Raw genomic sequence first — 57,671 nt, forward strand, 5'->3', positions numbered from 1 at the left:
CGCTACCGCAACCACTTCATCCACGGCTTCACCCTGGCCGACGGACTCATCGCCGCCAGCCGCGAATACACCAACCCCATCGAACACATGCGGGCCTTGAGCATCCCCACCCCCCACATCCAACGCGACTGGATCCCCTCCTGAACCCACCCAGGGGCACCCGACAGCCCGCCACCAGGTACTCCCCCACCCTGTTCCTACGCGCGAAGAGAGAATCCATGACCACGGACAACGCCCCCCGGCCCGCGGCCCGCGCCACCATCGATCTCATCACCGCCGCCTGGCACACCCAGGCCGTCCACGCGGCGGCCAAGCTGGGTCTGCCCGATCTGATCGCGTCGGGCCTCACGGGTCCCGCGGAGCTCGCCAAGGCCGCGGACGCGGACCCGGACGCCGTCCGGCGCCTGCTGCGGCTGCTGCTCCGCCTGGGCGTGGTCGACGGCGACGAGAACGGCGGCTACCGCAACACGGACGTGGGCGACATGCTCCGCGACCGGCCCGGCTCCCTGCGCGACGTGTGTCTGCTCTACGGCGAGGAGTTCTACCAGGCCTGGGGCGAGTCCGTCGAGACGTTCCGTACCGGCAAGAGCGGCTTCGAGAAGGCGTACGGACGCTCGCTCGTCGGCTATCTCGGGGAGGACCCCGACGCCGCGCAGCGCTTCCAGCGCGCCATGCAGGCCCAGGCGAACAACTTCGCCTTCGACGCGGTGCCGCAGTACATCGACTTCACCGCCGACCGGCACGTCGTCGACATCGCGGGCGGCAGCGGCCAGCTGCTGGCGACGGTCCTCGGCGCGGCGCCCGAGGCCCGCGGCACCCTGCTCGACCTGGAGCACAACATCCCCATCGCCCGCGCGCACCTGGAACAGAGCGTGGGTCTCGACCGTGCCGAGCTCGTCGCCGGGGACATGTTCACCAGCCCGATGCCGCAGGGGGCCGACACCTATCTCCTGTCCCGGGTTCTCGGCGACTGGTCGGAGGGCGACTGCGTACGCCTCCTGCGTTCCATACGCGGGGCCATGGCCCCGCACTCCCGCCTGGTGATCATCGAGATGGTCGTCCAGGACGGCAAGGCCGGCCTGCTGGCCCCGCTGTGGGACCTCCACCTGATGGTCGTCAACGGCGGTCACCAGCGCTCGATCGGCGAGTACCACGAACTGGCGGACCAGTCGGGCCTGGCCATCGAGCGTTCCGTACAACTCCCCATGGAGACCTCGGCACTGGTACTCACCGCCACGTCCGACATCCCGTCGTGACCACGGACGGCATACCGGGAGCGGGTCACGGCGCGCCCTTCATCCACGGCGTGCACACCTCGGTGGCGGCCTTCGTCGGGGACGCCCCGAGCCTGCCGGACAAGCCGGCCTTCGTCCGTCACCCGCAGGAATTCATCGAGGCGTTCTCGCCGCGCGGGACCGAAGGGGCGCCGCCCTCGTTCGTCCACGACGCCGTGCTCGGCCACTTCCGCAACGGGGGTGGCGGGGCCTGGGTCATCGGAACGGGCGACGACCCGGACCGGGTCACCGCCTACCGGGCCGCCCTCGCCAAGCTGGAGCGCCTGCCGGAGATCACCCTCGTGGTGGCGCCGGACCTGTGGCGGGTGGAGAGGGAGGCGCAGGGCGTCGCGCGGGAGATCGCCGGACACTGCGGGCGTGTGGGCCACCGGGTGGCTCTGCTGCACACCCGGCAGGGCCTCGAACCCGCCGACGTACGAAGACGTCCCTTCGAACTGCCCGAGCCGGAGGCGCAGTTCGCCGCCGTCCACTATCCGTGGATCACCGTGACCGAGGCCGACGGGCGCGAACGCCTGGTGCCGCCCTCCGGTCATGTGGCGGGCATGTGCTGCCGCGTCGACACCGAGCAAGGTGTGCACGCGATGCCCGTGGGCGCCCTGGTGGGCGTGATCAAGCACGAGCGCGAACTCACGGAGGAGGAGCGGGATTCGGTGGGCGCGCTGGGGGTGAACTGCCTGCGGTCCTTCCCGGGAAGGGGCATCCGGGTGCTCGGGGCGCGCACGCTGTCCACCGACCCCGACTGGACCGAGCTCAGCGTCCGTCGCCTGGTGAACCACGCCCGCGCCTCGCTCGAACAGGGCACTCGCTGGGCCGCCTTCGACACGAACAGCGCCCAACTGCGGGCGTTGGTGCGCCAGTCCACCGCCACGTTCCTCACGGGTCTGTGGCGCCAGGGGGTGCTGCCGGGCGTGTCCGCGGCCGAGGCGTTCGAGGTCGTCTGCGACGACACCAACAACACCCACGAGGACATGGCGCGGGGCCGGGTGAACCTCGACGTCGGCCTCGCCGTCGTACGACCGGCCGAATTCGTCACTTTCCGCGTTCAGCACGACATCGGGAACAGAATCATCTGAGGAGAGATTCCGTATGGAGATTCACTCATGCTCACAGAACCACAGACCGGGAATTAGGGCCGCCACCGATTCCCTGCTCTGTGACTCCTGCGTCAGAACCCTGGAGCACGATCTGCGCGCGCTCCCGGGCCTTCACCAGGAAGGCCTGCATCACGTCATGGCGACTTCCAGGCGCCGGAATCCGACGAAGGTTTCCGGGAGCCGCAGGCGGGACCACCTGAACGTGTCCGCACTCGACGCCCGAAGCAATATCGTCGCCATCCTGGAGTCGTGGGCGAGCTATGTCGCGGACGAACTCGGGACCACTCCCCCGACTCGCTCCGTGCCCCACCTCGCGTGTTTCCTGCTGCTCCACCTGGAGTGGCTCACGGCCCAGCCCCCGGCCCCGGACTTCGCGGAGGAGATCCGGAGCCTTCACGTCGAACTGCTCGGTGTCATCGAACCCGACCGCGCCGACGGGACCCCGCTCACCAGGCGGTGTGTGGTGGAGAGCTGCACGGGAACGATCGTCGCCGCGCCGCAGAAGAGCAGCAGCATCAGCTGTTCGGCGGGACACTCCTGGGAGATACGGGAATGGCTCGTCCTGCGGCACCTCATGGACCGCCGGCGCGAGGAGGCCGCCTAGACCTGCCCAGACCTGCCTAGATCGGACGGCTCCGCGGAACGCCCGGCCTGCTCAGCGGGAGAGAGCAGGGAAGGGCTGAGGGAGCTGAAGGGGCATTAGGCGGAGGCGGAGGCGGTCACGCACGCGCGCGGAATCCCACCGCGTGCCGCGGGCCGCCTCCGCGGACCGCTCACCTGATCTGGAGGTTGTCGAGGTACGACTCCACGTTGCGCCGCGTCTCGGGCACGCTGTCGCCACCGAACTTCTCGGCAACGGCATCGGCCAGGACGAGCGCCACCATGGCCTCGGCGACAATCCCGGCAGCCGGCACTGCACACACATCGGAACGCTGGTGATGCGCCTTCGCCGCCTCACCCGTGGCCACGTCGATGGTGGCCAACGCCCGCGGCACCGTCGCGATCGGCTTCATCGCGGCACGTACGCGCAGCAGCTCACCCGTGGTCAGACCACCCTCGGTGCCACCGGACCGGCCCGACGTGCGCTTGATGCCGTCATCCGTGGTGACGATCTCGTCGTGCGCCTTGGAACCCGGCACCCGCGCCAGATCGAAACCGTCCCCGACCTCGACACCCTTGATCGCCTGAATGCCCATGAGCGCGGCCGCCAGACGGGCATCGAGCCGCCGGTCCCAGTGCACATGCGAGCCCAACCCCACCGGCACCCCATACGCAAGGACCTCGACCACACCACCCAGCGTGTCACCGTCCTTGTGGGCCTGGTCGATCTCCGCGACCATCGCCTTCGACGCATCCGCGTCCAGGCAGCGCACCGGATCCGCATCGAGCTTCTCGACGTCGGCGGGGGTGGGGTAGACGCCGTAGGGCGCCTTCGCCGCCGCCAGCTCCGTGACGTGCGAGACGATCTCGATCCCCGCCGTCTCCTTCAAGTACGAACGAGCCACCGCACCAAGCGCCACCCGCGCCGCGGTCTCACGCGCCGAAGCACGCTCCAGCACCGGACGCGCCTCGTCGAACCCGTACTTCTGCATCCCCGCCAGATCCGCGTGACCGGGCCGCGGCCGGGTCAGCGGCGCATTGCGCGCCAGATCGGCCAAAACCGCCGGATCCACCGGATCGGCCGACATGACCTGCTCCCACTTGGGCCACTCCGTATTGCCCACCATCACCGCGATCGGCGAACCCATGCTCAGCCCGTGCCGCACACCACCCAGGAACGTGACCTCATCACGCTCGAACTTCATCCGCGCACCACGGCCATACCCCAGCCGCCGCCGCGCCAGATGATCCGCCACCATCTCCGTCGTGATCGGCACGCCGGCGGGAAGACCCTCCAACGTCGCGACAAGCGCGGGTCCGTGCGACTCCCCCGCGGTCAGCCAACGCAACCTGCTCAACGGTGTGCTCCTTCGCCTGCGCCCGGGAACAGGCGTCGCAGCTCGTCGTGGAAGTCCGGGAAGGTCTTCGCCACACAGACCGGGTCGTCCAGCGAGATCGTGCCGGGAACCGCGAGTCCGAGGACGGAGAACGACATCGCGATCCGGTGGTCGCGGTGGCACGCGATACGCGTGGGACGCGGCATTCCGGGCCGGACGGTGATCCAGTCCGTCCCTTCGGACGTCTCGATGCCGCAGGCCCTCAGGTTCTCCGCCATGGCGGCGACCCGGTCGGACTCCTTCAGCCGCGCGTGCGCGACACCGCGGATCGTGATGGGGGCGTCGGCGAGCGGCGCGATGGCGGCGAGGGTCATGAACGTGTCGGAGATCTCGCCCATGTCCACGGTGAAGCCGCCACGCAGCGGGCCGGTGCCCGACACGGTGGTGGCCGTCGGCCCCACCCGCACCTCGGCGCCCGCCTGTTGGAGGACCTCGACGAAGCGGAGGTCGCCCTGCAGACTGTCGGTGCCCAGACCGGGCACGGTGACGGAACGTCCGGTGACGGCCGCCGCGGCGAAGATGTACGAGGCGGAGGACGCGTCGGGTTCGACCACGACGTCCGTCGCGTCGTACGCGCCCGGCGGGACGCGCAGGGTGCCGTCCGCGCTCTCCTCGACCCGGGCTCCGAAGCGCCGCATCAGGGCCACCGTCATGTCGACGTACGGACGGCTGACCAGGCTTCCCGTGCGGACCTCGAGGCCGCGGCGCATCAGCGGGGCCGCCATCAGCAGCCCGCTCAGATACTGGCTGCTCAGCGACGAGTCGACCGAGAGCTCGCCGCCCTCGATGCCGTGCGCGCGGATCAGCAGAGGGAGCCCGTTGCCCGGGCCGGGCTCCAGGTCGGCGCCGAGGGCGCGGAGCGCCTCGATCAGGGGGCGCTGCGGGCGGGCGCGCAGCTGGGAGGAGCCGTCGAAGAGGAAGGTGCCGTGGCCGGTGGCGGCGAACGGGGGCAGGAAGCGGGCCGCCGTCCCCGCGTCGGCGCACCACGGCCGGGCGGGGCCCGTGGGTCCGCGTCCCGTGCCCGTCACTTGCCAGAACTCGTCGTCGGGGCCGCTCGTCACCGGGATGCCGGACACGCCGAGTGCCTCGCGGAACGCGACCGTGTCCTCGCTGACGAGCGGGGCGCGGAGGGTGCTCGTGCCGTCGGCGGCGGCGGCCAGCAGAAGCAGTCGGTTGGTCAGACTCTTCGATCCCGGTACGCGGGCGGCCAGGCCGGTGCCCGGCTCCTTCTCCGTGATCACGCGGGTGCCTCCATGCGGTGCGGCGGGGGGGTGAGGGCCGGGGAGCGCTCTTGGGGGAAGGAGCTCCCCGGCCCGGTCAGAGGGGGTTGAGGGGGTCACATCAGGACCAGGGCGTCAGACCTGTGGTCACAGGACCAAGGCGTCAGGCCCGTGGTCCCTTCACCATTCGAGCAGGGCGAGGCCCGCGGCCATGCCGCCGCCGAAGCCCGCGAGCAGGATCAGGTCGCCGGGCCGGAAGGCCCCTCCCCGGGCGGCGGCGTCCAGCGTGATGGGGATGGAGGCCGCGCCGGTGTTCCCGTACCGCTCCAGGGTCAGGTGCGTGGTGGCCCGGGACAGCGCCAGGTCCTCGATCACCGTGTCCAGCATGACGCCGTTGGCCTGGTGCGGCACGAAGTGCGCGATGTCGTCCGGCACCACGCCGGCCTCGTGCAGGAACTGCTTGGTCAGCTGCGGCAGTTGCTCCACCACGAACCGGCGCACCTCGCGCCCGTCCATCGCGAAGTACTGCAGGCCCGCGTCGAGGACCGCCTGGTCGGCGGGCTGCCGGCTGCCGCCCGCGGGCACCTGGATCAGCCCGGCGAGCTCGCCGACGGTGTGCAGGGCGACGTGCCGCACCCGCGCCCCGGCGCCGCGCCCGTCGCCGGCCGGGCCGAGGACCATCGCGCCGGCCCCGTCCCCGAACAGCACCACCGTCTTGCGGTCGGCCGGGTTCAGGATCCGTGAGTAGACGTCCGCGCCGATCACCAGCGCGTGACCGCCCTGGCGGGCCAGCATGCCCTCGACCACCGACAGCGCGAACACGCTGCCCGAGCAGACCGCGTTCACGTCGAACGCCGCCGCCCCGGCGGCACCGAGCTGCTGCTGCACATAGACCGCGGTGGGCGGCTGCGGCCGGTCCGGTGTGGACGTCGCCACCACGATCAGCGACAGCTGGCCCACGGTGATGCCCGCCGACTCCAGCGCCGCCCGCCCGGCCGCCACCGCGAGATCGGAGGTGGCCTGGCCGGGCGCGGCCCAGCGCCGCTCCCGGATCGCGGTCTTGCGCTCGATCCACTCGCCGTCGACGCCGGCCGGCGCGCCGACCTCGTCATTGGAGACGATACGGTCCGGCACATAGGCGCCCGTACCCAGAACTGCGATATCGGCTGCGATACCGGTCATTCGCCTGCCCCACCCTCAACACGACGTGAATGGATCCTGCCTGTGTCCGGCGCCCGGACGGCGCCTCCGCACTCGCGCGCGGCGTGCGGGGGCGGCACCGACCGGCCGCCCCCGCACCTCCGTACTCGCACGGTGCCGTTACCGCCGCTCGTAGATCCGCTTGTGACCGCGCAGGGCGGCCAGCCGGAACGCGCCGCCGGTCTGCACCGGCGTGGGGTGGTCCCCGCCGTCGGTGGGGAAGGACCGCTCGTGCAGCTCGCGGTAACCGGCGTAGTCCAGCGGCTTGCGCTGCTCGATGACCCGCTGGTGCTCGGCGGTGCGCAGCTGCTCGCGGTAGCCGGCCACGACCTCGCCGGCGAAGAACTCCGCGACACTGCCCGAGCCGTAGCTCAGGAAGCCGATCGAGCGGCCGGTCAGGTCGTCGGCCTGGTCCAGGAGCGCGGCCAGGCCCAGGTACACGGAGGCGGTGTAGCTGTTGCCGATGACCCTGTTGTACGCCGTGGTCAGGCCGAGGTGCCCCTCGATGACGTCCTTGTCGGTGTCGTGGCCGCAGTAGTTGAGCAGGTGGCGGTGCGCCTTGTAGGCCATCTTGGTGAACGGCTGGTGGTAGCAGAACGCCGCGAAGTCGTCCAGGGAGCGGCCGCCCTGCTCGCTGTAGTCCTTCCAGCAGCCCTCGACCGCCTGGAGATACGCGTTGATCGACTCCTGGCCGTCCACGAGTGCCGCGTCCCGGTAGTTGGGCCGCCAGAAGTCCATGACGTCCGCGGTGAACAGCCCCGAGGGGCCGTCGATCCGCACCAGCGCCGGATCCGCGCTCACCAGCATCGCCACCGCCGCGGCGCCCTGGGTGGCCTCGCCGGGGCTGTCCAGTTCGTACTTGGACACGTCGCTGGCGATCACGAGGACCTGCTGGGAGGGGTCCCGTGCCACCAGGCCCAGCGCGAACTGCAGACCGGCGGTCGCTCCGTAACAGGCCTGCTTCAGCTCCACGACCCGCGCCGCCGACGGCAGCCCGAGCAGCGAATGGACGTACACGCCGCCCGACTTGGCCTGGTCGATGGAGGACTCGGTGGCGAAGACCACCGTGCGGATCTTCTCGCTGCCGTGCCGGGCGACGATCGGCGCGGCGGCCGCGGCGCCGAGCGTCACGATGTCCTCGTCGGCGGCCGGGACGCTCATCGACTCCTGGCCGATGCCGATGTGGTACTTGCCGATCTCCGTGCCGTTGTACTCGGCGAGCGCCGTATGCGGCAGCACGAACTCCGTCGTCGCGAACGACAGATCGTGAATCCCTATGCCTGAACCACTGGCCATGCCCTACACACCGACCTTTTCCGTCTTGTTGTCGCGCTCCAACTGGACATGTGCACGCATCAGTTCGCCGGGGTTCGTCTGTGCCGCGAGCAGTGAGAGCTCGCCGCACAGGACGGTCGCGGCCGCGATCACGGCGAGCCGGCGGGCGTTCTCGCCGGGCTCGCGCTCGACGCGGCAGCCGAGCCGGGCGAGGTTGGTCTCGACGAACTCGATGCCCTTGCCGTTGCCCACCGTGCCCACGATCAGGTTGGGCAGCGTGCAGGCGAAGTAGAGGTCGCCGTCGCGGTCCTCGGCCATGGTGACGCCCTGGGAGCCCTCGACGATGTTGGCCGCGTCCTGGCCGGTGGCGAGGTAGAAGCCGAGCAGCATGTTGGCGTAGTGGGCGTTCGCCGAGCGGATGCCGCCGGCGAGCAGCGTGCCGAGCATGTTCTTGCGGATGTTCAGCTGGACGACCTTGGCGGCCGTCGTGTGCAGGACGTCGGTGACGACGTCGCGGGGGATCAGGAGCTCCGTGACCACGTTCTTGCCGCGGCCGAGGATGCCGTTGATCGCGGTGGCCTTCTTGTCCGTGCAGTAGTTGCCGGAGATCGAGCCGTAGGCGATGCCCGGGATGGTGTCGAGGAGGTGCTTGAGGAGCGCGTCGGACGCGAGCGTCGCCATGTTGTGCCCGGACGCGTCACCGGTGGTGAACTCGAACCGGATGAACAGCAGGTTGGCGTTGATCTCGTGCCGGATGTTGATGAGCTGGGCGAACCGGCTGCAGCCGCGCACCACTTCGCGCAGTTCGTCGATGCGGGCGTCGATGGCGCGGGCGGCCACGTACGCGGTCTGCGCGTCGGTCGCCTCGACGAGCACGGAGCGGGTCATCCGCTCGTCGACGAGGGTGGCGACGATGCCGTTCTCGGCGAGCATGGAGACCTTGGCGCCGCGGCCCACGGAGGGCCACAGCGGTGTCTCGTAGGTGGCGAGGGGGACCTGGGTCTCGGTGGTGGCGACGTTGCCGGAGATGCGCAGGGGGCCCACCCAGCGCATCGGGACGCCGGCGATCGCGTGTGTCTCGGTCATCGGGTGGATCCCGTCAGTTCGTGGGCGGCCTGTACGGAGCGGGAGCGCTGCGCGAACGGCGCCGTGTCGATGCCTCGGTCGGCGCAGAAGTCACGGAGTTCGCCGTGGATGAGCAGGTCGCAGCGGGTCAGTTCGGCGGGGGTGCGGGCGCCGAGCATGGTCTGCAGCGCGGCGAGCTGGTCGAGCCACGTCGAGATCTGCGCGATCAGCGCGGAGACGCCCTCGTCCTTCAGGGTGCGGAGGAATCCGCCGGACGCGCCGACGCCGGACGCGCCGAGGGCCAGCGCGCGGGCGACGTCGAGGGCGTTGCGCACTCCGCCGGAGGCGAGCACGGGGATGCCGACGTCCTGGTTGTCGAGGAGGCAGGCCGCGGTGGACTGTCCCCAGCCGTGCATGAACGCGTACTCGCCGAGTTCGCGCCGGCCGTTCTCGATGCGGGCGAAGTCGGTGCCGCCGCGGCCGCCGAGGTCCGCGACCCGGACGCCGAGGCTCTCGATGAGCAGGACGGTCTCACGGCTGAGGCCGTTGCCGACCTCCTTGACGATGACGGGGACCTCGACGGCCGCCGCGATCTTCTCGATCTGCGGGACCCAGGAGGAGAACGACCGGTCGCCCTCCGGCATGGGCGTTTCCTGCGCGGTGTTGATGTGGATCTGCAGGGCGTCGGCCCGTACGAGGTCGATGGCGCGCTGCACCTTGTCGACCGAGGCGGTCGCGTTGACGTTGGCCAGGACGAAGCCGTCGGGGTTCTCCTTGCGCAGCACGCTGAACGTGTCGGCGCAGGACGGGTCCTTGAAGTACGCGCTCATGGACCCGGACGCGACGGCCACGCCGGTCTCGCGGGCGGCGATGGCGAGGTCCCTGTTGATGATGCCGGTGCTGACGCTGCCGCCGGTCATCGCGTTGATGTAGAGCGGCACCGGCCAGGAGATGCCGGCGAAGGTCGTGGCCAGGGACACGTCGGGCCGGTCGATGCCGGCCAGGGCGTGGTGGACGAACGACACCTCGTCGAACTGGTTGTGTCCGCTGTGCTGCCGCTGGTGCTCGACGGCGAGGCGGACGTGGTCGTCCTTGCGTTGAGAGATCATTCTTCGTTCCCTTCCATGGCGGGACGGATCGGCAAGGGCCGCACCCCCGCCGTGGTCCACCGTTTCCGTACGTGGGCGATGTCCGGTGCCGCTTCGGCGTCGAGCAGGGCGATGCCGCAGTCGCCGCCGCCCGCCCCGGAGGGCTTGGCGGCGCCGCCGACCGCTTCGGCGGCGTCGCACAGCGCGGTCAGCCGGGGGGTGAAGATGCCGAGCCCGGCTTCTTCGTCGATGCGCGTCAACTCCCGTCGGGCGCGGCGGATCTGGCGCAGCAGGCCGTCGTGGTCGGCGCGGTGCAGTGCGTCGGCCGAGGCGTGCACGAAGTCGTTGCTGGTCTCCACGAACCTCCGGTGGGAGGCGCTGCCCCGCCAGGTCTTCCGGTCGAGGCCGGAGACGAGGGACGAGGTGGAGGCGGGTGTCCCGGTCCAGCCGACTTCGAGTGAGAGGGCCGCGGGGTGCGGCAGCGGGTGTACTTCGTTGCCGGGCCAGGGCACGCGCAGGGCCTCTTCGACGCCCGCTCTGCCGGCCAGGTCGAGGACGGCGGCCCGGTCGGGTGCCCGGTAGGTGATCCAGCCGCCCCAGGTGCCGGCGGCGAGGTCACCGCCGGATGCCCGGGGTTCGAGGGCGGCCGTGGCGAGCATCGCGAGGCGGTAGCGGGCGCCGCGCGTCAGGTGGAGGCCGCAGTGGTCGGCCATGGCGGCGACGGTCGCCACGACGACGGCGCCGCTGGACCCGAAGCCGAACTTGGTGCCGTTGTCGTGCAGTTCGCTGCTGACCGAGATGTCGAGCGCGGGCTCGGGCAGGCCGCGTTCGGCGAGCAGCCGGCCGACGGTCTCGACGGCCGCCGCCACGTGGGCGAAGCTCTCGCGGAGCAGTTGTCCGTCCCGCGGTTCCGCCCCGTCGAGCCGGCCGTCCCGCCATCGGCAGTGTGCCGGGCGCGGGGCGAGGTCGGAGGAGAGTACGACGCCGGGTTCGCCGGGGTCGGACACGGTGACGGTGACGTACCGGTCGACGGCGACCAGGATCGCGGGGTTGCCCGGCTCCACGACCGCGTACTCGCCTGCGACGAACAGCTTGCCCGGCGCGCGCCGGACGACCGTCGGCCGACGGGTCACCGGCCGTCCTCGGTCAGCAGCCGGGCTCCGGGGCCGGGGCGGGCGATATGGACGGCGCCGCCCTGCGCGGCGGCGCGCACGGCGTCGGCGACCCGGTCCGCGTCGGCGGCGCGGCAGAGCACCTTGACGTTCGGCCCGGCGTCCATGGTGGCGTAGGCGGCCACGCCGTCGCGTCTGAGCTGCAGCACGCTGTCGAGGACGGTGAGCGAGGCCGGTGACATGTAGCGCACGGCGGGGCGGGCCGCGAGCATCGTGGCGTGCATGCCGAGCGCGTTGCGTTCGGCGATCTCGCCGACCGCTTCGAGGTCGCCGCGGCCGAGTGCCCCGCGCATGTCGGCCAGGTCGTCCTTGCTGGAGGCGGCCCACGGCTCGTAGAGCGGCGAGGTGTCGACGGTGCGTCGCATGGCGGCGCGGCTGGACACGTCCTTGGGTCCGGCGTTGACGACGGCGACGACCAGGGCGGGGTCGAGGGGTGCGGTGGGTACCGGCTCGGCGTACGAGCTCAGGTCGGCTTCCTCGTCGGTGCCGGTCTCCCGGCCCGCGTGCCAGACCACGAAGTCCCCGAAGAGGGAGCGGGAGGCCGATCCTGAGCCGCGCCGGGCGAGGCGCGACAGCGCGATGGCGTCGAGGTCGAGGCCGTAGGCGGCGGCCGCCGCCACCGCCAGGGCGGCGAAGCCGCTCGCGGAGGACGCGAGGCCCGCCCCGGTGGGCACGGTGTTCTCGGTGTCGACGACGGCCCGGTGGGTGACGCCGGACCGCTCGCGCACCAGGTCGAGGAAGGTGACGATGCGCTGCCGCGCCTCGCCTTCCGCCGGTGTGCCGCCGAGCGTCACCTCGTCGTGGTCGGCCCCGGGGGCCTGCCGGACGCGGGTGGTCGTCGGGAAGATGTCCAGGGTCATGGAGAGGCTGTCGGTGCGCGGCAGGATGAGCCGCTCGTCGCGCTTGCCCCAGTACTTGATGAGTGCGATGTTCGGGTGCGCGACGGCGGTCGCGGTGCCCGCCGTGTCCTTCGGTGCCGTTCGCACCGCGGTGGCCCGCTGTTCAGCGCCCATGACCGGCAAACCCCCTCAGCGGTACGACCCATGTCTGTACGGCGCCGGCTTCGTGCAGTTGCCGGGTCACCGCGCTCGCCTGCTCCGATTGGGTCAGCGCGAGGACGCAGCCGCCCATGCCGCCTCCGGTGATCTTGGCGCCGAGGCTGCCCGCGGCGACCGCGCCGTCGACCAGCGCGTCGATGCGCTCGGTGCTCAACCCGGCGGCGCGCAGCAGTTCGTGATACTCCGTCATGCGGGAGCCCAGCTCTTCGGGCTTGCCGTCGGCCAGGGCGTGCCGGGCCTCGTCGGTCAGCTCGGTCGCGCGGCGCACGAACCGCTCCTGTGCCCCTTCGTGGCGCTGGAAGCCCTCGCGCAGCAGGCCGACGGCGTCCTTGGTGCGGCCCACTTCGCCGCTGTCGGCGACGATGAACAACGCCTCGCAGCCGATGGGCAGTTCCTCCGACCGGCCCTGCTGGAACAGGAGCGGTCCGGGGGCGCCGACGGCGGTGGCGTCGACGCCGCTGGCGCGGCCGTGGGCCACGTTCTCGGCGGTCTGCACCAGGTCGAAGGCGGTCTGCGGGGTGACCTCGCGGTCGAAGAGGTCGGCGAGCGCGAAGACGACGGCCCGCGCGCATGCCGCGCTGGAGCCGAGTCCGCGGCCCGGCGGGATGGCGCAGTCGAGGATCACGTCGAGGTGCACGTCCTCGGCGACGTTCATGGTTGTCCGGAATTCGGCGGTCAGCCGCCGCAGCCAGTCGGAGGCCTGGGTGGCGACGGGGCGCGAGGCGGAGCCGGTCATCGTCAGAGACACGTCGCCGGTGTCACCCGGGGCCCTGGCCGACCAGCCGGCGCTCGCCGTGACCGTGAGCTGGGGCACCGGGAGCGCGAGTGCGGGAGCACCGTAGACCACCGCGTGCTCCCCCAGCAGAATGGTCTTCGCATGGGCGCGGCCGATTCCGACCGAGCGGGCCCGACGTATTTCTGACACCCCCTCCGCCGAGGTCGGTGGCGTCAACGCACTCAGCTCCCTTTGTCTTTTCTGCATGGAGATCGCATCATCCAGATTTCTAGGAAGGAATGAAGCAGGCCGGGTGGCGTCCGAACCCCGACCGGTCCAGAGAAAAGGGCCTGCGGAGAGGCATCGAATCGCCCCTCCGCAAGCCCTTGGAATGCCCGCCCCGGCGGGCGGAGCGCTGTCAGCCGTCGGAACGCAGCAGCTTCTCCACGCGCTTCTGCCACTGGTAGTACGACGCGATCTTGTGGTACTCGCCCTTCGGCGTCGACGCGATGCCGTAGACGTAGTTGCGGCCCTCGGTGTCGTACGGCGCGGTCTTGATGAGCCGCTCGAACGTCGGGGCGAGGTCCACCGGGAGGCCCAGCGGTTCCGGCGTCATGACGGAGTACGTGAACCGGTTGATCTTCGGCGAGTCCCAGCTCAGGGTGACGTAGATGACGAAGGAGCGCTCGCAGAACTTGAGGAGCTCCTCGCTCGGCGCCGCGAGGCCGAGCTCGCCGAGGATCGCCCGGACGCCCTTCTCCTCGAAGACCTCGGCCGGCACGCGGTCGCCCACGCCACCGCCGAAGTAGAGGTTCATGGTGCGCTTCGAGTAGTCGATCCCGACCGTGCTGACCATGTCGGCGATCCCCCACTTCTCGAAGAAGTCGCGGTTCGCGGCGACGGCCTCCGGTATGGACGGGAGCTTGACCAGCTCGGAGACCTTCCCGAGGTTCTCGGCGCTGGGGAAGGACCAGGTCTTCGTGAAGCCGCCTGCGACACCGAAGTCGACGCCGCAGCTGGTGATGGGGAGGTTCTGGTGGACCTCCTGAAGCAGGCTCCCGACGGGGTGGTCCGTCTTCGGGGTCAGGCCGTGCTCCAGGGCGCGGGCATATGGGTCGAGGCCCTTGGGGAGCATCGTGAAGCGGCAGTCGAGATCGTCCGCGCTGCTTCCGGTGGAAGCCCGGAAGGAGATCACGGAATCCGCGATCACGTCCTGGAAGGCATTCAGGATGGGCCACACCTTGTCGTGCGAAGCGGTGACGTCCACCACCTGAGCCGTCTTCTCGATGATCGAGTAAAGCTCTGTCAGGTCGGCGCTTTCCGACATGGTTCCTCCACGGATCGAATGATCGAATTTGGCGAATTCGCCGGTCAACATCACAACTTAAGGTCGTCAATCCCCCCACCGCCCGCGAAAATCGCAGCAAAAAGGGAGGGGACACCATCACGCGATGGAATGCGAAGGGGAATCGGTACTGCGTCGAGCCGCGGACTCGGCCTCGCCGGTACGAACCGGCGGCTACGGCACTCGACCCACGGCCTCGCGGCGGGTTTTGGGCAGAGTCGGCGTGCAGAAATAGTGACACGGGCGGCGCCTTCGAGCCAAGGCCTCCCTGAAGTGACCCGGGTCACATGCTCGTGAAGTCGCGCCGGGGCCCCGCCAGTTGGACGGGGCCCCGGTCGGTGCGGCTCAGACGTACTGGCAGAGGTCCCTCTGGAGGAACGACCCGTGCCCCGCGCGGCCCGTGTACACGCGGTCGTCGATCACCGGCACGCCCCGGGACAGCACCGTCTCCACGCGTCCCGTCACCCTCTTGCCCTCGTAGGCCGAGTAGTCGACGTTCATGTGGTGCGTCTGCGCGGAGATGGTCTGTTCGGCGTGCGGGTCGTAGATGACGATGTCGGCGTCGGCGCCCGGGGCGATGGTGCCCTTCTTCGGGTAGAGGCCGAACATCCTGGCCGGTGTCGCGCAGGCGACCTCGATCCAGCGGCGCCTGCTGATGTGCCCCTCCACGACCGCCTGGTGCAGCAGGTCCATGCGGTGCTCCACGCCCGGCATGCCGTTCGGGATCTTCGAGAAGTCGTCCCGGCCCAGCTCCTTCTGCCCCTTGAAGCAGAACGGGCAGTGGTCCGTGGAGACCACCTGGAGGTCGTTCGTCCGCAGTCCGCGCCACAGCACCTCCTGGTGCTCCCGCGGCCGCAGCGGGGTCGAGCAGACGTACTTCGCGCCTTCGAAGTCGGGCTCCGCGAGGTTGTCGGTCGACAGGAAGAGGTACTGCGGACAGGTCTCGCCGAAGACCGGGAGTCCCTCGTCCCTGGCCCTGGTCAGTTCGGCGACGGCCTCCCGCGCCGACACGTGCACCACGTACAGCGGCGCGCCCGCCACCTGGCTCAGCTTGATGACCCGGTGCGTCGCCTCCGCCTCGAGCAGCGCCTTCCTGACCTCGCCGTGGTGGCGGGGGTCCCGTTCGCCGCGCGCCAGCGCCTGTTCCACCAGGACGTCGATGGCGAGTCCGTTCTCCGCGTGCGCCATCACGAGACCGCCGTTCGCGCCGGCGCGCTGCATCGCCCGGAGGATCTGCCCGTCGTCGGAGAAGAAGACGCCCGGGTAGGCGGTGAACAGCTTGAACGAGGTGACGCCGGAGGAGACGAGGGTGTCCATCTCCTTGAGCGAGGACTCGTTCACATCGGACATGATCATGTGGAAGCCGTAGTCGACCGCGCACCGCCCGGCCGCCTTCTCGTGCCATGCGTCGAGCCCCTCCGCGAGCGTGCCGCCCTTGGGCTGGATCGCGAAGTCGACGATGGTGGTGGTGCCGCCCCAGGCCGCGGCGCGGGTGCCGGTCTCGAAGGTGTCCGACGCGAGGGTGCCGCCGAACGGCATCTCCATGTGCGTGTGGGCGTCGACGCCGCCCGGGACGACGTACTTCCCGGTGGCGTCGAGCACACGGGCGGCGGTCCACCCGTGGCTGCCCGGAGTGGCCAGCGCCGCGACCTTGCCGTCCACCACCAGGACGTCGGCGGACAGTTCGTCGGAGGCCGTGACGACCAGGCCGCCGGTGATCAGAGTGCGGTTGCTCATGTGGTGCGCTCCCTTTCCTGCGGGCCTGCGAGGTCCTTGCACACGAACCGGGGCGTACCTGAACTAGGCTCTGTGCAGCGCCCGTTCGAGGATCGCCGCGCCCTCCTCCGCCTCGGCGACGGTCAGCGACAGCGGCGGGGCGATCCGCAGCACGCTGGTGTCGTGTCCGCCGCCCTTGCCGATGAGGAGGCCGCCCTCGCGGGCCGCTTCGAGGACGGCGGCGGCCGCCTGCGGGTTCGGCCGGTCCGTGCCGGGCTCGACCAGCTCGACGCCGATCATCAGGCCGCGTCCGCGCACCTCGCGTACGACGGGCAGCTGGGCGCAGATGGCCCGCAGCCGCTCGATGAGGAGCCCGCCGACGCGCCGCGCGTTGCCCTGGAGGTCGTGCTCCAGGAGATACGTGAGGTTGGCGAGGCCGGCCGCCATGGTGACCGGGGAGCCGCCGAACGTCGAGATGGAGTTGGCGTCGAGGGAGTTCATGACCTCGGCGCGCGCCACGACGCCGCCGACCGCCATGCCGTTGCCGATGCCCTTGGCGAAGGTGAGGATGTCCGGCGGGCCGTGCTGCGCGTGCGCCTGCCAGCCCCAGAAGTGGTCGCCCGTGCGGCCCCAGCCGGTCTGCACCTCGTCGGAGATCCACAGGATGCCGTGCTCGGCAAAGACTTCGCGGAACGCGGCGTACAGACCGTCGGGCGGCGAGGTGAAGCCGCCGACGCCCTGCACCGGCTCGGCGATCAGCGCCGCCACTCCCCCGCGGGTCTGCCCGAGCATGTCCCGCAGGTCGTCGACGCAGGCCGCGGTGAAGTCGGCGTCGCCCAGTGCGGCGTACGGGCCGCGGCTGCGGACGCCCCCGTGGACGTACAGCGTCTGGAGGGGCGAGAGGCTGGTCGGCGACCACGACTGGTTGCCGGTGATGCCGACGGTCGTGAAGGACCGGCCGTGGTAGCTGTTGCGCATCGCCAGGATCTGGTTCGAGCGGCGGTGGGCGGTGGCGAGGAGCAGCGCCGCGTCGTTGGCCTCGGTGCCCGAGGTGGTGAAGAAGACGCGCGCGTCGGGGATGCCGGACAACGCCGCGACGCGCTCGGCGAGTTCGACCATCGGGCGGTCGAGGTAGAGGGTCGAGGAGTGGATGATCCGGCCCGCCTGCTCGCTCACCGCCTTGGTGACCTCGGGCAGGGCGTGCGCCGTCATGGTGGTGAGGATGCCGCCGAAGAAGTCGAGGTACTTCGTGCCGTCGGCGCCCCACACGTGGCGGCCCTCGCCGTGCGTGAGCTCGATCGGCCGCTGATAGTAGAGCGCGAGCCAGTCGGGCAGCACCGCCCGGTGGCGGTCGTACAGATCGGTCACGGCTGCACCAGCCCTTCATAGGCGTCGGGACGGCGGTCGCGGTAGAACGCCCACTGTTGGCGTACTTCCTCGATGAGGCCGAAGTCGAGGTCCCTGACGACGAGTTCTTCGGTCTTGTCGCTCGCGGGTTCGCCGACGAACTTGCCGCGCGGGTCGACGAAGTAGCTCGTGCCGTAGAAGTCGTTGTCGCCGTACTCCTCCTGGCCGACGCGGTTGATCGCGGCGATGAAGTATTCGTTGGCGACGGCGGCGGCGGGCTGTTCGAGCTGCCACAGGTGGGCGGAGAGGCCGCGGTGGGTGGCGGACGGGTTGTAGACGAGCTGGGCGCCGTTGAGGCCCAACTGCCGCCATCCTTCGGGGAAGTGGCGGTCGTAGCAGATGTAGACGCCGACCTTGCCGACCGCGGTGTCGAAGACGGGCCAGCCGAGGTTGCCCGGCTTGAAGTAGTACTTCTCCCAGAAGCCCTTGACCTGGGGGATGTGGTGCTTGCGGTACTTGCCGAGGTAGCTGCCGTCGGCGTCGATCACGGCCGCGGTGTTGAAGTAGAAGCCGGACTGCTCGACCTCGAAGACGGGGACGACGACCACCATGCCGGTCTCGCGGGCGAGTTCCCTCATGCGGGTGACCGTGGGCCCGTCGGGCACGGGCTCGGCCCAGCGGTAGTGCTCGGCCTCCTGGACCTGGCAGAAGTAGGGGGCGTTGAAGACTTCCTGGAAGCCGATCACCTGCGCGCCCTGCCGGGCCGCCTCGCGGGCGTGCTCCTCGTGCTTGGCGATCATTGACTCGGTGTCGCCCGTCCAGGTGGCCTGGACCAGTGCGGCGCGTACGACGTTGGCCATGAGCTGCTCCTTCGTATGCCCGTGGGAGGGCGTCGATGAGCTTCTACGCACGTAGACCTGCTGCGTGGATCAGGAAAACGTAAGCCTCCGCCGAGGGGCCGAGCAAGACCATCGCCGTCAACCGATGGAGTCGATCATGTTTCGCACCCGAGCGGGCCAGAAACGGGCAGGGACGATCCCGGTCAGGCGCTGAATCCCGCTACGCGCAGCGCGTGCACCAGGTCCCAGTGGTGCGCGTCCGAGACCTGCCGGGCCGTCTCCAGGAGCAGGGGTACGAGGCGCTGCGGGTCCGTGTGCGCGCAGCTGGCCACGTCCTCGGGGGTGCGGACGCGGAGGTACGAGTCGAGGAGCGCGCGGGCCTCCCGCTCGCGGCCCGCGTCGAGCAGCGCGACGACCGCCTCGGCGATCTCCGGCGCGGGGCGCGCGACGCCCTGCCGCAGCAGCTTCCTGCAGTCGTCGGCGCGGCCGGAGCCGGCCAGCGCGTCCGCAAGGGCGACGAGCCGGTCCGGTGGCAGCGAAGCTGCCTCCCAGAGCAGCGTGGCCCAGTCGGCGCCGAGGCCCGCGCGGTGCAGTTCGACGGCGAACTGCGGCAGCCTGTCCGCGGGCCAGCCGGCGGCCTCGACGAGCACGCCGTGCGCCTCGCCGCTGCGGCCCTCGGCGCGGAGTTCGACGAGCTGCCGCACGGCGTCGGAGGTGGCGCGCCCTGCGGGGTCCTCGTCGGGGAAGTGCGACGGTTCCGGCGCGGGCGCGGTGTCGGGGGCGCCGGCGTGCCGCCCGCCGCCGCCGAGTCCGGCGAACCGTGCGCCCCTGGGGTAGGCCGGTTCCGCCGCGTGGGGCGCGGAGGCCTGCCGGGGCACGCGCAACTCGTCTCCCGGGGACGGGGATGGGGACGGGGACGGGGACACCTCTCCCGGGGACGCGGACGCCCCTCCCGGAGACGAGGACACCCCTCCCCGGGACGGAGACCCCCCGAACCCGTCGTCCGCCGCCGCGCCGAGGTCCACCCACGACGGCCGTCGCGCCTCGGCCAGGCGGTCCATGCGCTCCTGCAGTTCGGCGCAGCGGGCGGTCGCGCGGTCGTGGTCGTCGCGCACCCAGGCCAGGTCGAGGTTGATGCGGTCGGCCTCGTCGGCGTCGGCCGCGGCGGTCAGCCGGTGCGTGAGGTCGGCCTGCCGCTCCAGGGCGATCCGCTGCTCGGTGAGCATCATGTCGAGCCGGTCGCTGAGGAGCTCCCGGCCGCCGGGCCGCGCGTCGTACGCGGCGATGGACGCCCGGTGCAGGGCGCGCGCCACGGCCGCCTCGCGCTCGGCCTCCGGGAGCCCGCGGTCCGCCGCGAGGTCGTGGAGCAGCGCCTGCACCACGTCCCAGGGCGGGACCTCGGCGCCGTCCAGACAGGCGCGCATGCCGTCCGGGTCGCGCTGCCAGAACACGCCGCACCAGCCCGCCTCCTGGTCCAAACGTCCCAGCAGATCCCTCAAGTACCTCGCGAACTCCCTTACCTGCTGCGGGAGTTGTTCCACTACCATCCGACCGGCACCGCCCCGTGGAGACTGGAGTCTTCCGGTCCGGAAGATAACACCAGACGTGTTACGGGACGACTACATGCAGTTTTCCGACGGCGTGAGTCGAAGCACTCAGACGGCTGTCAGCTCGCACCGGACCACCAGCTCATCGAGCGAGAGCCCCAGCACGGAAGCCAGCGCCGCCACGGTGAACAGCGCGGGCGTCGGCGCCCGCCCCGTCTCGATCTTCCGCAGCGTCTCCGCGGAGAGACCGGCCTCCGCCGCGACCGACACCATGCTCCGCTCGCCCCGGGCCTCCCGCAGGAGCCCCCCGAGACGCTCGCCGCGCTCACGCTCTTCCGGGGTCAAAGGAGTCCGAACCATGCCCCCACCCTACCCGACCCCCGATTTGTATACCGGCATTCAAATACCGGTATAGTTATTGGCATGGTGGAACTCAAGACAGAGAAATCGATCGAAGCGATGCGTGAAGCGGGCCGCGTCGTGGCGCAGGCCCTCACCGCCGTCCGCGAGGCCGCGGCCGTGGGCGTCTCCCTGCTCGACCTGGACGCGGTGGCGCACGGCGTGCTCCGCGAGGCCGGCGCCTCCTCCCCCTTCCTCGGCTACCGGCCGCACTTCGCACCGACCCCCTTCCCCGCCGTCATCTGCGCCTCCGTCAACGACGCGATCGTGCACGGCATCCCCGACGCCTACCGGCTGCGCGACGGCGACCTCGTCTCCATCGACTGCGGCGCCCACCTCGACGGCTGGGCCGGCGACTCGGCCATCAGCTTCACCGTCGGCACCCCGCGCCCCGCGGACGTCCGCCTCATCGGGACGGCGGAGCGCGCCCTGGAAGCGGGCATCGCGGCGGCGGTCGTCGGCAACCGCATCGGCGACATCGCGCACGCCATCGGCACCGTGTGCAGAACGGCGGGATACGGCATCCCGGAGGACTTCGGCGGCCACGGCATCGGCCGTCAGATGCACGAGGACCCCGGCGTGCCGAACGAAGGCCGTCCCGGCCGCGGCATGCCGCTGCGCCCCGGCATGGTCCTGGCCATCGAGCCGATGGTGATCGCGGGCGGCGACGACGGCTACCACCCCGCGCCGGACGGCTGGACGCTCCGCACGAACGACGGCAGCCGCGCGGCGCACGCCGAGCACACCGTCGCGATCACCGAGGACGGTCCCAGGATCCTCACGGCACTGTGACCCGACGAGGACATACCCCGACGTAGATCATCCGTACGATTCTCCGGTGACACCAGAGATCACTGACTACGGACAGTTCGCGGACCGGCTGCGGGAGCGTCAACAGGGCCGCCCCCGCTGGGAGTTGCTCGAAGCGGTCCAGCGCGAGTGGGGCTACGAGGACCCGGGCGGCGAGCCCGGCCACTCCCGGTGGGGCGGGGAGAACCGCACGGACGGCATCGACTGGGAGCTGCCCGTCCCCGAGGCGCTGACCGAGTGGTGGGACTCCCCCGTCAACTCCTTCGCCTTCAATCCGCGCCTGTACTGGGTCCACACCCAGTGGCCGCCGAGGATCTCGGAGCTCGAAGCGGCCGCGGACAGCGGCCTCGTGGGGCCCGGCGGCGACCGTCGTGTCTGTGTCTTCATGTCGGAGTACCACTACAGCCACGAGTGGGGCTACCTCGCCGCCGAGGCCGAACTGCCCGACCCCCGCGTCGTCGTGAGCCTCCGCGGCGAGTGGGTCGTGCAGAGCCGGTCGCTCTCCGAGTTCCTGCTGCAGCTGGCCTTCGAGCGGCTGCCCGCGCACTACGGCTGGACGCTGCGGGTCCGCAGGAAGGTCGTCGACGCCGACCCGGAGATCGTCCGGCGCCTGACGTCCTCGTACCGCGAACTGGGCCTGCTGCCCTGGCAGGAGATGGGCACGGACGCCCTCTCGTACGGCGCGCCGGACGCCGTCATACGTCATGGCCGCGGCCCCGGCGCCGACTTCGCGATCGTCATCAACGCCCGGACGCGCGAGGCGCTCGTCGCGGTCGCCGAGACCCTCGGCGTCGACTGGTCGGGCGACAAGGCGATCAGCCCGCCCACCGAGGTGCCCGCGCCCCTGGAGGACCTCGGTCCCGTCTCCCTCGCGGCGGGCGACGCCGATCCGCGCGGGCGCTGGACCGTCCTCTCGCGCGGGCCCGGCGCACCGCCTTCGGTGCCCGGCGCCGCCGCCGCGCTCGTCGAAACGCCGGGCGCCCTGCGGTCGGTGGCCACCGACCAGGACGCGACGACCCTCGTGGCGGGCGACGCGGACGGCTTCGTGCACGTCCTGGAGACCGACGACGGGTCCCCCGAGACCATCGGCCTCGCCCTGCACCGCGCGCCGGTCACCGCGCTCGCCTGCGTCAAGACCGACAGCGACGGGCGCCTCGTCCTGAGCGGCGACGAGAACGGCGTGATCCGCTACTGGAGCACCCGCCGCAAGCCACGGCGAACCCCCTTCGCGCGGCGCCGCACGCCCGTCCGGGCACTCGCCGCCGCCCAGCTGGAGACCGGGCCCGCGCTCGCCGCGGCATGGGCGGACGGCCTGGTCCGCGTCTGGGACCTGGACTCCGACGCGGTGGCCGGCCTGCGCCTCGGCACCGGCATCACGCACCTCGGCCTCGACGCGGACGGCACCCTGCGCGTCACGGACGCGGACGGCACGTCCGTGCTCCGCCTCGACCCGGCGAAGCTGTGGCCGCACCGCGACCTCCAGCTGCGCCTCGACGGCGTCGACTGGGGCTCCCTGTGGACCGCGCGCGGCCCCGGCCGCATGATCCCCGACCTGATCGGCAAGGTCGCGTCCGACGACAAGAAGACCGCCATGGACGCGGTCCACGACCTCTACCGGCTCCTGGTCTCCAAGGAGGCCTCCTCGACCGCCGCGGTCCCCGCGATCCCCTTCCTCGTCGAGCTGATGACCGACCCGGACAACCAGGCCCGCTCCACGCTGCTGCTGCTCATCGCGGATCTCGCCGACGTCCGCCGGGCACGCGGCGGCCGGGGCGACGCCCAGCTCGCCGCCGTCCGTGAGGCGCTGCCCGCGCTGCGGTATCTGCACGACGACCCGGAGTCGCCGATCCGCTGGGCGGCGAACGAGCTGGAGCAGAACTGCGCGGCCTCACCCGTCCCGTAGCGCCGGCGCGTGGCCCCGGCTCACCGGCCGGGGCTCACCGGCCGACACTCACCGGCCTGGGCTCACCACCATCGCCGACCCGCCGCCCCTGCGGACCTTCTCCGCCGCCGCGAGCCACCTGCCGTCCGGCAGCCGCTGCACGCCCGTGGCCGCGCCGATCTCCGGGTTCTGCTTGAAGGAGTGCCCGATCGACTCCAGCGACTTCCTCGTCCGGCTGTTCCACAGCCCCGGTTCGAGCTCGGTCTGCGCGGCGTTGCGCTGGCTGGCGCGCGGCGCGGCGATCGCGTCGACCAGGGGCAGGCCCCGGTCGAGGAAGCCCGTCAGGGTCTGCAGGACGGTCGTGACGATGGTCGCGCCGCCCGGCGAGCCGAGCGCCACCACCGGTTTGCCGTGGTCGAGCACGATGGTCGGGGAGATCGAGGAGCGCGGCCGCTTGCCGGGGCCCGGCAGGTTCGGGTCGTGCACCCCGGGGCTCACCGGCGCGAAGGAGAAGTCGGTGAGTTCGTTGTTGAGCAGGAACCCGCGGCCCGGGACGGTGATGCCGCTGCCGCCCGTCGACTCGATGGTGAGGGTGTACGCCACGACGTTGCCCCATTTGTCGGCGGCCGTCAGATGCGTGGTGTTCTCGCCCTCGTACGTCGTCGGGGCCGCCTTGTCGCCCGTCGCGCACGGCCTCGGGTCGCGCGGGTCGCCGGGCGCGAGCGGGCTCTTGAGGACGGCGTCGTCCTTGATCAGGCACTCCCGCGAGTCGGCGAACCGCTGCGAGAGGAGCTGCTTGGTCGGTACGTCCTCGAAGGCCGGGTCGCCCACCCAGCGCCCCCGGTCGGCGAACGCGACGCGGCTCGCCTCGATGTAGCGGTGCAGGTACCTGGTCTTCGACGCCTTGGAGAGGTCGGTGCGCTCCAGGATGTTCAGCGCCTCGCCGACGGTGGTGCCGCCGGAGGACGAGGGCGCCATGGAGTAGACGTCGAGGCCGCGGTACGAGGTCTTCGTGGGGGCCTGGCGCTTGACCGCGTACGCCTTGAGGTCCTTGAGGGAGAGGTCGCCGGGACGCACGACGCGGTCCGCCTCCGGGTCGACCGGCGGCTTGTTCACCGTCCGCACGAAGTCCTCGGCGAGGTCGCCGCGGTAGAGCGCGCCGACGCCCTCACGGGCCAGTTCCCGGTAGGTGCGGGCCAGGTCGGGGTTCTTGAACGTCGAGCCGACCACCGGCAGCTCCCCGCCGGGCAGGAACAGCTTCGCCGAGGCGGGGAAGTCCCTGAACCGCTGCTCGTTCGACGCGGTCTGCGCGCGGAAGGTCGGGTCGACGGTGAAGCCGTCGCGGGCGAGGCGCTCGGCGGGCCTCAGGAGCGTGCCGAGGCGCTTGGTGCCCCATCGGTCGAGCGCCGACTGCCAGGTGGCGGGGGTGCCGGGGGTGCCGACGCCGAGGCCGCTGGTGACCGCCTCCTGGAAGGGGATCGGCTTGCCGTTCTCCAGGAAGAGCTTGGAGTCGGCGGTGCGCGGGGCCGTCTCGCGGCCGTCGATGGTGCTCACCTTGCGGGTCCTGGCGTCGTAGTGGACGAAGTATCCGCCGCCTCCGACGCCCGCCGAGTAGGGCTCGGTGACGCCGAGCGCGGCGGCGGTGGCGACGGCCGCGTCCACGGCGTTGCCGCCGTTGCGCAGGACCTCGATGCCGGCCGCCGAGGCGTCCGGGTCGACGCTGGCGACGGCTCCGCCGTGGCCGACGGCGACGGGCGTCTTCTCCGGTGCGGCCGGTTCCGCCGAGCGCGTGGGCGAGGGGGGCGCGGCCGCACCCACCGACACCAGCACCCCTCCGACCGCCCATAGCGTCAGATTCCGTACGACAGCGCGACGCATTCGTACCTCCTGTCAACAACGGTCTGCGCAGCGTAACTTCGGATCCCCCGTCGCGACAGGACCTCCTCGAACACGGGTCCGGCGGGCCGCTAGCATGCGCCCCCATGAGTGATGACGTGCGCACCCTGGTCCTCGGCCTGAGTGCCGGTCTGCTCGCGGTCGGTATCGGTGCCGCGCTCGGTTGGCTCGTCCGCGGCCAGCTGTGGAAGCGCAGGCTCCGCCGCAAGCAGGCCTTCTTCGGGCTGCCCGACAACGCCGAGTCGCTGCTCGTGGTGAACCGTGACGCGGGCGGCCCCGAGCCGACCGTGGTGCGCCAGGACGTGTTCGCGCTCCTGGAGCTGGCCTCGGTCGTCAAGGAGTGCGGCGCGCACGCCCAGCTCGTCGCGCACGACACGGCCCAGCAGGGCTTCGGCGAGCGCACCGAGTTCTGCGTGGGCAACCCGGTGGCGAACCGCCGCATGGCCGCGCACATGCACTCCCTGCTGCCGGGCGTCCGGGTGAACGGCGAGCCCGAGCCGGTGCCCGACCGCGGCGCCTTCCAGATCGGCGCCGAGCGCTACCGCCTGGAGCCCGGGCTCACGGAGTACGTGATCCTCGCCCGTCTCACCGCCGACCAGGACCAGGACGCGCGGCCCGTCTTCCTCTTCTGCGGCCAGCGCGCGGTCACCAGCCAGGCGGCCACCCGCTATCTGGCCCGCCACCACGAGAAGCTCGCCCGCAAGCACGGCAACGACTCCTTCGTGCTGCTCCTGAAGATCGTCAATTCGCAGGCGTACGGACCCGACGTCGTCGAGCTCGTCGGGGACGTGACGCGCGCGGCGCGGACCCCGCTCCCCACCCCGTCGGCCCGCACCTCCCATCGCGCCAAGTGACCCGCCCCTCACCGTGCGTCGACATGATCAGGGGTCTTATGTGATCTAGCGGGGAATTTCCGGACAACAGGCAACCCGTCCGGCCGATCGCCCCTCTCACCGTGCAGTCCACATTCGCACGGAGGTACGTTCCTTGACCCCCCAGAGCTCTTCGAGCCGCCGACGCCCCCTTCGCACCCGCCACGCGGCGACCGCGGGCCTCGCGGTGCTCGCCGCCGCACTGACCGCCTGCTCGGGCGGCAGCGGCTCGTCCGGCGCCGCCGAGGCCGCCGAGAAGCCGAAGATCTCGGTGAACCTCACGGGTCAGCAGGCGGAGGCGGGCAAGCCCGTGAAGGTCAGCCTGGCCGACGGCCGCCTGAAGCAGGTCACCGTCGCCGACGACAAGGGCACGAAGCTGCCCGGCAAGGTGTCGTCGAACGGCTCCACCTGGACCTCGGAGCGCAAGGCGGCGCCCGGCACGGCGTACCGGGTCGAGGCGAGCACCGACAAGGGCGGCAGCGCGAAGGCCTCCTTCAAGACGGCCGCGCCCGAGCAGGTCAACAAGGTGACGCTCACCCCGGGCAAGGGCAGCACCGTCGGCGTCGCCCAGCCCCTGTCGATCACCTTCGACCACCCGGTGCGGAACAAGGCCGAGGTCGAGAAGCACCTGAAGGTGACGACCTCGGACAACACGACGGGGTCCTGGGGCTGGATCAAGAACTACGACGGCAAGGACCGCGTCGACTGGCGCCCCAAGGAGTACTGGAAGTCCGGCACGAAGGTGAAGCTGGACGCCCGGCTCAACGGCATCGACTCGGGCGGCGACGACTGGTTCGTCCGCGACTACGCCACCGGCTTCACGGTCGGCAAGAGCCAGGTCGTCAAGGTGGACCTGGACAGCAAGACGACGACGCTGACGCGCGACGGCAAGACCGTGAGGTCGCTGCCGATGTCGGCCGGCACGCCCGGCGGCGAGAAGGCCTCCTGGGGCGGCACCTCGGTCCTGATGTCGAAGGAGGGCACGATCAACATGCGCTCCGAGACGGTCGGCCTCACCGGCAGCAACAGCTACAACAAGATGGTCGACTACTCGATGCGGCTGACCTGGTCGGGCATGTACGCGCACGCCGCCCCGTGGAACGCCTCGTACTTCGGCAACACCAACCACAGCTCGGGCTGCGTCGGCATGAGCACCGGCGACGCGGGCTGGCTCTACCGCGAGGTCCAGACAGGCGACCCCTTCGAGGTCACCGGCAGCGGCTCGAAGGGCGTCCCCGACCCGGGCAACGGCTACGGCGAGTGGAACCTCTCCTGGTCCGACTGGCAGGCGAAGAGCGCGCTGAGCTGACGGTTCGTCCGTCGACAATCGTTACCGGGGCGTAACTTACCGACGGGTTACCCCCGGTAAAGCCCTGCGGTTACCGTCGGGTCACTTTGCACCGTCCGAGTGAGGAGTGACCCGTGGGACTGCCGCACCATGCCTTGCGTACGACCACCGTGGGGACCGTTTCGGCGGCCCTCGTCGCCGGTGCCGCCTTCGGTCTCGCCCCCGCGGCACAGGCGGCGCCCGCGGCCGCGCCGCGGCCGGCGAGCGCCGCCGACGTACGCTTCGTCGACATACCCGGCGACGGCGGCACGATCCTCAAGGCCAACGTCTTCACTCCCAAGGACGCCGAGCCCGGCGTGAAGTACCCCTCGATCGTGCTGCCCACCAGCTGGGCGATGCCCCAGATCGAGTATGTCGCCCAGGCCCAGAAGCTGGCCAACTCCGGCTACATCGTGGTGAGTTACAACTCGCGCGGCTTCTGGCAGTCCGGCGGCGAGATCGAGACCGCGGGCCCCGAGGACATCGCCGACGCGTCCAAGGTCATCGACTGGACCCTTGCCCACACCCCGGCCGACCCGTCGAAGGTCGGCATGGCGGGCGTCTCGTACGGCGCGGGCATCAGCCTGCTCGCCGCCGGGCACGACAAGCGGGTCAAGGCCGTCGCCGCGCTGAGCGGCTGGGGCGACCTGATCGACTCGATCTACAGCGGCCGCACCCAGCACGCCCAGGCGGCCGCCCTGCTCGGCGGCGCGGGCGCGCTCACCGGCCGCCCGAGCGCCGAACTCCAGCAGACGCTCAAGGACTTCCTCGGGTCCAACCTGGACAAGGAGGACGAGATGATCGCGTGGGGCGCCAAGCGCTCCCCCGCCACCTACCTCGACGAGATCAACGAGAACGGCGCGGCCGTCATGCTCGGCAACGCCTGGGGCGACACGCTCTTCCCGCCGAACCAGTACGCGGAGTTCTACGAGCGCCTGACCGGCCCGAAGCGCCTGGAGTTCCGCCCCGGCGACCACGCGACGGCCGAGGCGACCGGCCTGCTCGGCCTGCCCAACGACACCTGGACCTCCACCCAGCGGTGGTTCGACCACCACCTCAAGGGCGCGGACAACGGCATCGACAAGGAACAGCCGGTCCAGCTCAAGTCCCGGTCCACCGGCGGCTACGAGGGCTACCCGGACTGGAAGTCGGTCGGCCCCACCCGCAAGAAGATCGCCATGGCGGGCACCACCACGATCCGCGCGAACGTCGACTCGGGCGCCAACGGCGGCATCGCGATCCTCTCCAACGCCCTGGAGCAGTTCCTCAAGATCCCGCCGACGGCCTCGGTGCCGCTGCTCCCGCGCCGCTACTCGGGCGTCTGGCAGTCGGAGCGCTACGCGTCGGCCCAGCGGGTGCGCGGGACGGCGAAGCTGCACACCACGCTCACCAGCACCAAGGAGAGCGGCACCCTCGTCGCGTACCTCTACGACGTGGGCCCGCTCGGCCTCGGCAAGCTGGTCAGCAACGCGCCGTACACCTTCCACGGCAAGACGCCCGGCAAGCCGTTCGGCGTGGACCTGGAGCTGTTCTCCACGGCCTACGACGTACCGGCGGGCCACCGGCTCGCCCTGGTGGTCGACACGGTCGACCCGCTCTACATCGAGCACAACCCGTCCGGCGCGCAGCTGACCTTCTCCTCGCCGGCGACGGACCCGTCGTACGTGTCCGTTCCCCTGCGCGAGCAGTGATCTCCGGCTGCTGCCGGGTGGGCCTGCTTCAGCTACCGCGCACCTGGCAGCAGCGTCCCTGGTTCCGCCGGGGCCACGTCCGCGGCCTCGGTCTTGGGATTGCGCCGCTGACGCCTGGACACCCACTGGGCGAACCACGACAGCAACATGCACATCCCGATGTAGATCGGTGAGATCACCATGACCACGGGGATGAACGGCAAATCGTAGTCGAGGTTCGACGCGATGAGCTTCCCGGCATGGAGGAACTCCTCGTAGGTGATCAGATATCCGAGCGAGGTGTCCTTCAGGGCCACCACCAGCTGGCTGATGATGGCGGGCAACATGGCCCGCACGGCCTGCGGTACGAGGACGTGTCCCATGACCTGTGTCTTGCGCATTCCGAGTGCGTAGGCCGCCTCCCGCTGCCCCCTCTCCACGGAGTTGACGCCGGATCGGAAGACCTCGGCGAGTACGGAGCCGTTGTAGAGCGTGAGCCCGGCGACCAGCGCGGGCAGCGGCTGGACCTTCAGCGCCACGAAGACGAAGAAGATCATCACAAGCACGGGCATCGCGCGGAAGAACTCCACGACGAGCGTGGCCGCCCAGCGCACGGGCCGGTGGTCGGAGAGGCGCCCCATGGCGAGCAGGCCGCCGAGGGCGAGGGCGAGGACCGCGGAGATCGCGAAGGCCTTGAGCGTGTTGCCGAGGCCGCGCAGGAGGAGCTCCTGGATGCCCTGGTACTCGAAGGGCGTCCACTTCGTGGCGGTGAACTGGTTGGTGTCGAAGAGCAGGTACAGGATCCAGCCGACGAGCGCGAGGACGAGCAGGGTGGAGAGCACCCCGTACAGCCTGTGGCGTCGGACGGTCCTGGGTCCCGGGATGTCGTAGAGGGCGGTGGAATCGTGGGAGAGGGCTTTCATCGGGCGACTCCCCAGCGCTGCTCGAGGACGTTGAAGACCGCGCTGATGGCGAGGGTGATGATGAGGTAGCCGAGGGCGATCCAGACGAACGTCCAGATGATGTTGTAGCCCAGCTCGCTGAGCGTCTTGTACGTGCCGAGCAGCTCGGTGACGCTGAACGCGCCCGCGATCGCCGAGTTCTTGGCCAGCGCGATGAGGTTGGAGCCGACCGGCGCGATGACGGACCGGAAGGCCTGCGGCAGCACGACCATCGACAGCGTCTGGCCGAAGGTCATGCCGAGGCTTCTGGCCGCCTCGCCCTGCCCCTTGGGCACGGTGTTGATGCCGGACCTGAGCGCCTCGCAGATGAAGGCGGAGGTGTAGCAGCCGAGGGCCAGCACGGCGAACACCTTGAAGGGGAGGACGAGTCCGAAGCGCGGCAGCCCGAGCAGCACCGCGAAGAAGAGCAGCGTGAGCGGGGTGTTGCGCAGGACCGTCACCCACACCGTGCCGAACGCCCGGAAGGACCCCACGGGCGCCACCCGGAACGACGCCATGACGAAGCCGAGGACGAGCGCGAGGAGCGAGGCGTAGACGGTGAGTTCGACGGTGCCGAGAAAGCCCTCGCCGAACGTGGAGAAGTTGTCTGTCAGTACGTCCACGACGCCTCCTCAGCTCGCCGGGTAGCGGTCGATGGCGGGCGGTTTCGGCGCCGGGACCCCGGAGAGGCCGAGCGTGGCGTCGTACGCCTTCTTCCAGTCGCCGTTCTTCTCGCCCGCGGCGAGGGCGTCGTCGACGGCGAACCGGAGGGCGTTGTCGCCCCGGGGCACCCCGATGCCGTACGGCTCCTCGGAGAACGGCTTGCCGACCACCTTCAGTTCGTCGGGCACCTTGGCCGCGTAGCCGATCAGGATCGCGTCGTCGGTGGTGACGGCGTCGACCTGATAGGTCAGCAGGTTGTCGACGCAGACCGAGTACGTGTCGTACGCGACGAGGGTCGCCTTCGGGTGCTCCTGCTGGATCCGCTGGTACGGGGTCGATCCGGCGGCCGAGCAGACGCGCTTGCCGGCCAGGTCCTGGGGGCCCTTGATGTCGTCCTCGTCGCTGCGCACCAGCAGGCCCTGGCCCGCCAGGTAGTAGGGGCCGCCGAAGCCGACGAGCTTCTTGCGGTTGTCGTTGATGGTGTAGGTGCCGACGTAGTAGTCGATCTGCCCGTTCTGCAGGGCGGTCTCGCGGTTCGCCGACGCGATGGTCTTGAACTCGATCCGCCGGGGGTCGAGGCCGAGCGAGGCCGAGACCATCTTGGCGATCTCGATGTCGAAGCCGGAGTAGGTGCCGGTCGCCGGGTCCTTCTCGCCGAGGTAGGGCTGGTCCTCCTTGGCGCCGACGACGAAGCGGCCGCGGCTCTTCGCCTTCTTCCAGGTGCCCGACTCCGGCAGCTGGAAGCCGGTCGCCACCCGGTACTTCGGCAGCTCGTCGGCCGCGGGCCCCTTGGTCGGCGGGCTGCCCTCCTTGCCGCACGCGGCGGCGGCGCAGGCGGCCAGGACGAGCGCCGCGAACAGGCGTGTCGTACGCATGGTGTGTCGTCGCTTCACGAGCGCGTCCCCCCGTCAGTGCTTGAGGATCTTGGAGAGGAAGTCCTTGGCGCGTTCGCTCTCCGGGCGGGTGAAGAATTCCTCGGGGGTCCGGTCCTCGACGATGCGGCCGTCGGACATGAAGACGACGCGGTTGGCCGCGGAGCGGGCGAAGCCCATCTCGTGGGTGACGACGACCATGGTCATGCCCTCCCGCGCGAGCTGCTGCATGACTTCGAGGACTTCGTTGATCATCTCGGGGTCGAGGGCCGAGGTCGGCTCGTCGAAGAGCAGCGCCTTGGGGTCCATGGCCAGCGCGCGGGCGATGGCGACGCGCTGCTGCTGGCCGCCGGAGAGCTGCGCCGGGTACTTCTCGGCGTGCGCGGACAGGCCCACGCGCTCCAGGAGTTCGCGGGACCGCTGCTCCGCCTCGTCCTTCTTGCGGCCCCGCACCTTGATCTGTGCCAGGGAGACGTTCTGGAGGACGGTCTTGTGCGCGAAGAGGTTGAAGGACTGGAAGACCATGCCGACTTCGGCGCGGAGCCTCGCGAGTGCCTTGCCCTCGGCGGGCAGCGGCTGCCCGTCGAGTCTGATCTCTCCCGACTGGATGGTCTCGAGCCGGTTGATCGTCCGGCAGAGCGTTGACTTGCCCGACCCCGAAGGGCCGATGACCACGACCACCTCCCCCTTGCCGACGGTGAGGTTGATGTCCTGGAGGACATGCAGCTCTCCGTAGTACTTGTTCACATCACGCAGCTCGATCAAAGGATCGACGGCCATGGCAAGACCTGCCCACTCTCAGCTGTGTACGTCCGCGCAAACTATCCACGTGAAAACGGGACTTACTGGACGACACGCACTTATGGGCATTAACCGTATTTGAGGCAATTCCGGTCACGTCGGCCGCGCGTCTGCGGTGCCGGGAGCCCTGTGCTCACGTCTCGGAGGCCTCTCCGTAGACCTGCGACAGCTGCGGTGCCCCCTGTACCGCCCAGTCGAGCCCCGCCTCGACGACATGGATGTCCCGCCCGGTCTTCAGCCGTACGACGGGGCTGCCGCCCGGCCAGACGTGCCAGGTCGCGCCCGGCACCGTCCGCACCACGACGGTGCCCAGGTACAGCCCCGCGTCGTTGCCGAGCCAGGGCAGCAGCTCGGGGTCGTCGCGCCAGCGCGGCAGGAGCTGGTCGAGGGCCGCCAAGGACGCCGGGGAGTCGTCCAGTTCGAGGCCGGCGGCGCTCGCCTGGGAGCGGAGCAGCTCGCACTCGGAGAGCAGCGCGGCCACGCCCTCCGGATCCTCTTCGAACGCGGCCGCGAGCCCCTCGGCCCGGTCCGTCGCGGAGTGCCGCCTGCGCCACCTGTCGAGGAACGGAATGTTCATGGTCGGCCTCTCCGTCGGGTGGCGCCCGCCGGATGCGCGGCCTGGCGCCGATTCCGTATGTCCAAGAATGTATCTTGCATCAGTTGATCACGGAATGAGCGGATCGGGGCGGGGTACCCGTGGCAGCCCGCGGGGGTCGGTTCCGCTCGGTCCGGGAGGTGGGCGATGGTGTGGTGGGCGTGGTTGATCGCCGTGGTCGTCGTGGTGGGGCTGCTGGCCGCCGCGGTGATCGGGGTACAGGCCCGGCGGCGCAGCGGGGGCGTGATCGTGGTGCGCAGGGGCCGCGGGTCCGGACGAGGGAGGGCCCGATGACGACGCCCGTGCCCGCGCTGATCCCGGCCACCGACCTCACCAAGCGCCCGGTGGTCACGCTGGGCGGCGAGGCGGTCGCCCAGGTCAAGGATGTCGTGCTCGACGGGGCGGGCGGCCGGATCGCCGGCTTCACCCTGGCGGGCCGTGGCCTTCTCGCCGGGCCGCTGCGCAAGAGCGTCCCGTGGTCGGCCGTGCACGCCCTGGGCGCGGACGCCGTGATGATCACCTCGGCCGACGCCCTGGAGGACCGCTCCGCCGTCGCCTCCGGGCAGGAGGCCGCCGGCGGCCTGGTCCGCGGGGCCCGCGTCCTGACGGACCAGGGGGTCCAGGTGGGCACGGTGCTCGACGTGGTGGTCGAGGCGGGCCGCGAGGGCCGGGTGGCCGGTGTCGAGATGGCCTCCACGGAGGCTCTGGGCCGCCATGAGCGCAAGGTCTTCCTGCCCCTCGGCGAACGCGCGGCGATGACGGGCGACACGCTGGTGATCCCGGCCCGCGACACGGAGCACGCGGTGGACGAGCTGAGCGAGTTGGTGGCGGTGGTGGGGGGCCGGCGCGGCTGGTTCGGGAAATCCGGGGAAGTCGGAGCAGCCGGGGAAGTTCGAGAAGCCGGGAAGGGGCCGATCTCATGATGCTGCTCAGTCAGGTCGTGGGGCGCCCGGTCGTCAGCGCGGCGGATGCCACGCACATCGGTACGGTCGCCGGGCTCGTCGTCTCGCCGCCGGAAGAGGCTCTGATCACCGCCATCCGGCTGGACGGCGTCAAGGGCGGCGCCGACGTCGTCGCCTGGGCGGACGTGCACGCGGTGGGGCCGGACGCGGTGGTCGTCGGGGCGGCGTCGGCGGCCCGGTTCGCCTCCACGGACTCGTCCGAGAGTCAGGACCTGCTCGGCAAACGTCTCCTGACGGAGCTCGGCGACGCCGTCGGGACCCTGGCCGACGTCACCTTCGACCCGGAGTCCGGCCGCGTCCACACTCTCCACACCTCTCGCGGCCACCGGGTCCCCGGCTCCCACCTGCTCGGCATCGGCTCGTACGCGGTGGTGATCCGAGCGGTCGACGAGGCCGCCACCCGCGCCTAGTCCGGGGCGGCTGTCGACCGGGGTTGTACACCCGTGGTCGATTCCCGGCGTCCGGCCTCCTGGCTACGATCGGCGCATGTCAGCCACCCCGCCGATATCCCTGCTCAAGCATGCGCCGCCGGGCGTCTGGGCGGCCGTCGCCTGGTGTCTCGGCATGCTCTCCGGCGCCCGTGCGTACTACGGGATCCCGGGGCTGCCGACCAGCCCGCAGGAGGCACCGGAGCCGTGGGAGTGGCTGCTCGTGGCCGTCGCGGCGGGCCTGGCGCTGGCCGTCGTCCGGCTGCTGAGCCGCCGCCCGCTGGTGGCGGTCGGGCTGCTCGTCGCCGCCTCGTACGCCGCGACGCTCGCGATCGACGCGACGAACATCGCGTTCGCGCAGTACGCGGCGGTCGACATCGCCATGGGCTACGTGGTGGCGACCGGGGCGCGCCGGGCCCGCGCCACCGCCGTCGTCCTGGCGCTCTGCGTCCTGCCCGGCTACGCCCTGCTGCGTCAGCTCCTGGGCCTCCCCCTCCGGCTGGACCACACCATCAACTCCAGCTGGTCGGACTGGCAGACCGTCGCCCTGACGGCCGCCGTCGCCTGGCTGGTCGGCAACTCGGTGCGGCAGGCCCGTGCCTACACGGAGCGGCTCGGCGCCCAGGCCGCCGCGCAGGCCGTCACCGCGGAACGGTTGCGGATCGCCCGGGAGATGCACGACACCGTGGCGCACAGCATCGGCATCATCGCGCTGCAGGCGGGTGCGGCGGCCCGGGTCGTCGAGACCCAGCCGGCGGGCGCGCGCGAGGCGATGGTCGCGGTGGAGAAGGCGGGCCGCGAGACCCTGGCCGGGCTGCGCCGGATGCTGGGCGCGCTGCGGGAGAGCGACGGTGACAGTGTCGGTGACAGGGGCGGCGGTCGGGGTCCGGACGGGGTGCGGGAGCCGGCGCCGCGTGGTCCGGCCGAGGGGCTCGCGGACGTGGAGCGGCTCGCCGCGTCGACGACGGCCGCGGGGGTGCGCGTGGACGTGGTGTGGCGCGGCGAACGGCGGCAGCTGCCCGCGGACGTCGACCTGTCGGCGTTCCGCGTCATCCAGGAGTCCGTCACCAACGTGGTGCGGCACGCGGGCGTCACGTCCTGCACGGTGTCCGTGGACCAACGCGACGAGGAGATCGTCATCGAGATCGAGGATGCGGGACGGGCCCGCGCAGCCGGTGCGCGACCGCACGGCACCGGCTACGGCCTGCTCGGCATGCGGGAACGAGTCGCCCTGCTGCACGGCGAGTTCAGCGCCGCGCCACGCCCCGAAGGCGGCTTCCGGGTGAGCGCCCGGCTGCCCGTCCCGGCCGCGGCGGGCGTCCGATGACGATCCGCGTCCTGCTGGTCGACGACCAGCCCCTCGTCCGCACCGCCCTGAGCATGGTCATCACCGAGGCCCCGGACATCGAGGTGGCGGGCGAGGCGGCCTCGGGCGACGAGGCGGTCCGCCGGTGCGCCGAACTGCGCCCGGACGTCGTGGTGATGGACATCCGGATGCCCGGCATGGACGGCATCGAGGCCACCCGGCTCATCACGTCGGGCCCGACGCCCGCGCACGTCGTCGTCCTGACCACGTTCGACGACGACGATTACGTGTACGGGGCGCTCCGCGCGGGGGCCGCCGGATTCCTCGTGAAGGACATGGCCCTGGACGACATCCTCGCGGCGGTGCGGACGGTCGCGGCCGGCGACGGTCTGATCGCGCCGAGCGTCACGCGCCGTCTCATCAAGGAGTTCGCGGGCCGTCCCGTGCACGCGCCGCCGCGCGACGCGCCGATCGAGGGCATCACGGACCGCGAGCGCGAGGTGCTCACCCTGGTCGGGCGCGGCCTCTCGAACACCGAGATAGCCGGGGAGCTCTGCCTCAGCGTCGCCACCGCCAAGACATATCTGACCCGGCTGCTCGCCAAGCTGGGCGCCAGGGACCGGGTGCAGCTGGTGATCATCGCGTACGAGAAGGGCCTGGTGTCGGCGGACCGCTGACGGACGACCGGCCGACGCTGTCGGCGACTTCGCGCGTCCCGGTGCCGGCGCGCTCCCGGCGACTTCACGCATCCCGGTGCCAGTGCGCCTCCCGGTGCCAGTGCGCCCCCGGCGACTTCGCGACTCCGGTGCCGGTCCGCCCCCCCGGCGACTTCGCGACTCCCGGTGCCAGTCCGCCCCCCGGCGACTTCGCAACTCCCGGTGCGGTGCGCGCCCCCGGCGACTTCGCGCCTCCCAGCGAGTTCGCGTCGTGTTCACGCGTCCCTCATTGACTCGTCTCCCGCGCCTCCTTAGCTTCATGGCGCATCTGCCAACACGGGAGGGGTCTGTCGTGCGCCGACGTATCTGGGGAGCGGCCGCCGTGCTCGCGCTGCTCACGGGCCTCGTACCCGTGGCATCGGCTGAAGCCGCGGCCCCGCACGGACCCGTGCCGCTCCCCCTGGAGCGGCTGTTCGACAACCGCGCGGTGAGCGACGACGCGCGTCCCGCCGACGCGGACTTCGACGGGTCGGGCGGCTCGCTGTCCGCGCGGGACCTGGCGGCCGCGGGCTGGACGCCGGGGCGCTCCCTCGCCGTCGACGGGGCCCGCCTCACCTGGCCGCGCACCGCGCCGGGCGCTCCGGACAACGTGCGCGCCGACGGGCAGTCGGTGCGCCTGCGCGGCCGCGGCGACGCCCTCGCCTTCCTGGTCGCGGGCACGGGCGGCGAGGCGAGCGGCACGGGGACGGTCCGGTACCGGGACGGTTCGCGCGACGCCTTCCGGCTCACCGCGCCGGACTGGCGTTCGGGCCCGCTCGCCACGAAGTCCGTGGCCCTGCCGCACATCAACACGCCGGGCGGCCAACTCGCCGAGAAGGCGCGGCTGTACGTCGTCACTGTGCCACTGGCCCGCAGACGCGAGGTCGCCTCGGTGCGGCTGCCGCGGGACCCCGGCGCCGCCGACCTGCATGTGTTCGCCGTGTCGGTGCGGGCCGAGGCGAAGGGCTGGACGGGCACTTGGTCGGCGTCGACGTCGGGCTACACGGCGGTGGGGCCCTGGACCGACCGGACCGTGCGGCTCGTCGTCCACACGAGCACGGGCGGGCCGCGGGTCCGCATCCGGCTCGACAACACCTTCGCGGCGGCCCCGGTGCGGATCGGCAGCGCGACGGTGGCGGTGCAGGGGTCCGGGGCGGGTGCGCGGGGCGAGCCCCGGAGGCTGTCCTTCCGCGGCTCCTCGGGGACGGAGATCCCGGCGGGCGCCCAGGCGTTCAGCGATCCACTCGACTTCGACGTGCCCGCCGACGCGAACCTCCTGGTGAGCTTCCACCTGCCGGGCCCCGTGGCGGCGGCGCCCGTGCACAGCCAGGCCGTCCAGCGGTCGTACGTCAGCGGCCCCGGCGACCATGCGGCGGACGGCTCCCCGGCCGCGTACACCTCGACGATCACGACGTGGCCGCTGCTCACCGGCGTCGACGTGGGCGGCGGGCCCGGGTCCGTGGTGCTGCTCGGCGACTCGATCACGGACGGCGTGAAGTCCACGCAGGACGCCAACCGGCGCTGGCCGAACGTCCTGGCGACCCGCCTCCTGAACCAGTCCCGCGTCCCGCGCTACGGAGTGCTCAACCAGGGCATCTCCGCGAACCGCGTGGTCGCCGACCGCTATCCCGGCGACGGCGTCTCCACCGACACGGGCGGCGTGAGCGCCCTGCACCGCCTCGACCGCGACGTCCTCGCCCAGACGTCGGCCCGCACCGTCGTCGTCTTCGAAGGGGTCAACGACGTGCGCTGGGGCGCCTCGGCGGATCAGGTGATCGCCGGTCTGCGGGAGATCGCGGACCGCTCCCACGCACGCGGGCTGCGGGCCGTGGCGGCGACGATCGCACCGTGCGAGGGCGAGCGGCTCTGCACCGCGGCCGCCGACGAGCAGCGGGAGAAGGTCAACGCCTACCTGCGGGGTACGGGCGACTTCGACGCGGTGCTCGACTTCGACGCGGTGCTGCGGGATCCCGCGCACCCGGCGCGCATCCTCCCCGCCTACGACAGCGGGGACCACCTGCACCCGGGCGACGCGGGGCTCGCGGCGCTGGCGGAGTCGGTGGATCTGCGGCTGCTGGTGCCGTGAGGTCCTAGACGTCCAGGTCGACCACCACCGGTGCGTGGTCCGACGCGCCCTTGCCCTTGCGCTCCTCGCGGTCCACGTACGCGTCGGAGACGGCCTTGGCGAACGGCTCGTTCCCGTACACGAGGTCGATGCGCATGCCCTTGTTCTTGGGGAAGCAGAGCTGGCGGTAGTCCCAGTACGTGAACGGGTGGTCGTACTTCAGGGGGCGCGGCACGACGTCCGTCAGGCCCGTCTCGCGCAGGGAGGCGAGGGCGGTGCGCTCGGCGGGGGTGACGTGCGTGGAGTCCACGAAGAGCGCGGGGTCCCAGACGTCGTCGTCGGTCGGCGCGACGTTGAAGTCGCCGAGGACGGCGAAGGGGCGGGAGCCGCCCGCGTCCCCGGCGACCGCGGCCTTCAGGGCCTCGAACCACTGGAGCTTGTACGCGTAGTGCGCGTGGTCGACCTCGCGGCCGTTCGGCACGTAGACCGACCAGAGGCGGACCGGGCCGCAGGTCGCGGAGATCGCGCGGGGCTCCTGCACGCCGTCGTACCCGGGGTCGCCCGGCAGGCCCCTGACGATGTCCTCGAGGCCGACCTTGGAGATCAGCGCCACGCCGTTCCACCGGCCGGTCGCGTGGACCGCCGACTCGTACCCCAGCTCGCGGAGGGCTTCGGTCGGGAAGCCCTCGGCCGTCGTCTTGGTCTCCTGTATGCAGACGACGTCGGTGCCGGTGGCCTCGAGCCAGGCCAGGAGCCTCGGCAGACGAGCGGTGATCGAGTTCACGTTCCAGGTCGCAATGCGCATGCCTCACAACCTACCGGGCGGCACTGACAGTCACAGAGCGGCCGACTGCCCCGGCGTCAGACGCAGGTGCTCGGCCCCGCCGAGGGCGCCGATCTGGTTGTCGTAGATCGGCCTGGCGAGGTCGGTGAGGAGCGCGTCGTGGATGTCGTAGGCCCGCTGGGGCTTGACCTCGCGTACGTAGTCGATCACTTCGGAGATCTTGTTCCAGGGGGCCATGACGGGCAGCATCAGCGTCTCCACGGGCTGGTCGGGGACGGTCAGCGCGTCGCCGGGGTGGAACACCGAGCCGTCCACCAGGTACCCCACATTGGTGATCCGCGGGATGTCCGGGTGGATGACCGCGTGGAGTTCGCCGTGCACCTGGACGTCGAACCCGGCGGCCGTGAACGTGTCGCCGTGCCCGACGGTGTGCACGCGCCCCGGGAAGGCGGCCGAGATCCGGTCCGCGACGGACCTGAGCGTCCAGATCTCGGCGTCGGGGCGGTCCTCCAGGGCGGCCCGCAGCCTGCCCTCGTCGAAGTGGTCCGGGTGCTCGTGCGTGACGAGGATGGCGTCGGCGCCGAGCGCCGCGTCGTCCTCGCTGAAGCCGCCGGGGTCGACGACGAGCGTGCGTCCGTCCTTTTCGAGACGCACGCACGCGTGGGACTTCTTCGTGAACGTCATGCGCTGCGCGCGCCCGGCCCGGGTGTCAGGGGAAGTAGTCATGCCTCCCATCCTGCTCCTCGCCTCCCGTCCCGCTACTCCTGCGGGGTGGTTTCCTCACTCCTGCGGGGTGGTTTCCTCACGGATCACGGCCTGCGCGACCTTGAAGGCGGAGTTCGCGGCGGGGACACCGCAGTAGACGGCGGCCTGGAGCAGGACCTCCTTGATCTCCGCCGGGGTGAGGCCGTTGCGCAGCGCGGCCCTGGTGTGGAAGGCGAGCTCGTCCAGGTGGCCGCCCGCGACGAGCGCGGTGAGCGTGACGCAGCTGCGGGAGCGGCGGTCCAGACCGGGCCGGTTCCACACCTCGCCCCAGGCGTAGCGCGTGATGAGTTCCTGGAAGTCTCCGGAGAAGTCGTCGGCGGCGTCGAGCACCCGGTCGACGTGCGCGTCACCGAGCACCTCGCGGCGGACCTTCATCCCCGCCTCGTACAGATCGGGCCCGGCACCGCCCGGCACGGCCGCGGGCTGCTCCGCGGCGGCGATCTCGGCGACGGGCGCGACGGGCGGCGGGGCGAGGACGGGCTTGACGGGCGGCGCGGAGATGGCGGACTGGCCGACGGTCGCCTCGGTGGCGGGCTGCCAGGCCGAAGAGAAGTGGCGTACGAGGAGGTCGGTGACCGCGGCGGGCTGCTCGACCGGCGCGAGGTGCGAGGCGGCCGGCACGACGGCGAGCCGCGCGTCCGGGATGCCCGCGACGAGCGTACGCGCCTCGCCCTGCCCGGTGACCTGGTCCTCCGACCCCACGAGCACCAGCGTCGGCACGCCTATCCTGCCCAGCTCGGCCCGCACGTCGAAGGCGGCGAGGGCCTCGCAGGCGGCGATGTAGCAGCCGGGGTCGGTGGTCCGCACCATCTGCACGGCCCAGTCGGTGATGGCGGGCTGGGCCGCGGCGAAGCCGGGCGTGAACCAGCGGTCGGGGGCGGACCGGGCGATGGGGTCGAGACCGTTGCTGCGCACGATCACGCCACGCTGCCGGAACTCGTCGGCCGTGCCGAACCGCGGCGACGCGGCGATCAGCGCGAGCGAGGCGACACGCTGCGGGTGCCGGAGCGCGAGCTCGACGCCGATGGCACCGCCGAAGGCACAGCCCGCGTACCCGAAGCGCTGCACACCGAGCTCGTCGAGCGTCACGAGCAGCCGCTCGGCAAGCTCCCCCACGGACCCACACGGCCGCGCGGGCGCCCCACCATGCCCAGGCATATCAAACCGGAACACCCGCCAGTGCCGAACCAGCTCGGGTATCTGGCGGTCCCACATGTGCCAGGTGGTACCCAGTGAGGCACCCAGGATCAGGACCGGAGCGTCTTCTGGCCCGTCAAAGCGGTATTGCAGGGTGTTCATCGGCGTCTCACTCACCCGCCCGACCCTCTCATCTGTCACGAAAAGTCACATCGCCGGGGTGAACCTATCGGGACTGGGCTTCTCGCGACGGCAGGCCAGTCGCTCCCGGAACGAGAGTGTAGTGGCACGGACGAGGCTCACAGGGACCACCTGGAGACCTTCCCAAGCCCGTCCTGGCCCGCGGGAGGAGGGGCTCGATGCGCTCCCACTGTTCGTTCGGGAGCGGTGTGAATCTCGACGTGGGCAACATGGTTTCGAGTCTGCCATGGACCACTGACACACGGCCGGTACCTCAGGTTCTCTGAGCTGCGACGGCACTCCGCCACGCGTCCGCCAGCGGGCGCCGCAACTCCGTCCCGTCCGGAGCGATGTACGCGACCTAGAACCCGGCCGCCAGCGGCCCGGCGGAACCGCCCGGCAGAACCTCTAACGCATGGACCACAACCAGCTAACACCGCCCCTGTCCGCAAGGTAACTCTTCAGTCCGCAAGATCCCCCGCAAGGTGAAGCTTCCATCCGCAGACTTCGACGTCACAGGACAGGCGCCTCTTAGACCAAGCCGTCCATCGGCAGCGCGATACATAGCAGAGGATCCCCGGTTAGCGAAACCGGGGATCCTCCGCACCATTAGTGGTCCACCGCCATTCCCTGCCCGTCACGTCGAAAGGCAGCACCACGACGACAGCCCACAACTCCACACTCCGCCTGGGTTGGCGCCTCCCCTAGGCCGCGGCGTAGCTGAGACGAAGGAGGTCTCCAGCGCGCTCCAGGTCCCGCTCCGTGCGCACCTGCAGTTCCAGGTCACCCGTGCCGTGGTGCCCGAGCCCTGTCACGTCGCGGGTGAAACCGGGCACGAGATCGACCTCCTTCGGGTCGGCCTTGAGGTAGACGAGGATCTTGGTCTGCTGCGGCGGGCACACGCTGGTGAAGTTCCGCAGCCGTCGGTAGGCGCGGTACTGCTTGCGCTGCACCCGGGTGACGCCGTCCCCGAGTCCGACCAGGACCTCGTCGACCGCCTGGGCCAGCTCGGCCATCGCCCCGCTCTGATTCCCGCGCGGCGATGCCCCTGCCGCACGGCGGCGTACCCGCTTGGCCGGGGTCGAGTGCCCCGTGACGGAGGCCATGGTCTCCAGGCCGAAGTGGTCGCTGCCGAAGTACCGGTAGCGGACCAGGTCGATCGAGCGCCGGTGCTCGCGCACGGCGTGCGCGTCGTAGCGAGTGAAGTCGCCGGCAACGCAGATCAGCCGGGGTGCGCTCCACAGGATCTGGGACGCGGCCGTGACCCCGAGCCGGTCGCGGACCAGATTCCGGAAGACGCCCTTGTGGTTCGTCAGCCAGGCCATGTAGTAGAGGCCCTGGTTGATCACGCCTGCGTCGGTGCCGCGCTTGTATTCGATGATCACGGGGGCCCCGTTCTCGTCGAGGCCCAGCGAGTCGATGCGTCCTCCGTCGACGCAGTCGATGACGTACTCGCTCGCGAGGAACGTGACGCCCAGCATCTCCTCCATGTGCGCCTCGACGAGGTCCTGCACATCCGCCTCGACCGCAGCAAGACGCGGCGCGACCTCGGTCACGCCGCCTTTCGTGTTGAACAGCTTCAGGCCCGACACCTTCCCCTCCTCGGCTCGGAGATCATCAACGCCGATGAGGTGCAGGATTGTTTCCGCGAAGGTCTTCGGGGGCGTGAAGATGGTGTGAGATCCTCCGTATGGCATGGCCGCAGGCCGCTCGCGTCCCCCGGCCGCCAGGGATCTACGATTCCCCCATGTGTCCCCCGCGCCTCGGGGGACGGCGCCCGGAAGCTGCGTTTGCGCAGGTCAGCCCCCGTAGCTCGGTGGATAGAGCACGTGCCTTCTAAGCGCTTGGCCGCAGGTTCGAGTCCTGCCGAGGGCGCCACTGACACCACATCAGCTTGGCCATGTTTTGCCCGGTCAGGCTGCGTCTGACCGGGCACAGATTTTCAGCGTACGCCGCTTCGCCGGAAGGTGCAGGAGTCCGGCTGAAACTGGGCCTCTACGGGTGCCTGTCCCCCATGCGGCCCCCAGCCTCCCCCACCCAAATGCACCCGAAAGGCTCGTGCCGAGCAACGCCGAAGGGCGGTGCGGGACCCCATCTTTGCGGGGTCCCGCACCGCCCTTCGATCGCATCCGGTTTACCCCGCCTCGGGGACGTACCGGATGCCTTCGATCTGCTTCAGATAGTTGGCCAGTTGGCCGGCGATGCACCTCGCGTAGATGGCGAGGAGCACGGGCACGCTGTTCCCCGCCCACTCGGCACCCTGGGACGGGGGTATGCCCTTGCTAAGCCACGCTGTGAGGCAGGTGTGGCGGCAGTCATACACGCGCTTACCTGCGGGCGACTTGAACTCGTGAGGCTCTAGTAGCGTCACGGGCAACGGCGGGGGGCCGCAGGGGCGCAACGGGGAGTTGACATGCAGAACGCGAACGGCGGGCCTTCTTCTGGTGGCCGTGACCGTCGTCGGTCTGGTGGTGCGACGGCAGCTGCGCACCCGCCCGGTGCGGCACGTCGGCTCGTTGATCGCTCCGGTGGTCCTCGGTGTGCTGGGAGCGGCGACGGTGGCCTTCGGGGTCGCCTCGGTCACCCGGTACCACCCGTTGACCGTGCTGCCCGTCACGCTCCTGGCGGCGAGCCTGCTCGTCGCGGCGGCCTTCGGCGCGGCCAGGGCCAGGACGGTGCGGGTCTGGCGCGGGGACCACGACGAGGTGCTGCGCAAGGGGACGGCGGCCACCACCGCGCTCTGGCTCGCCTCGGTGGCGGCGCACGTCGGGCTCGGCCTGTGGATCGGCCACGCGGACAGGGCCGGATCGCTGGGCGCCGCGTCGCTCTACGCGTACCTCGCGATCGGCCTGGGCACGCAGAACCTCCTGGTGCGTGGCCGCGCGGCCACGCTGCGGCAGGCCCGCTGAGGAGTTCCTGGGCGAGGTGCCGCTCGGGCCCCTCGCCCAGGAACGGAAGGTTCGCGCCCCGTCAGTTCAGGTTGAGGCGGCCGAAGAAGTTGCCGCCGAAGGGGTGGGCCTCGGTGCGCTTGGTGTAGCCGTGCATCCAGATCTGGGAGGAGTCGGAGCCCAGGAGCCGGACGGACTCGGTGTCGGCGACCGGGGTCTTGGCGGCGGTCCACTTGCCGCCGTCCCAGCGCACCAGCGGGTCGGCGTCGCGGCGGGCGTCACCGTTGGAGACCGAGGCGAGCAGTTCGTCGCCGTTGTAGGCGAAGCCCGTCACCGAGTTGGAGCTCTGCGGCTTGGGGAAGGTCGCCTTCTTCCAGGACTTGCCGTCCCAGTGCATGGTGAACGCCTTCTGCTGGTCGTAGAAGAAGGGCTTGACGTCGTCGTACGCGCCGACCCAGACGTCGTTGTCACCGCGGGCGATCAGCGCGCTCGTCCCGACGTTCTTGCCGGTCTTGGGCAGGGCGAGCCGCGACCACTTCTTGCCGTCCCAGTGGGCGACGTACGGCTCGCTGTTCTCCTCGGCGTAGACCGGGCGCTGGTAGGCCTTGCCTGCCGCCCAGACGCTGCCGTTGTCCAGGACCCGGAGCGAGGCGACGATGCTCTCCTTGCCCGCCACCTCGGGCAGGATCGTCTCGGTCCACTTCTTGCCGTCCCAGTGCGCGACGGCCGCCTGGTCGCGGACCTTCGATCCTGACTTGGTCTGGTGGCTGCCGGTGACCCAGACGTCGTCCCGGGAGACGGCCTTGGCCGAGTTCACCTCGAAGTCGGCGGGATAGTCCTCGACGCCCTTCCAGTCCTTGCCGTCCCAGTGCCAGTGGGAGCCGGTGTTGCCGTAGGAGTCGAAGAGCCAGACGTCGTCGGCCGCCGTACCCGTCACGGCGCCCGTCTTGGCCTTGGCGGGCATCGGAAGGTCGTTCCAGGCCTTGCCGTCCCACTGCCACAGCTTCGGCTCGCGCGGCTCGTACTCACCCGGGACGCGCTGGTACTGCCCGGTCATGAAGGCCAGGCCGGGGCCCTGCGCGTCGAAGCCGCCCTCCGGGAACCACTTGCCGTCGGCCGCCACGCCGTCGGGCTTGACGTCCTCCCAACCGGCGGCGGCGTGGGCGGTGTTCGCGGTGGCCAGTGCGGCGACGGCCGCGCTCAGCGCCACGGTCGTCCGCGCCAAGCGCCGCGCCCTCCTGCGGGGCGGGAGCGGCTGTGGGGAGGCGTGCTGGGTCGTGTGCAAGGAGGTCTCCGTAACGGGGATCATCGCGTCTGCCTTTTCGTTTCGGGCGCATGCGGCGTGCGGTGCGCCGGAAGCACAGAGTCGGATGAACTCCTATATACGGGCGATATTTGGTGTATCTGGTGCGGACTCGGCGTGCACCGGCACCGCACCCGGCCACCGGAGCGCCGCCGATCCCCAGGTGAGCCCGCCGCCGAAGGCGGTGAGGACCAGCCGGTCGCCGACGTCGATCCGGCCTTGGTCCGCCGCCCAGGCCAGGGCGAGAGGGATGGACGCGGCCGCTGTGTTGCCGACGTCCTCGATATGGGCGATCACCCGCTCCGGCGGCAGGCCGAGGCGTTTGGCCACCGACTCCAGGATGCGGAGGTTGGCCTGGTGGCCGACGAAGGCGTCGATGTCCTCGGTGCGCCATCCGGCCGCCGCCGTGACCCGGCGCGCCGAGTCCACCATCGTGGGCACGGCCCGGGTGTAGACCTCGCGGCCCCGCATCTGCAGATACCGTCCGCCGGGCGGCACCGTGATCAGCTCCTCGCCGGTGCCGTCGCTGCCCAGCTCGGTGCGGAGAACGGCGCCAGGCGCCGTCGCGTCCCCCTGTTCGAGCAGGACCGCTCCGGCGCCGTCGCCGAAGATGACGGCGGTGGCGCGGTCGTCCTGGTCGACGATCGCCGAGTAGCGCTCCGCGCCGATCACCCGGGCGCTCCGGCAGGTCCCTGAGCCGATCATGGCGGAGGCGACGGAAAGCCCGTAAACGAAACCGGAGCAGACGGCCCCCAGGTCGAAGGCGGCGACGCCGGTCAGGCCCATGGCCGTGGCGGCCTTCGGCGCGGTGGCGGGGCAGGCCCGGTCCGGCGTCGTGGTGGCCACCAGGACCAGGTCGCAGGAGGACCGGCCGGCCGACTTCAGGGCCGCACGGCCCGCGGTCGCGGCCATCTCGGCGGTGGTGGTGCCCGCATCGGCGATGCGCCGCCGGGCGATGCCGGTGCGGCTGTGGATCCACTCGTGCGAGGTGTCCAGGCGCTGTGCCAGGTCGTGGTTGGTCACCGTGCGTCCGGGCAGGCAGGTGCCGATGCCGGTCAGCACGGCCGCTGTGCCGCCGGGGCTCATGAGCCCATCACCAGAACGCAGTTGGAGCCTCCGAAGCCGAAAGAATTGCTGACTGCGACGGCGGGGCGCGCACTGCGCTCCGAGCCCATCACGAGGTCGAGTCCGGCGAGTTCCGGGTCCACGGCGGGCGTGTGCGCGGTCGGGGGGACGATGCCGTCGGCGAGCGTCCGCAGGGTCAGCACGGCTTCGATCGCGCCCGCCGCCCCCAGGCTGTGCCCCAGCAGCCCCTTGTTGGCGGTGACGCTCGGCCGGTGCGGGAACAGCCGGTTGATCAGCCGTCCTTCGCTGCGGTCGTTGTACGGGGTCGAGGTGCCGTGGGCGTTGACGTGCTCCACGTCGGCCGTGGTCAGCCCGGCGTCCTGGAGGGCGGCTCGCACCGCGGCCTCCGCACCCACGCCGTCCGGGTGCGGGGCGACCGGGTGGTGGGCGTCGGTGGTGAAGGCGTACCCGAGGATCCTGCCCAGAACGTCGGCGCCTCGTTCCGCCGCCGCGTCCGCCCGCTCCAGTACGACGGCCGCCGCACCCTCGGAGAGCACGAAACCGGAGCGGTCTGCGGCGAAGGGACGCGAGGCATCGGTGTCCGGGCTGTCCGCGAGCGCCCCCATGGCGGCGAAGCCCGCCGCGATCACGGGGACGACTCCGGCGTCCGTGCCGCAGGCGATCACGATGTCGCAGGTGTCGGCCCTGAGCAGGTCCCTGGCCACGCCGATGGCCACCGCGCCGGATGCACAGGCGGCCACCACGGTGTGGCTGGGGCCGGTGATCCGGTGCCGGATGGCGATGGTCCCGGCGGCCATGTTGATCAGCGAGCGCGGGTGCACGTAGGGCGACACTGCTTCCGGGCCGCGCTCGGCGAGGCGGTTGTGGGCCGTGCCCAGGGTGGCGGCTCCGCCGAGCCCGCAGCCCACGACGATGCCGACCCGCTTGCCGTCCCAGGTGGCCGTGTCGAGTCCGGCCTCCACGACGGCCTGGTCGACCGCCACGAGCGCGAACCGGATGAACGGGTCGAGGTGCGCGGTGCCGCGGCCGGGCAGCAGTTCCGCGCCGAAGGGCGGCACGGTGCGGCAGTGGCCTTCCCGGGAGACGCCCGGGGTCCGGGCCAGGCCGGCGCGGGAGTGGCCGCGCCGGATCGCGGCCCAGTTCGTGTCGGTGCCGACACCGACCGGCGTGATCATGCCGGTGCCGGTGACGGCGATGGCGGCGGTGCTCATGCCGCCTGGTCACCGCCCTGGGCCGCGGTGACGAGACCGACGATTCCCGGGACGGTCAGCTCGCCGAGGCGGGCCTCCTCGTCGCCGATGTCCACACCGGTCTCCTCGCTGATACGGACCACGAGTTCCGCGATCGCCAGCGAGTCGAGGTCGAGCTCTTCGAGGGTCGACTCGTCCGTCAGCTGGGCGGCGTCGGCCTCCAGGTCCTCGATGACGATCCGGGTCAGGGTGGCGCGCAGGTCTGCGCTCATGGTGAGTTCCTCCATCGGTCGGGTTGGGTGGGAAGGGAAAAGAGGGTGCCGTCAGGCCGGGACGGGGCCGTAGCCGCCGAACTCGGCCAAGAGGCGGTAGCGCTCTTCCGGAGTCAGGAAGTCGATTGCGGCGACGAGGAGTTGGGGAGTGTCGGCCATGGCCTGGAGCAGTCGGCCGAGGCGGACGAGGTAGAGCTCGGCGTCCGCCGGGGTGAAGGCATCGGCACGGTGGCCCAGGCGCAGGGTCAGGCGTGCGCCGGGGAGCACCGAGAGGGCGAGCGCGTAGTGGGTCGCGTCCGTGCCGTGGATGCCGGTCAGGCGGAGCCCTTCGGCGGGCGACGTCCAGGACGAAGCGTCCAGGGGGTAGCTCTCGAAGACCATCGTGGTGTCGAAGAGCTCCCTGCCGCCGGTCTGCTGCTGCACCTCGGCCAGGCCCAGGTGGTGATGGTCGAGGAGCGCCGCCTGCTCCGACTGGAGGCGGCCCAGGAGTTCGGTGACCGATTCGCCCTCGCGCAGCCGCACGCGTACGGGAAGGGTGTTGATGAACAGGCCCACCATGCGCTCCACGCCGGGGACCTCGGGCGGGCGGCCGGACACCGTCATGCCGAAGGTGACGTCCTGTCGTCCTGTCATGCGCGACAGGAGGATGCCCCACGCGGCCTGCACCAGCGTGTTCAACGTGACGCCCTGGTTGCGGGCCAGCTCGCCGAGCCTGTGGGTGAGGTCCTCGGAGAGCTCGGAGGATAGCTGCCCGGGCAGTTCGGGGGCCCGTCCCGCCGCCTGGGGGGCGACCAGGGTCGGCCCGTCGAGCCCGGCCAGGGCGGTGGCCCACGCGGTGCGGGCCGCGGTGCGGTCCTGCCGGGCGAGCCAGGCCAGATAGTCCCGGTACGGGGCGGCCTTGGGCAGTCCCGCGTCGTCGCCGCGGGTGGCGTAGAGGGCGAGCAGCTCGCCGATGAGGACCGGCGCCGACCACCCGTCCCAGAGGACGTGATGGTTCGTCAGGAGCAGGCGGTGGCGGCCGTCACCGAGGCCGATCAAGGTGAGCCGCAGCAGCGGCGGCCTGCTCAGGTCGAACTTCCGCTGCCGGACCTCGTCGGCGACGCGGGTGGCTTCGGCCTCCCGGTCGGCCTCGTCGTGGGCGGACAGGTCCACCTCGGTCCAGTCGACAACGACTTCGCGGGATACGACCTGCACCGGGCGCTCGAGGCCGTCGTGGCGGAAGCCGACGCGGAGGTTGGCGTGCCGGGCGAGGAGGCGCTCACCGGCGGCCCGCAGCGCGGCGGTGTCCAGCGGGCCCTCGAAGTCGAACGTCACCTGTGCCGTGTAGACGTCTGTGCCCTCCTCGTCGAGCAGGGCGTGGAAGAGGAAGCCCTCCTGGAGCGGTGTAAGCGGCAGGACGTCCTGGAGACCGGGCACGTCGGCCTCACATGCCTCGATCTGCTCCTGGGTGAGGTCGACGAGGGCCAGGTCTGATGGTGTGTAGCCGCCGGTGCCGCCGGACTCGACGTGGGCGGCGAGGCCGTGCAGCGCCTCGCGCCACAACTCGGCCAACTCCCGTACGTCACCCTCGCCCAGGACGCCGTCGGCCCACGACCAGGTGGCCTCCAGGACGGGCCCGTCGGCCAGCTCGTGTGTGATCGCGTTGACTTCCACCGCGTGCTTGAGCGGCATGCCGGGGTCGGCGCCGCCGCCCACGCCGCCGACCCCGGGCAGGACTTCCCAGTCCCGTTCGCCGCCCGCGCCCATGCGGCCGAGGTAGTTGAAGGCGATCTGCGGAGCGGCGTACGAGGCGAGTTCGGCCGACGTCTCGGGGTTGAGATGGCGCAGCAGTCCGTAGCCGATGCCGTGGTCCGGGACCCGGCGCAGCTGCTCCTTCACCCGCTTCACCGCGGCGCCGACTCCGGCGGCGCCGGACCGCACGTCGTCCCAGAGGTGCGGACCCGCGACGAGGCGTGCGGGGTGGATGCTGGTGAACCAGCCGACCGTGCGGGAGAGTTCGGCGCCCGCGAGCTCCTCGCGGCCGTGCCCCTCCAGGTCCACCAGGAGACCCGGGGAGCCGTCGATGCCGCGCAGTTCGCGCCAGCGCGCCACCGCGAGGGCCAGGCCCGTCAGGAGTACGTCGTCAACCCTGCCGTGGAACGCTGCGGGGACGGCGGTGAGCAGCTTCTCCGTGACCTCGGCGGACAGCGACAGGCTGGTCCGGCGGGCCGAGGCCACCGTGTCGACGGCGGAGTCCAACGGGCGGGCGCCGAGCAGTGGGTCGGGTTCGCGCACGATCTCCCGCCACAAGCCGAGCTCCGCCGCGCGCTCGGGTGTGCGGGCCTCTTCGGTGAGGGTGTGGGCCCAGGTGCGGAAGCTGGTGCCGACGGGTTCGAGGGCCACCGGACGCCCGTCCGCCACCGCCGACCACGCCGCCGCCAGATCCGGCAACAGGATCCGCCACGAGACGCCGTCCACCGCCAAGTGGTGCACCACGAGCAGCAGTTGGCCGGGCACCTCACGGCCCCGGTCCAGCCACACCGCCCGCACCAGCACACCCGACTCGGGCGCGAGGCGCTCCTGGGCCTCCGCCGCCTGGCGCGCCGCGAGTGCGGCCACTTCGGCGTCGTCCAGGCCCGACGCGTCCACACGTACGACACAGTCCTCGACGGCGACCGCACCAGGCGGGGCCACTTCGAGCCGCCAGTCCGCGTCGTCGGCCACGGTCAGCCGGAGGCGCAGCGCGTCATGGTGGTCCACCACGGCCCGCACGACACCGGTCAGGGTCTCCAGAGTCAGCGCGCCCGGCACGCGCACCGTCACCGACTGGTGGAATCCGCCAACGGGACCGCCGAGTTCGGCGAGGGTCTTGATGACCGGGGTGAGCGGTACGGGCCCGATGCCCGCACCGGCCGCCTCGGCGGGCCTGCTCTCCTCTCCCGCGTCACGGGCGACGGCCGCGAGCGACTCGGGCGTCTGGTGCGAGAAGACCTCGCGCGGCGAGAACTCAAGACCAGCACGCCGGGCCCGCGACACCAGCTGGATCGCCATGATGCTGTCGCCGCCGCGGTCGAAGAAGGAGTCCTCGGCGCCTACCTGCTCCAGGCCGAGCACCTCCGCGAACAGGCCGCAGAGCACTTCCTCGCGCGGGGTGCGCGGGGCGCGCCCCGACGGCCCGCCGCCCGTGACGTCCGGAGCGGGCAGCGCCCGCTTGTCGACCTTGCCGTTGCCGGTCAGCGGCAGCTCGTCCAGGACGACCACCGCCGAGGGCACCATGAACTCCGGCAGCGACCGGCCCACGTGGCCGCGCAGTTCGGCGGCCTCCACCGTGGCGCCGGACGCGGCCACCACGTAGGCGACGAGACGTTTGTCGCCCGGACGGTCCTCACGCGCCACGACCACGGCCTGACCAACCGTCCCGTGGCTTGCGACGGCCGTCTCGATCTCGCCGAGTTCGATGCGGAAGCCGCGCACCTTGACCTGCTGGTCGGCGCGCCCCACGTACTCCAGCGCACCGTCAGGAGTCCAGCGCACCAGGTCGCCCGTGCGGTACATGCGCTCCCCCGACGCCCCGAACGGACACGCCACGAAACGCTCGGACGTCAGCCCCGCACGACCCCAGTAGCCACGGGCCACGCCCGCACCCGCGACGTACAACTCGCCCACCACACCGGGCGGCAGCAGCCCCAGGCCGCTGTCGAGGACGTACGCCTTCAGGTCGGGGATGGCGGTGCCGATCAGGCTGCCCTGGTTCCGCCGCGCCGACTCGCGGTCCAGTGCCACATAGGTGACGTGGACCGTGGTCTCAGTGATGCCGTACATGTTCACGAGGGTCGGTGCGCCGTCCGCGTGCCGGGCGTACCAGTCGCCCAGGCGCCGCAGGTCCAGGGCCTCACCGCCGAAGATCACGTACTTCAGGGCGAGCCGGGAGCCCGCGTCGGGGCTCTCCTGGTCGGCCTGCATCAGCTGGTAGAAGGCGGAGGGCGTCTGGTTGAGGACGGTCACCCGCTCCTGGACCAGGAGGTTCAGGAAGTCCCGCGGGGACCGGGACACCTCGTGGGGCACGACGACGAGGCGGCCGCCGTACAGCAGCGGGCCCCACAGCTCCCACACCGAGAAGTCGAAGGCGTAGGAGTGGAACAGCGTCCAGACGTCATCGGGGCCGAAGCCGAACCAGTGCTCGGTCCTGGCCATGAGCCGGAGCACGTTGCTGTGCGGGATCACCACGCCCTTGGGGCGTCCGGTCGAACCCGAGGTGTAGATCATGTACGCCGGGTGGGCCGGGTCGAGCGGCCGCAGCCGCTGCTCGTCGGTGGGGCTCTCCGGCGCGCACCCGGCCAGGCGCTCGACGACGGCGGGGTCGTCGAGGACGACGCGAGGGATGTCCTCCGTGACCGCCGACGCCGTCCCTGTGGTGGTGACGACGCAGCCGGGCCGGGCGTCGGCGACCATGTACGTCAGGCGTTCGGCCGGGTAGTTGGGGTCGATCGGCAGATAGGCCGCGCCGGCCTTCTGCACGGCGAGGACGGCGACGACCAGGTCGGCCGAGCGGGGCAGGGCGAGAGCCACGAACTGCTCGGGCCCCACGCCCTGCGCGATGAGCAGGTGTGCCAGGCGGTTGGCCCTGGCGTCGAGTTCGGCGTAGGTGAGCCGGGTTCCCTCGCTCACCACGGCGACGGCGTCCGGCGTCCGCGCGGCCTGCGCCTCGAAGAGCTCGGGCAGCGTGCCTTCGGGTGCCGCGCCCGCGCTCCCGTTCCACTCGACGAGGAGCTGGTGCCGCTCCTCCGGCGTGAGCAGGTCGAGCGTGCCGACCGGACGCTCGGGCCGTTCGGCCATCGCTTCGAGGAGCCGGACGGCCCGGTCCAGGTACTGCCGGGCCTCGGCCTCGGTGAACGCGTCGCGCCGGTAGCCGAGGCGCAGGGTCAGCCGCGGTCCTGGCACGGCGGCGAGGGTGAGCGGGTAGTGGGTGGCGTCGACGCCGTCCACCGAGGTCAGCCTCAGCCCTTCGGCGGGGGACTGCCAGGCTTCGGCGTCCAGGGGGTAGGACTCGAAGACGGTCGTGGTGTCGAAGAGTTCCCGGCCGCCGGCCTGCTGCTGGATGTCGATGAGCCCGAGGTGGTGGTGTTCCATCAGCTCGGCCTGTTCGGCCTGGAGCCGGGTCACCAGCTCCGTCACGGGCTCGTCGTCGCGCAGCCGTACGCGTACGGGAAGGGTGTTGATGAAGAGACCCACCATGCGCTCGACTCCGGACAGCTCCGGCGGGCGGCCGGAGACCGTCGTGCCGAAGACGACGTCGTCCCTGCCGGTCATGCGGGAGAGCAGCACCGCCCAGGTGGCCTGCACCAGCGTGTTCATGGTGGCGGAGCAGTCGCGCGCCAACCGCGCGGTGCGGCGGGTGAGTTCCGCGGACAGCTCCATGGACACATGGCCGGGCAGCTCCGGGGCGCGGTCGGCCACTTGGGGCGCGATCAGGGTGGGCCCTTCGAGCCCGTCCAGGGCGGACGCCCACGCGGTGCGGGCGGCCTCGCGGTCCTGGGCGCCGAGCCAGGCCAGGTAGTCGCGGTAGGGCGTGACCTTGGGCAGGGCGGCGCCGTCGCCCGCGTAGAGCTTGAGGAGCTCGTCGACGAGGACGGGCATCGACCAGCCGTCCCAGAGGATGTGGTGGTTGGTCAGCACGAACCGGTGCCGGTTCTCGGCGAGCCTGATCAGCAGGAAGCGGAGCAGCGGCGGGCGGCGCAGGCGGAAGCGGCGGGCGCGCTCCTCGTCGGCGACGCGAGCGGCCTCGGCCTCCCGGCCGGCCTCGTCGTGGTCGGACAGGTCCGCCTCGGTCCACGGCAGCGGCACCTTGCGTAGGACCATCTGCACCGGGCGCTTGAGGCCGTCGTGGCGGAAGCCGACGCGGAGGTTGGCGTGCCGGGCGAGGAGGCGCTCACCGGCGGCCCGCAGCGCGGCGGCGTCCAGCGGCCCCTCGAAGTCGAACGTCAGCTGGGCGGTGTAGACGTCGGTGCCCTCCTCGTCCACCAGGGCGTGGAAGAGGAAGCCCTCCTGCAAGGGGGAGAGCGGCAGAACGTCCTCGATGGGTGACTTCTTCATCGTGCTTCCTTACTCGGTCCTCGAACCTGCTCAGTCCTCGAAAAAGTCCAGTTCGAGGTCGCCTTCGAGGGCCTCGATCTGCTCCTGGGTGAGGTCGACGAGGGCCAGGTCTGATGGTGTGTAGCCGCCGGTGTCGCCGGACTCGACGTGGGCGGCGAGGCCGTGCAGCGCCTCGCGCCACAACTCGGCCAACTCCCCTACGTCACCCTCGCCCAGGACGCCGTCGGCCCACGACCAGGTGGCCTCCAGGACAGGCCCGTCAGCCAGGTCGTGTGTGATCGCGTTGATCTCGACGGCGTGCCGCATCGGCATCCCGGCCTCCGCGCCCCGGCCGAGGGCATCGCCCTGCGGGATCACGGCCCAGTCGGCGGTCTTTCCCGCGCCCAGGCGGCCGAGGTAGTTGAAGGCGATCTGCGGAGCGGCGTACGAGGCGAGTTCGGCCGACGTCTTGGGGTTGAGATGGCGCAGCAGTCCGTAGCCGATGCCGCGGTCGGGGATCTTGCGCAGCTGCTCCTTCACCCGCTTCACCGCGGCGCCCGCCTCCGGCCCGCCCGCGGCCACCGTGTCCCAGGCGACCGTGCCGGGGTCGAGGTGCACCGGGTGGATGCTGGTGAACCAGCCGACCGTGCGGGAGAGTTCGGCGCCCGCGAGCTCCTCGCGGCCGTGGCCCTCCAGGTCCACCAGGACGCCCAAGGAGCCGTTGATGCCGCGGAGTTCGCGCCAGCGCGCCACCGCGAGGGCCAGGCCCGTCAGGAGTACGTCGTCAACCCTGCCGTGGAACGCCGCGGGGACGGCGGTAAGGAGCTCCTCCGTGACCTCGGCGGGCAGGGTCACGGTCGTGTGCCGTGCCCGCCCCGCGGTGTCCCTGGCCGAGTCTAGGGCGCGGCTGCCGAACGGGGCGTCGTCTCCAATGAGGATGTCGGTCCACAGCGGGAGTTCGTCCAGGCGCTCGGGTGTGCAGGCTTCCTCGGTGAGGGTGTGGGCCCAGGTGCGGAAGCTGGTGCCGACGGGTTCGAGGGCCACCGGACGCCCGTCCGCCACCGCCGACCATGCCGCCGCCAGATCCGGCAACAGGATCCGCCACGAAACCCCGTCCACCGCCAAATGGTGTACTGCCAGCAGCAGTTGGCCTGGCACCTCACGGCCCCGGTCCAGCCACACCGCCCGCACCAGCACACCCGACTCGGGCGCGAGCTCCCGCTGGGCCTCCGCGGCCCGCTCGGCGGCAAGCCCGTTCACGGCGGCGTCGTCCAGGCCCGACGCGTCCACACGTACGACACAGTCCTCGACGGCGACCGCACCAGGCGGGGCTACTTCGAGCCGCCAGTCCGCGTCGTCGGCCACGGTCAGCCGGAGGCGCAGCGCGTCATGGTGGTCCACCACGGCCCGTACCGCGTCCGTCAGGCCGTCGAGCGAGAGGCTCGCCGGGACCTGGACCAGCACCGACTGGTTGAAGCCCGCGACCGGGCCGCCGCTCTCCCGCAGCCAGTCGACGATCGGGGTGAGCGGTACGGGCCCGACGCCCGCACCGGCCGCCTCGGCGGGCCTGCTCTCCTCTCCCGCGTCACGGGCGACGGCCGCGAGCGACTCGGGCGTCTGGTGCGAGAAGACCTCGCGCGGCGAGAACTCAAGACCAGCACGCCGGGCCCGCGACACCAGCTGGATCGCCATGATGCTGTCGCCGCCGCGGTCGAAGAAGGAGTCCTCGGCGCCTACCTGCTCCAGGCCGAGCACCTCCGCGAACAGGCCGCAGAGCACTTCCTCGCGCGGGGTGCGCGGGGCACGGCCGGTGCTGTCGCCGGAGAAGTCCGGTGCGGGCAGAGCGCGTTGGTCGACCTTGCCATTGCCGGTCAGCGGCAGATCGTCCAGGACGACCACCGCCGAGGGCACCATGAACTCCGGCAGTTCCTCACTCGCATACCGGCGCAGCTCCGCCGGGTCCGGGGAGCTGCCCGGCTGGGGCGTCACATAGGCGACGAGGCGCTTGTCGCCGGGACGGTCCTCACGCGCCACCACCACAGCCTGACCAACCGTGCCGTGGCCCGCGAGCACGGTCTCGATCTCCGCGAGCTCGATACGGAATCCACGCACCTTGACCTGCTGATCAGCGCGCGCCACATACTCCAGCGCACCCTCCCGGTTCCACCGCACCAGGTCGCCGGTGCGGTACATGCGCTCCCCCGGCGCCCCGAACGGACACGCCACAAAGCGCTCGGACGTCAGCCCCGCACGACCCCAGTAACCACGGGCCACACCCGCGCCCGCGACGTACAACTCGCCCACCACGCCCGGCGGTACGAGGTGCAGACGGTGATCGAGGACATAGGCCTGGGTGTCATCGAAGGGAACACCGATGGGCGGCACATCGGGCACCGCCCGCGCCGTACCCATGGGCCAATGGGTGACGAACGTCGTCGTCTCGGTAGGGCCATAGACGTGGCCGAGCGCAAGACCCGGGCAGGAATCCAGAACCCGGCGCATGGCAGCAGGCGAGGCCGCCTCACCACCGGTCAGCACCTCACGCAGACCGGCGAAAGCCTCCGGACTCTCCTCCGCGATCAGATTGAACAACGCCGTCGTGATGAAGATCGCCGTGAGTCCGTGCTCCGCCACCAGGCGCGCCAGGACTTGGGCGTCCACGGTGCCGAGCGGGGCGACGACGACGCGGCCGCCGTTGAGCAGCGGCGCCCACATCTCGTACGTCGAAGCATCGAAAGCGTGCGGCGAATGCATCAACACCCGCTCATGCGCACCCTCCTGCCACCGCGAATCGAAGGCCAGCGCCCGCACATCCGCATGCGAAACCGCCACACCCTTCGGCACCCCCGTCGACCCCGAGGTGTAGATGACATACGCCAGCTGGGCGTCCGGCACCGCGATCCGCGGATCGGACGCGTCGGCGGCCGGGCCCGAGGCGTCGAGGTCCGCGAGGGTGAGGGCGCGTACGGAGTCGCCGTCCGGCACGGGACCGGCCCCCGCGCGGTCGGTGAGCAGCAGTGCCGCACCGGCGTCCGCCAGGACCCACGCGATCCGGTCCTGCGGGTACGAGCCGTGGATCGGCACGTATGTGCCTCCGGCCTTCACCACCGCGAGGGTCGTGACCACGACGTCGACGGACCGCTCGAGGAGCACCGCGACCCGGGTCGCCGGGCCGACGCCGAGTCCCGCGAGGCGGTGGGCGCGGCGGTCGGCGCGGGCGTTCAGCTCCGCATACGTGAGCTCCACCCCGTCGGCGGCCACGGCAACGGCCTCCGGCGTCCGCGCGACCTGCGCCTCGAAGAGCTCCGCAAGCGAACCCTCCGGCACCACACCCTCGGCGCCCCGCCGCTCCTCGAGCAACTCCCGCCGCTCGGCCGGGGCCAGGACGTCGAGGTCGTCGATCGGCAGCTCCGGGTTCCGCAGCACGTCGGCAAGGAGGCGGACGAACCGGTCGGCGATGGAGGCGGCGGTCTCGGGGTCGAAGAGGTCCAGGGCGTATTCGAGGTCGCCGCTCAGCCCGGCGCACCGCCCGTCCTCGGTGTGCCGCTCGGTCAGGAAGAAGGTCAGGTCGAACTTGGAGATGCCGATGTCGACCGGTGCCAGCTCCACGTCGAGGCCGGGGAGTTCGGGGCGCGGCAGGGTGGAGTTGCGCAGGCCGAGCATCACCTGCGTCAGGGGGTGACGGGAGGCGGTACGGACCGGGCTCACGGCGTCGACGAGCCGCTCGAAGGGGATGTCCTGGTGGGCGTACGCCTGGAGGCAGGTCTCGCGGGCCCGGCGCACCAGCTCACGGAAGCCGGGTGCGCCGCCGACGTCGGTGCGCAGCACGAGGGTGTTGACGAACATGCCGATCAGGTC

Annotated in this window: 46 protein-coding genes and 1 tRNA gene (1 of these 47 running past the window's edge); 16 read left to right on the plus strand and 31 right to left on the minus strand. The window is 71.5% G+C overall.

The window, feature by feature from the left end; genetic code table 11:
- The 4 genes from ACZ56E_RS40080 to ACZ56E_RS40095 all read left to right on the plus strand — a co-directional run.
- The coding region (locus tag ACZ56E_RS40080; protein ID WP_471221946.1) for a PhzA/PhzB family protein at nt 1–144 on the plus strand (144 nt) is incomplete at its 5' end.
- A 74-nt stretch (nt 145–218) separates the two neighbouring features.
- Nucleotides 219–1,256, plus strand: a complete 1,038-nt coding sequence (locus ACZ56E_RS40085) for a methyltransferase (RefSeq protein ID WP_471221909.1) — start codon at nt 219–221, stop codon at nt 1,254–1,256.
- On the plus strand, nt 1,253–2,368 hold the full coding sequence (locus ACZ56E_RS40090; protein WP_471221910.1) for a phage tail sheath family protein: 1,116 nt from the start codon (nt 1,253–1,255) through the stop codon (nt 2,366–2,368). The genes ACZ56E_RS40085 and ACZ56E_RS40090 overlap by 4 nt, the downstream gene beginning before the upstream one ends.
- 223 nt (nt 2,369–2,591) lie before the next feature.
- Nucleotides 2,592–2,993 (plus strand): hypothetical protein, encoded by a 402-nt coding sequence (locus tag ACZ56E_RS40095; protein ID WP_471221911.1) that lies wholly within the window; start codon nt 2,592–2,594, stop codon nt 2,991–2,993.
- 169 nt (nt 2,994–3,162) lie between these two features.
- Here ACZ56E_RS40095 and aroC read toward each other — a convergent pair whose 3' ends face one another.
- From aroC to ACZ56E_RS40170, 15 genes are all read right to left on the minus strand, one after another.
- The gene (gene aroC / locus ACZ56E_RS40100; RefSeq protein ID WP_471221912.1) at nt 3,163–4,347 is read right to left on the minus strand and encodes a chorismate synthase; all 1,185 of its coding nucleotides are present in this window, start codon (nt 4,345–4,347) and stop codon (nt 3,163–3,165) included.
- Nucleotides 4,344–5,627 carry a 3-phosphoshikimate 1-carboxyvinyltransferase gene (gene aroA, locus ACZ56E_RS40105; protein ID WP_471221913.1) on the minus strand — a complete coding sequence of 428 codons (1,284 nt, stop codon included), beginning with the start codon at nt 5,625–5,627 and terminating at the stop codon, nt 4,344–4,346. The genes aroC and aroA overlap by 4 nt, the downstream gene beginning before the upstream one ends.
- A 159-nt stretch (nt 5,628–5,786) precedes the next feature.
- Complete coding sequence (locus ACZ56E_RS40110) at nt 5,787–6,788, minus strand: 3-oxoacyl-ACP synthase III family protein (RefSeq protein WP_471221914.1); 1,002 nt, start codon at nt 6,786–6,788, stop codon at nt 5,787–5,789.
- Nucleotides 6,789–6,926: 138 nt separating this feature from the next.
- The gene (locus ACZ56E_RS40115) at nt 6,927–8,102 is read right to left on the minus strand and encodes a hydroxymethylglutaryl-CoA synthase (protein WP_471221915.1); all 1,176 of its coding nucleotides are present in this window, start codon (nt 8,100–8,102) and stop codon (nt 6,927–6,929) included.
- 3 nt (nt 8,103–8,105) lie between these two features.
- The gene (locus tag ACZ56E_RS40120) at nt 8,106–9,167 is read right to left on the minus strand and encodes a hydroxymethylglutaryl-CoA reductase (RefSeq protein WP_362989245.1); all 1,062 of its coding nucleotides are present in this window, start codon (nt 9,165–9,167) and stop codon (nt 8,106–8,108) included.
- Nucleotides 9,164–10,255: a type 2 isopentenyl-diphosphate Delta-isomerase gene (gene fni / locus ACZ56E_RS40125; RefSeq protein WP_471221916.1), complete on the minus strand. Its 1,092-nt coding sequence runs from the start codon at nt 10,253–10,255 to the stop codon at nt 9,164–9,166. The genes ACZ56E_RS40120 and fni overlap by 4 nt, the downstream gene beginning before the upstream one ends.
- Nucleotides 10,252–11,367, minus strand: coding sequence for a phosphomevalonate kinase (locus ACZ56E_RS40130; protein ID WP_471221917.1), 1,116 nt, complete (start codon nt 11,365–11,367; stop codon nt 10,252–10,254). The genes fni and ACZ56E_RS40130 overlap by 4 nt, the downstream gene beginning before the upstream one ends.
- The gene (gene mvaD / locus ACZ56E_RS40135) at nt 11,364–12,419 is read right to left on the minus strand and encodes a diphosphomevalonate decarboxylase (protein WP_471221918.1); all 1,056 of its coding nucleotides are present in this window, start codon (nt 12,417–12,419) and stop codon (nt 11,364–11,366) included. Before mvaD ends, ACZ56E_RS40130 begins: the two co-directional genes overlap by 4 nt.
- The gene (gene mvk, locus ACZ56E_RS40140; RefSeq protein WP_471221919.1) at nt 12,409–13,389 is read right to left on the minus strand and encodes a mevalonate kinase; all 981 of its coding nucleotides are present in this window, start codon (nt 13,387–13,389) and stop codon (nt 12,409–12,411) included. Before mvk ends, mvaD begins: the two co-directional genes overlap by 11 nt.
- A gap of 208 nt (nt 13,390–13,597) precedes the next feature.
- Nucleotides 13,598–14,506: an aromatic prenyltransferase gene (locus ACZ56E_RS40145; protein ID WP_471221920.1), complete on the minus strand. Its 909-nt coding sequence runs from the start codon at nt 14,504–14,506 to the stop codon at nt 13,598–13,600.
- A 363-nt stretch (nt 14,507–14,869) separates the two neighbouring features.
- A complete protein-coding gene (hydA, locus tag ACZ56E_RS40150) occupies nt 14,870–16,261 on the minus strand; it encodes a dihydropyrimidinase (RefSeq protein ID WP_471221921.1) in 1,392 nt (463 codons plus the stop codon).
- Nucleotides 16,262–16,324: 63 nt separating this feature from the next.
- Nucleotides 16,325–17,608, minus strand: coding sequence for an aspartate aminotransferase family protein (locus ACZ56E_RS40155; protein WP_471221922.1), 1,284 nt, complete (start codon nt 17,606–17,608; stop codon nt 16,325–16,327).
- Complete coding sequence (locus ACZ56E_RS40160) at nt 17,605–18,447, minus strand: nitrilase-related carbon-nitrogen hydrolase (protein WP_471221923.1); 843 nt, start codon at nt 18,445–18,447, stop codon at nt 17,605–17,607. Before ACZ56E_RS40160 ends, ACZ56E_RS40155 begins: the two co-directional genes overlap by 4 nt.
- Nucleotides 18,448–18,629: 182 nt before the next feature.
- On the minus strand, nt 18,630–19,925 hold the full coding sequence (locus tag ACZ56E_RS40165; protein ID WP_471221924.1) for a hypothetical protein: 1,296 nt from the start codon (nt 19,923–19,925) through the stop codon (nt 18,630–18,632).
- A 156-nt stretch (nt 19,926–20,081) separates the two neighbouring features.
- Nucleotides 20,082–20,333 (minus strand): helix-turn-helix domain-containing protein, encoded by a 252-nt coding sequence (locus ACZ56E_RS40170; protein ID WP_468601969.1) that lies wholly within the window; start codon nt 20,331–20,333, stop codon nt 20,082–20,084.
- A 63-nt stretch (nt 20,334–20,396) separates the two neighbouring features.
- Here ACZ56E_RS40170 and map point away from each other — a divergent pair, with 63 nt between their 5' ends.
- Entirely contained in the window at nt 20,397–21,164 is a 768-nt protein-coding gene (map, locus tag ACZ56E_RS40175; protein WP_471221925.1) for a type I methionyl aminopeptidase, read from the plus strand.
- A gap of 46 nt (nt 21,165–21,210) precedes the next feature.
- Nucleotides 21,211–23,085 carry a WD40 repeat domain-containing protein gene (locus ACZ56E_RS40180; RefSeq protein WP_471221926.1) on the plus strand — a complete coding sequence of 625 codons (1,875 nt, stop codon included), beginning with the start codon at nt 21,211–21,213 and terminating at the stop codon, nt 23,083–23,085.
- 48 nt (nt 23,086–23,133) lie between these two features.
- Here ACZ56E_RS40180 and ggt read toward each other — a convergent pair whose 3' ends face one another.
- Nucleotides 23,134–24,942 (minus strand): gamma-glutamyltransferase, encoded by a 1,809-nt coding sequence (gene ggt / locus ACZ56E_RS40185; RefSeq protein WP_471221927.1) that lies wholly within the window; start codon nt 24,940–24,942, stop codon nt 23,134–23,136.
- 104 nt (nt 24,943–25,046) lie between these two features.
- Here ggt and ACZ56E_RS40190 point away from each other — a divergent pair, with 104 nt between their 5' ends.
- The 3 genes from ACZ56E_RS40190 to ACZ56E_RS40200 all read left to right on the plus strand — a co-directional run bounded on the left by ACZ56E_RS40190 (nt 25,047) and on the right by ACZ56E_RS40200 (nt 28,850).
- Nucleotides 25,047–25,814: a hypothetical protein gene (locus ACZ56E_RS40190; RefSeq protein WP_471221928.1), complete on the plus strand. Its 768-nt coding sequence runs from the start codon at nt 25,047–25,049 to the stop codon at nt 25,812–25,814.
- Between the two features lie 133 nt (nt 25,815–25,947).
- On the plus strand, nt 25,948–27,141 hold the full coding sequence (locus tag ACZ56E_RS40195; protein ID WP_471221929.1) for a L,D-transpeptidase: 1,194 nt from the start codon (nt 25,948–25,950) through the stop codon (nt 27,139–27,141).
- Nucleotides 27,142–27,254: 113 nt separating this feature from the next.
- The gene (locus ACZ56E_RS40200; RefSeq protein ID WP_471221930.1) at nt 27,255–28,850 is read left to right on the plus strand and encodes an alpha/beta fold hydrolase; all 1,596 of its coding nucleotides are present in this window, start codon (nt 27,255–27,257) and stop codon (nt 28,848–28,850) included.
- Between the two features lie 32 nt (nt 28,851–28,882).
- Here ACZ56E_RS40200 and ACZ56E_RS40205 read toward each other — a convergent pair whose 3' ends face one another.
- The 5 genes from ACZ56E_RS40205 to ACZ56E_RS40225 form a co-directional block, all read right to left on the minus strand.
- On the minus strand, nt 28,883–29,752 hold the full coding sequence (locus tag ACZ56E_RS40205; RefSeq protein ID WP_471221931.1) for an amino acid ABC transporter permease: 870 nt from the start codon (nt 29,750–29,752) through the stop codon (nt 28,883–28,885).
- Entirely contained in the window at nt 29,749–30,393 is a 645-nt protein-coding gene (locus ACZ56E_RS40210; RefSeq protein ID WP_468601985.1) for an amino acid ABC transporter permease, read from the minus strand. Before ACZ56E_RS40210 ends, ACZ56E_RS40205 begins: the two co-directional genes overlap by 4 nt.
- A gap of 9 nt (nt 30,394–30,402) precedes the next feature.
- Nucleotides 30,403–31,308, minus strand: coding sequence for a glutamate ABC transporter substrate-binding protein (locus tag ACZ56E_RS40215; RefSeq protein ID WP_471221932.1), 906 nt, complete (start codon nt 31,306–31,308; stop codon nt 30,403–30,405).
- A 33-nt stretch (nt 31,309–31,341) separates the two neighbouring features.
- Nucleotides 31,342–32,085: an amino acid ABC transporter ATP-binding protein gene (locus ACZ56E_RS40220; protein WP_468601987.1), complete on the minus strand. Its 744-nt coding sequence runs from the start codon at nt 32,083–32,085 to the stop codon at nt 31,342–31,344.
- A gap of 154 nt (nt 32,086–32,239) precedes the next feature.
- Nucleotides 32,240–32,683, minus strand: coding sequence for a DUF6278 family protein (locus tag ACZ56E_RS40225; protein ID WP_468601989.1), 444 nt, complete (start codon nt 32,681–32,683; stop codon nt 32,240–32,242).
- Between the two features lie 308 nt (nt 32,684–32,991).
- On the opposite strand from ACZ56E_RS40225, the gene ACZ56E_RS40230 reads away from it, so the two are divergent.
- The 5 genes from ACZ56E_RS40230 to ACZ56E_RS40250 all read left to right on the plus strand — a co-directional run bounded on the left by ACZ56E_RS40230 (nt 32,992) and on the right by ACZ56E_RS40250 (nt 38,178).
- Nucleotides 32,992–33,624, plus strand: a complete 633-nt coding sequence (locus ACZ56E_RS40230) for a PRC-barrel domain-containing protein (protein ID WP_471221933.1) — start codon at nt 32,992–32,994, stop codon at nt 33,622–33,624.
- A complete protein-coding gene (locus ACZ56E_RS40235) occupies nt 33,621–34,073 on the plus strand; it encodes a PRC-barrel domain-containing protein (protein ID WP_471221934.1) in 453 nt (150 codons plus the stop codon). The genes ACZ56E_RS40230 and ACZ56E_RS40235 overlap by 4 nt, the downstream gene beginning before the upstream one ends.
- Nucleotides 34,074–34,149: 76 nt before the next feature.
- The gene (locus ACZ56E_RS40240) at nt 34,150–35,418 is read left to right on the plus strand and encodes a sensor histidine kinase (RefSeq protein ID WP_471221935.1); all 1,269 of its coding nucleotides are present in this window, start codon (nt 34,150–34,152) and stop codon (nt 35,416–35,418) included.
- On the plus strand, nt 35,415–36,074 hold the full coding sequence (locus ACZ56E_RS40245) for a response regulator transcription factor (RefSeq protein WP_468601997.1): 660 nt from the start codon (nt 35,415–35,417) through the stop codon (nt 36,072–36,074). The genes ACZ56E_RS40240 and ACZ56E_RS40245 overlap by 4 nt, the downstream gene beginning before the upstream one ends.
- 298 nt (nt 36,075–36,372) lie before the next feature.
- Nucleotides 36,373–38,178: an SGNH/GDSL hydrolase family protein gene (locus tag ACZ56E_RS40250; RefSeq protein WP_471221936.1), complete on the plus strand. Its 1,806-nt coding sequence runs from the start codon at nt 36,373–36,375 to the stop codon at nt 38,176–38,178.
- Between the two features lie 4 nt (nt 38,179–38,182).
- On the opposite strand, the gene ACZ56E_RS40255 is transcribed toward ACZ56E_RS40250, so the two are convergent.
- From ACZ56E_RS40255 to ACZ56E_RS40270, 4 genes are all read right to left on the minus strand, one after another.
- On the minus strand, nt 38,183–38,962 hold the full coding sequence (locus ACZ56E_RS40255; protein ID WP_471221937.1) for an exodeoxyribonuclease III: 780 nt from the start codon (nt 38,960–38,962) through the stop codon (nt 38,183–38,185).
- A 30-nt stretch (nt 38,963–38,992) separates the two neighbouring features.
- Complete coding sequence (locus ACZ56E_RS40260) at nt 38,993–39,625, minus strand: MBL fold metallo-hydrolase (RefSeq protein WP_471148651.1); 633 nt, start codon at nt 39,623–39,625, stop codon at nt 38,993–38,995.
- Between the two features lie 96 nt (nt 39,626–39,721).
- Nucleotides 39,722–41,020, minus strand: a complete 1,299-nt coding sequence (pcaDC, locus tag ACZ56E_RS40265) for a bifunctional 3-oxoadipate enol-lactonase/4-carboxymuconolactone decarboxylase PcaDC (protein ID WP_468602003.1) — start codon at nt 41,018–41,020, stop codon at nt 39,722–39,724.
- A gap of 707 nt (nt 41,021–41,727) precedes the next feature.
- Complete coding sequence (locus tag ACZ56E_RS40270) at nt 41,728–42,615, minus strand: endonuclease NucS domain-containing protein (protein ID WP_471221938.1); 888 nt, start codon at nt 42,613–42,615, stop codon at nt 41,728–41,730.
- Nucleotides 42,616–42,825: 210 nt separating this feature from the next.
- Between ACZ56E_RS40270 and ACZ56E_RS40275 the strand changes: the two genes are divergently transcribed.
- Both ACZ56E_RS40275 and ACZ56E_RS40280 read left to right on the plus strand, forming a co-directional pair.
- Nucleotides 42,826–42,901: transfer RNA gene (locus ACZ56E_RS40275), tRNA-Arg, on the plus strand.
- A 572-nt stretch (nt 42,902–43,473) separates the two neighbouring features.
- Nucleotides 43,474–43,932: a hypothetical protein gene (locus tag ACZ56E_RS40280; RefSeq protein WP_471221939.1), complete on the plus strand. Its 459-nt coding sequence runs from the start codon at nt 43,474–43,476 to the stop codon at nt 43,930–43,932.
- Nucleotides 43,933–43,993: 61 nt separating this feature from the next.
- On the opposite strand, the gene ACZ56E_RS40285 is transcribed toward ACZ56E_RS40280, so the two are convergent.
- The 6 genes from ACZ56E_RS40285 to ACZ56E_RS40310 form a co-directional block, all read right to left on the minus strand.
- Nucleotides 43,994–45,136 (minus strand): hypothetical protein, encoded by a 1,143-nt coding sequence (locus ACZ56E_RS40285; protein WP_471221940.1) that lies wholly within the window; start codon nt 45,134–45,136, stop codon nt 43,994–43,996.
- A 153-nt stretch (nt 45,137–45,289) separates the two neighbouring features.
- Nucleotides 45,290–46,300: a beta-ketoacyl-ACP synthase III gene (locus ACZ56E_RS40290; protein ID WP_471221941.1), complete on the minus strand. Its 1,011-nt coding sequence runs from the start codon at nt 46,298–46,300 to the stop codon at nt 45,290–45,292.
- On the minus strand, nt 46,297–47,511 hold the full coding sequence (locus ACZ56E_RS40295) for a beta-ketoacyl-[acyl-carrier-protein] synthase family protein (protein ID WP_471221942.1): 1,215 nt from the start codon (nt 47,509–47,511) through the stop codon (nt 46,297–46,299). Before ACZ56E_RS40295 ends, ACZ56E_RS40290 begins: the two co-directional genes overlap by 4 nt.
- Nucleotides 47,508–47,762: an acyl carrier protein gene (locus ACZ56E_RS40300; RefSeq protein ID WP_471221943.1), complete on the minus strand. Its 255-nt coding sequence runs from the start codon at nt 47,760–47,762 to the stop codon at nt 47,508–47,510. Before ACZ56E_RS40300 ends, ACZ56E_RS40295 begins: the two co-directional genes overlap by 4 nt.
- Nucleotides 47,763–47,813: 51 nt before the next feature.
- On the minus strand, nt 47,814–53,834 hold the full coding sequence (locus tag ACZ56E_RS40305; protein WP_471221944.1) for an amino acid adenylation domain-containing protein: 6,021 nt from the start codon (nt 53,832–53,834) through the stop codon (nt 47,814–47,816).
- Between the two features lie 30 nt (nt 53,835–53,864).
- Nucleotides 53,865–57,671, minus strand: part of the annotated coding region (locus ACZ56E_RS40310; protein WP_471221945.1) for an amino acid adenylation domain-containing protein (this coding region is incomplete at its 5' end). Its footprint extends 1,302 nt past the window's final position; 3,807 of its 5,109 annotated nt are in view.

Source organism: Streptomyces sp. NPDC039480 (assembly GCF_055597165.1).

Bases quoted from the DNA above. Each gene is read 5' to 3' on its own strand.
- ACZ56E_RS40085 (WP_471221909.1), top strand. From the start codon at position 219: ATGACCACGGACAACGCCCCCCGGCCCGCGGCCCGCGCCACCATCGAT.
- ACZ56E_RS40295 (WP_471221942.1), bottom strand. From the start codon at position 47,511: ATGAGCACCGCCGCCATCGCCGTCACCGGCACCGGCATGATCACGCCG.
- ACZ56E_RS40170 (WP_468601969.1), bottom strand. From the start codon at position 20,333: ATGGTTCGGACTCCTTTGACCCCGGAAGAGCGTGAGCGCGGCGAGCGT.
- ACZ56E_RS40145 (WP_471221920.1), bottom strand. From the start codon at position 14,506: ATGTCGGAAAGCGCCGACCTGACAGAGCTTTACTCGATCATCGAGAAG.
- ACZ56E_RS40225 (WP_468601989.1), bottom strand. From the start codon at position 32,683: ATGAACATTCCGTTCCTCGACAGGTGGCGCAGGCGGCACTCCGCGACG.
- ACZ56E_RS40205 (WP_471221931.1), bottom strand. From the start codon at position 29,752: ATGAAAGCCCTCTCCCACGATTCCACCGCCCTCTACGACATCCCGGGA.
- map (WP_471221925.1), top strand. From the start codon at position 20,397: ATGGTGGAACTCAAGACAGAGAAATCGATCGAAGCGATGCGTGAAGCG.
- ACZ56E_RS40120 (WP_362989245.1), bottom strand. From the start codon at position 9,167: ATGACCGAGACACACGCGATCGCCGGCGTCCCGATGCGCTGGGTGGGC.
- ACZ56E_RS40260 (WP_471148651.1), bottom strand. From the start codon at position 39,625: ATGACGTTCACGAAGAAGTCCCACGCGTGCGTGCGTCTCGAAAAGGAC.
- ACZ56E_RS40220 (WP_468601987.1), bottom strand. From the start codon at position 32,085: ATGGCCGTCGATCCTTTGATCGAGCTGCGTGATGTGAACAAGTACTAC.
- ACZ56E_RS40110 (WP_471221914.1), bottom strand. From the start codon at position 6,788: ATGACCGGTATCGCAGCCGATATCGCAGTTCTGGGTACGGGCGCCTAT.
- ACZ56E_RS40160 (WP_471221923.1), bottom strand. From the start codon at position 18,447: ATGGCCAACGTCGTACGCGCCGCACTGGTCCAGGCCACCTGGACGGGC.
- ACZ56E_RS40215 (WP_471221932.1), bottom strand. From the start codon at position 31,308: ATGCGTACGACACGCCTGTTCGCGGCGCTCGTCCTGGCCGCCTGCGCC.
- fni (WP_471221916.1), bottom strand. From the start codon at position 10,255: ATGATCTCTCAACGCAAGGACGACCACGTCCGCCTCGCCGTCGAGCAC.
- ACZ56E_RS40230 (WP_471221933.1), top strand. From the start codon at position 32,992: ATGACGACGCCCGTGCCCGCGCTGATCCCGGCCACCGACCTCACCAAG.
- ACZ56E_RS40290 (WP_471221941.1), bottom strand. From the start codon at position 46,300: ATGAGCCCCGGCGGCACAGCGGCCGTGCTGACCGGCATCGGCACCTGC.
- ACZ56E_RS40255 (WP_471221937.1), bottom strand. From the start codon at position 38,962: ATGCGCATTGCGACCTGGAACGTGAACTCGATCACCGCTCGTCTGCCG.
- hydA (WP_471221921.1), bottom strand. From the start codon at position 16,261: ATGAGCAACCGCACTCTGATCACCGGCGGCCTGGTCGTCACGGCCTCC.
- mvaD (WP_471221918.1), bottom strand. From the start codon at position 12,419: ATGGGCGCTGAACAGCGGGCCACCGCGGTGCGAACGGCACCGAAGGAC.
- ACZ56E_RS40190 (WP_471221928.1), top strand. From the start codon at position 25,047: ATGAGTGATGACGTGCGCACCCTGGTCCTCGGCCTGAGTGCCGGTCTG.
- ACZ56E_RS40115 (WP_471221915.1), bottom strand. From the start codon at position 8,102: ATGGCCAGTGGTTCAGGCATAGGGATTCACGATCTGTCGTTCGCGACG.
- ggt (WP_471221927.1), bottom strand. From the start codon at position 24,942: ATGCGTCGCGCTGTCGTACGGAATCTGACGCTATGGGCGGTCGGAGGG.
- ACZ56E_RS40240 (WP_471221935.1), top strand. From the start codon at position 34,150: ATGTCAGCCACCCCGCCGATATCCCTGCTCAAGCATGCGCCGCCGGGC.
- ACZ56E_RS40250 (WP_471221936.1), top strand. From the start codon at position 36,373: ATGGCGCATCTGCCAACACGGGAGGGGTCTGTCGTGCGCCGACGTATC.
- ACZ56E_RS40300 (WP_471221943.1), bottom strand. From the start codon at position 47,762: ATGAGCGCAGACCTGCGCGCCACCCTGACCCGGATCGTCATCGAGGAC.
- ACZ56E_RS40305 (WP_471221944.1), bottom strand. From the start codon at position 53,834: ATGAAGAAGTCACCCATCGAGGACGTTCTGCCGCTCTCCCCCTTGCAG.
- ACZ56E_RS40245 (WP_468601997.1), top strand. From the start codon at position 35,415: ATGACGATCCGCGTCCTGCTGGTCGACGACCAGCCCCTCGTCCGCACC.
- ACZ56E_RS40235 (WP_471221934.1), top strand. From the start codon at position 33,621: ATGATGCTGCTCAGTCAGGTCGTGGGGCGCCCGGTCGTCAGCGCGGCG.